General features: G+C 69.3%; 52 protein-coding genes (1 of these 52 cut by a window edge). 26 read left to right on the forward strand and 26 right to left on the reverse strand.

The window, feature by feature from the left end:
* Positions 1-34: 34 nt before the first annotated feature.
* From Q0Z44_RS01730 to Q0Z44_RS01760, 7 genes are all read right to left on the reverse strand, one after another.
* Positions 35-814 carry an SDR family NAD(P)-dependent oxidoreductase gene (locus Q0Z44_RS01730; RefSeq protein ID WP_298009297.1) on the reverse strand — a complete coding sequence of 260 codons (780 nt, stop codon included), beginning with the start codon at positions 812-814 and terminating at the stop codon, positions 35-37.
* 21 nt (positions 815-835) lie between these two features.
* Positions 836-1,369, reverse strand: coding sequence for a DUF3833 domain-containing protein (locus Q0Z44_RS01735; protein ID WP_298009567.1), 534 nt, complete (start codon positions 1,367-1,369; stop codon positions 836-838).
* 102 nt (positions 1,370-1,471) lie between these two features.
* The gene (locus tag Q0Z44_RS01740) at positions 1,472-2,734 is read right to left on the reverse strand and encodes an MFS transporter (RefSeq protein WP_298009300.1); all 1,263 of its coding nucleotides are present in this window, start codon (positions 2,732-2,734) and stop codon (positions 1,472-1,474) included.
* A 10-nt stretch (positions 2,735-2,744) separates the two neighbouring features.
* Positions 2,745-3,926, reverse strand: coding sequence for a cyclopropane-fatty-acyl-phospholipid synthase family protein (locus tag Q0Z44_RS01745; protein WP_298009570.1), 1,182 nt, complete (start codon positions 3,924-3,926; stop codon positions 2,745-2,747).
* A 98-nt stretch (positions 3,927-4,024) separates the two neighbouring features.
* Entirely contained in the window at positions 4,025-4,855 is an 831-nt protein-coding gene (locus Q0Z44_RS01750) for a DUF1365 domain-containing protein (RefSeq protein WP_298009302.1), read from the reverse strand.
* Complete coding sequence (locus tag Q0Z44_RS01755) at positions 4,852-6,222, reverse strand: FAD-dependent oxidoreductase (protein WP_298009305.1); 1,371 nt, start codon at positions 6,220-6,222, stop codon at positions 4,852-4,854. The genes Q0Z44_RS01750 and Q0Z44_RS01755 overlap by 4 nt, the downstream gene beginning before the upstream one ends.
* A gap of 113 nt (positions 6,223-6,335) precedes the next feature.
* Positions 6,336-6,932, reverse strand: a complete 597-nt coding sequence (locus tag Q0Z44_RS01760; protein ID WP_298009308.1) for a glutathione peroxidase — start codon at positions 6,930-6,932, stop codon at positions 6,336-6,338.
* Positions 6,933-7,103: 171 nt separating this feature from the next.
* Between Q0Z44_RS01760 and Q0Z44_RS01765 the strand changes: the two genes are divergently transcribed.
* Positions 7,104-8,132, forward strand: a complete 1,029-nt coding sequence (locus Q0Z44_RS01765) for a MerR family transcriptional regulator (protein ID WP_298009311.1) — start codon at positions 7,104-7,106, stop codon at positions 8,130-8,132.
* 164 nt (positions 8,133-8,296) lie between these two features.
* On the opposite strand, the gene Q0Z44_RS01770 is transcribed toward Q0Z44_RS01765, so the two are convergent.
* Positions 8,297-8,833: an FxDxF family PEP-CTERM protein gene (locus Q0Z44_RS01770; RefSeq protein WP_298009316.1), complete on the reverse strand. Its 537-nt coding sequence runs from the start codon at positions 8,831-8,833 to the stop codon at positions 8,297-8,299.
* A gap of 329 nt (positions 8,834-9,162) precedes the next feature.
* Between Q0Z44_RS01770 and Q0Z44_RS01775 the strand changes: the two genes are divergently transcribed.
* The gene (locus Q0Z44_RS01775; protein ID WP_298009319.1) at positions 9,163-9,882 is read left to right on the forward strand and encodes a Crp/Fnr family transcriptional regulator; all 720 of its coding nucleotides are present in this window, start codon (positions 9,163-9,165) and stop codon (positions 9,880-9,882) included.
* 6 nt (positions 9,883-9,888) lie between these two features.
* Here the strand turns inward: Q0Z44_RS01775 and Q0Z44_RS01780 are convergent, their stop codons facing one another.
* From Q0Z44_RS01780 to Q0Z44_RS01795, 4 genes are all read right to left on the reverse strand, one after another.
* Entirely contained in the window at positions 9,889-10,929 is a 1,041-nt protein-coding gene (locus Q0Z44_RS01780; protein ID WP_298009322.1) for a CoA transferase, read from the reverse strand.
* Positions 10,926-13,076: a 3-hydroxyacyl-CoA dehydrogenase NAD-binding domain-containing protein gene (locus tag Q0Z44_RS01785; protein WP_298009325.1), complete on the reverse strand. Its 2,151-nt coding sequence runs from the start codon at positions 13,074-13,076 to the stop codon at positions 10,926-10,928. Before Q0Z44_RS01785 ends, Q0Z44_RS01780 begins: the two co-directional genes overlap by 4 nt.
* A gap of 17 nt (positions 13,077-13,093) precedes the next feature.
* On the reverse strand, positions 13,094-14,299 hold the full coding sequence (locus Q0Z44_RS01790) for an acetyl-CoA C-acetyltransferase (protein ID WP_298009328.1): 1,206 nt from the start codon (positions 14,297-14,299) through the stop codon (positions 13,094-13,096).
* A gap of 62 nt (positions 14,300-14,361) precedes the next feature.
* The gene (locus Q0Z44_RS01795; RefSeq protein ID WP_298009331.1) at positions 14,362-15,516 is read right to left on the reverse strand and encodes an acyl-CoA dehydrogenase family protein; all 1,155 of its coding nucleotides are present in this window, start codon (positions 15,514-15,516) and stop codon (positions 14,362-14,364) included.
* Positions 15,517-15,803: 287 nt separating this feature from the next.
* Here Q0Z44_RS01795 and Q0Z44_RS01800 point away from each other — a divergent pair, with 287 nt between their 5' ends.
* From Q0Z44_RS01800 to Q0Z44_RS01825, 6 genes are all read left to right on the forward strand, one after another.
* The gene (locus Q0Z44_RS01800) at positions 15,804-16,478 is read left to right on the forward strand and encodes a TetR/AcrR family transcriptional regulator (RefSeq protein WP_298009334.1); all 675 of its coding nucleotides are present in this window, start codon (positions 15,804-15,806) and stop codon (positions 16,476-16,478) included.
* 75 nt (positions 16,479-16,553) lie between these two features.
* A complete protein-coding gene (locus tag Q0Z44_RS01805; RefSeq protein ID WP_298009337.1) occupies positions 16,554-18,287 on the forward strand; it encodes a cation:proton antiporter in 1,734 nt (577 codons plus the stop codon).
* A 60-nt stretch (positions 18,288-18,347) separates the two neighbouring features.
* Positions 18,348-18,737 (forward strand): YkvA family protein, encoded by a 390-nt coding sequence (locus Q0Z44_RS01810; RefSeq protein ID WP_298009340.1) that lies wholly within the window; start codon positions 18,348-18,350, stop codon positions 18,735-18,737.
* Between the two features lie 22 nt (positions 18,738-18,759).
* Positions 18,760-19,578: a M90 family metallopeptidase gene (locus Q0Z44_RS01815; RefSeq protein WP_298009343.1), complete on the forward strand. Its 819-nt coding sequence runs from the start codon at positions 18,760-18,762 to the stop codon at positions 19,576-19,578.
* A 51-nt stretch (positions 19,579-19,629) separates the two neighbouring features.
* Complete coding sequence (locus tag Q0Z44_RS01820; protein ID WP_298009347.1) at positions 19,630-20,652, forward strand: sensor domain-containing diguanylate cyclase; 1,023 nt, start codon at positions 19,630-19,632, stop codon at positions 20,650-20,652.
* A gap of 213 nt (positions 20,653-20,865) precedes the next feature.
* A complete protein-coding gene (locus Q0Z44_RS01825; protein WP_298009350.1) occupies positions 20,866-22,353 on the forward strand; it encodes an NAD(P)/FAD-dependent oxidoreductase in 1,488 nt (495 codons plus the stop codon).
* A 58-nt stretch (positions 22,354-22,411) separates the two neighbouring features.
* Here Q0Z44_RS01825 and Q0Z44_RS01830 read toward each other — a convergent pair whose 3' ends face one another.
* Positions 22,412-23,176, reverse strand: coding sequence for a TetR/AcrR family transcriptional regulator (locus Q0Z44_RS01830; protein WP_298009352.1), 765 nt, complete (start codon positions 23,174-23,176; stop codon positions 22,412-22,414).
* Positions 23,177-23,307: 131 nt separating this feature from the next.
* Between Q0Z44_RS01830 and Q0Z44_RS01835 the strand changes: the two genes are divergently transcribed.
* On the forward strand, positions 23,308-23,982 hold the full coding sequence (locus Q0Z44_RS01835) for a hypothetical protein (RefSeq protein WP_298009355.1): 675 nt from the start codon (positions 23,308-23,310) through the stop codon (positions 23,980-23,982).
* A 4-nt stretch (positions 23,983-23,986) separates the two neighbouring features.
* On the opposite strand, the gene Q0Z44_RS01840 is transcribed toward Q0Z44_RS01835, so the two are convergent.
* The 5 genes from Q0Z44_RS01840 to Q0Z44_RS01860 form a co-directional block, all read right to left on the reverse strand.
* On the reverse strand, positions 23,987-24,487 hold the full coding sequence (locus Q0Z44_RS01840) for a hypothetical protein (RefSeq protein ID WP_298009358.1): 501 nt from the start codon (positions 24,485-24,487) through the stop codon (positions 23,987-23,989).
* 187 nt (positions 24,488-24,674) lie between these two features.
* Positions 24,675-26,129: an NAD(P)(+) transhydrogenase (Re/Si-specific) subunit beta gene (locus Q0Z44_RS01845; protein ID WP_298009361.1), complete on the reverse strand. Its 1,455-nt coding sequence runs from the start codon at positions 26,127-26,129 to the stop codon at positions 24,675-24,677.
* Positions 26,130-26,438, reverse strand: coding sequence for an NAD(P) transhydrogenase subunit alpha (locus tag Q0Z44_RS01850; RefSeq protein ID WP_298009364.1), 309 nt, complete (start codon positions 26,436-26,438; stop codon positions 26,130-26,132).
* A 91-nt stretch (positions 26,439-26,529) separates the two neighbouring features.
* Positions 26,530-26,895, reverse strand: a complete 366-nt coding sequence (panD, locus tag Q0Z44_RS01855) for an aspartate 1-decarboxylase (RefSeq protein ID WP_298009367.1) — start codon at positions 26,893-26,895, stop codon at positions 26,530-26,532.
* Between the two features lie 40 nt (positions 26,896-26,935).
* Complete coding sequence (locus Q0Z44_RS01860; protein ID WP_298009371.1) at positions 26,936-28,051, reverse strand: Re/Si-specific NAD(P)(+) transhydrogenase subunit alpha; 1,116 nt, start codon at positions 28,049-28,051, stop codon at positions 26,936-26,938.
* A 303-nt stretch (positions 28,052-28,354) separates the two neighbouring features.
* On the opposite strand from Q0Z44_RS01860, the gene Q0Z44_RS01865 reads away from it, so the two are divergent.
* From Q0Z44_RS01865 to Q0Z44_RS01885, 5 genes are all read left to right on the forward strand, one after another.
* Complete coding sequence (locus Q0Z44_RS01865; RefSeq protein WP_298009373.1) at positions 28,355-28,909, forward strand: NUDIX hydrolase; 555 nt, start codon at positions 28,355-28,357, stop codon at positions 28,907-28,909.
* Between the two features lie 73 nt (positions 28,910-28,982).
* On the forward strand, positions 28,983-30,116 hold the full coding sequence (gene mnmA / locus Q0Z44_RS01870; protein ID WP_298009376.1) for a tRNA 2-thiouridine(34) synthase MnmA: 1,134 nt from the start codon (positions 28,983-28,985) through the stop codon (positions 30,114-30,116).
* On the forward strand, positions 30,113-30,643 hold the full coding sequence (locus Q0Z44_RS01875; protein WP_298009380.1) for a PIN domain-containing protein: 531 nt from the start codon (positions 30,113-30,115) through the stop codon (positions 30,641-30,643). Before mnmA ends, Q0Z44_RS01875 begins: the two co-directional genes overlap by 4 nt.
* On the forward strand, positions 30,619-31,200 hold the full coding sequence (locus Q0Z44_RS01880; RefSeq protein ID WP_298009385.1) for a hypothetical protein: 582 nt from the start codon (positions 30,619-30,621) through the stop codon (positions 31,198-31,200). The genes Q0Z44_RS01875 and Q0Z44_RS01880 overlap by 25 nt, the downstream gene beginning before the upstream one ends.
* Before the next feature lie 116 nt (positions 31,201-31,316).
* A complete protein-coding gene (locus Q0Z44_RS01885) occupies positions 31,317-32,297 on the forward strand; it encodes a hotdog domain-containing protein (protein WP_298009388.1) in 981 nt (326 codons plus the stop codon).
* A gap of 25 nt (positions 32,298-32,322) precedes the next feature.
* Here the strand turns inward: Q0Z44_RS01885 and glpD are convergent, their stop codons facing one another.
* On the reverse strand, positions 32,323-33,978 hold the full coding sequence (gene glpD / locus Q0Z44_RS01890) for a glycerol-3-phosphate dehydrogenase (RefSeq protein ID WP_298009392.1): 1,656 nt from the start codon (positions 33,976-33,978) through the stop codon (positions 32,323-32,325).
* Between the two features lie 110 nt (positions 33,979-34,088).
* On the opposite strand from glpD, the gene Q0Z44_RS01895 reads away from it, so the two are divergent.
* The 9 genes from Q0Z44_RS01895 (at position 34,089) to Q0Z44_RS01935 (ending at position 45,896) form a co-directional block, all read left to right on the forward strand.
* A complete protein-coding gene (locus Q0Z44_RS01895) occupies positions 34,089-34,889 on the forward strand; it encodes a DeoR/GlpR family DNA-binding transcription regulator (protein WP_298009394.1) in 801 nt (266 codons plus the stop codon).
* Positions 34,886-35,317 carry a PACE efflux transporter gene (locus Q0Z44_RS01900; RefSeq protein ID WP_298009397.1) on the forward strand — a complete coding sequence of 144 codons (432 nt, stop codon included), beginning with the start codon at positions 34,886-34,888 and terminating at the stop codon, positions 35,315-35,317. The genes Q0Z44_RS01895 and Q0Z44_RS01900 overlap by 4 nt, the downstream gene beginning before the upstream one ends.
* A gap of 105 nt (positions 35,318-35,422) precedes the next feature.
* Positions 35,423-36,355, forward strand: coding sequence for an alpha/beta fold hydrolase (locus tag Q0Z44_RS01905; protein ID WP_298009401.1), 933 nt, complete (start codon positions 35,423-35,425; stop codon positions 36,353-36,355).
* Between the two features lie 82 nt (positions 36,356-36,437).
* Entirely contained in the window at positions 36,438-37,043 is a 606-nt protein-coding gene (gstA, locus tag Q0Z44_RS01910; RefSeq protein ID WP_298009403.1) for a glutathione transferase GstA, read from the forward strand.
* A 121-nt stretch (positions 37,044-37,164) separates the two neighbouring features.
* The gene (gene leuS / locus Q0Z44_RS01915; protein WP_298009406.1) at positions 37,165-39,891 is read left to right on the forward strand and encodes a leucine--tRNA ligase; all 2,727 of its coding nucleotides are present in this window, start codon (positions 37,165-37,167) and stop codon (positions 39,889-39,891) included.
* The gene (gene lptE / locus Q0Z44_RS01920) at positions 39,891-40,544 is read left to right on the forward strand and encodes an LPS assembly lipoprotein LptE (RefSeq protein WP_298009410.1); all 654 of its coding nucleotides are present in this window, start codon (positions 39,891-39,893) and stop codon (positions 40,542-40,544) included. The genes leuS and lptE overlap by 1 nt, the downstream gene beginning before the upstream one ends.
* Positions 40,545-40,556: 12 nt before the next feature.
* Positions 40,557-41,627 carry a DNA polymerase III subunit delta gene (gene holA / locus Q0Z44_RS01925; RefSeq protein WP_298009413.1) on the forward strand — a complete coding sequence of 357 codons (1,071 nt, stop codon included), beginning with the start codon at positions 40,557-40,559 and terminating at the stop codon, positions 41,625-41,627.
* Positions 41,628-41,780: 153 nt separating this feature from the next.
* Complete coding sequence (locus Q0Z44_RS01930; protein WP_298009417.1) at positions 41,781-43,130, forward strand: condensation domain-containing protein; 1,350 nt, start codon at positions 41,781-41,783, stop codon at positions 43,128-43,130.
* A 291-nt stretch (positions 43,131-43,421) separates the two neighbouring features.
* Positions 43,422-45,896, forward strand: a complete 2,475-nt coding sequence (locus Q0Z44_RS01935; protein WP_366517562.1) for an EAL domain-containing protein — start codon at positions 43,422-43,424, stop codon at positions 45,894-45,896.
* A 9-nt stretch (positions 45,897-45,905) separates the two neighbouring features.
* Here the strand turns inward: Q0Z44_RS01935 and Q0Z44_RS01940 are convergent, their stop codons facing one another.
* Positions 45,906-46,289 (reverse strand): thioredoxin family protein, encoded by a 384-nt coding sequence (locus Q0Z44_RS01940; RefSeq protein WP_298009420.1) that lies wholly within the window; start codon positions 46,287-46,289, stop codon positions 45,906-45,908.
* A 151-nt stretch (positions 46,290-46,440) separates the two neighbouring features.
* Here Q0Z44_RS01940 and Q0Z44_RS01945 point away from each other — a divergent pair, with 151 nt between their 5' ends.
* A complete protein-coding gene (locus Q0Z44_RS01945; protein ID WP_298009422.1) occupies positions 46,441-46,842 on the forward strand; it encodes a PA2779 family protein in 402 nt (133 codons plus the stop codon).
* A gap of 8 nt (positions 46,843-46,850) precedes the next feature.
* Positions 46,851-47,852, forward strand: coding sequence for a PA2778 family cysteine peptidase (locus Q0Z44_RS01950; RefSeq protein WP_298009424.1), 1,002 nt, complete (start codon positions 46,851-46,853; stop codon positions 47,850-47,852).
* A 4-nt stretch (positions 47,853-47,856) separates the two neighbouring features.
* Here the strand turns inward: Q0Z44_RS01950 and Q0Z44_RS01955 are convergent, their stop codons facing one another.
* Complete coding sequence (locus Q0Z44_RS01955; RefSeq protein ID WP_298009427.1) at positions 47,857-49,383, reverse strand: aldehyde dehydrogenase; 1,527 nt, start codon at positions 49,381-49,383, stop codon at positions 47,857-47,859.
* A 121-nt stretch (positions 49,384-49,504) separates the two neighbouring features.
* Here Q0Z44_RS01955 and Q0Z44_RS01960 point away from each other — a divergent pair, with 121 nt between their 5' ends.
* Complete coding sequence (locus tag Q0Z44_RS01960) at positions 49,505-50,125, forward strand: ParA family protein (RefSeq protein WP_298009430.1); 621 nt, start codon at positions 49,505-49,507, stop codon at positions 50,123-50,125.
* Positions 50,126-50,215: 90 nt separating this feature from the next.
* Here the strand turns inward: Q0Z44_RS01960 and Q0Z44_RS01965 are convergent, their stop codons facing one another.
* The 5 genes from Q0Z44_RS01965 to potA all read right to left on the reverse strand — a co-directional run.
* Complete coding sequence (locus Q0Z44_RS01965) at positions 50,216-52,030, reverse strand: methyl-accepting chemotaxis protein (protein WP_298009433.1); 1,815 nt, start codon at positions 52,028-52,030, stop codon at positions 50,216-50,218.
* Positions 52,031-52,161: 131 nt separating this feature from the next.
* Positions 52,162-53,658, reverse strand: a complete 1,497-nt coding sequence (locus tag Q0Z44_RS01970) for a DUF3138 family protein (protein WP_298009436.1) — start codon at positions 53,656-53,658, stop codon at positions 52,162-52,164.
* Positions 53,659-53,727: 69 nt separating this feature from the next.
* Positions 53,728-54,582 (reverse strand): ABC transporter permease subunit, encoded by an 855-nt coding sequence (locus tag Q0Z44_RS01975; RefSeq protein ID WP_298009439.1) that lies wholly within the window; start codon positions 54,580-54,582, stop codon positions 53,728-53,730.
* Positions 54,579-55,499 (reverse strand): ABC transporter permease subunit, encoded by a 921-nt coding sequence (locus Q0Z44_RS01980; RefSeq protein ID WP_298009443.1) that lies wholly within the window; start codon positions 55,497-55,499, stop codon positions 54,579-54,581. Before Q0Z44_RS01980 ends, Q0Z44_RS01975 begins: the two co-directional genes overlap by 4 nt.
* A 10-nt stretch (positions 55,500-55,509) precedes the next feature.
* Positions 55,510-56,554, reverse strand: the 3' portion of a protein-coding gene (gene potA / locus Q0Z44_RS01985) for a polyamine ABC transporter ATP-binding protein (protein ID WP_298009446.1). It continues 89 nt past the right edge of the window; 1,045 of the gene's 1,134 nt are visible here — the last part of the coding sequence; its start codon lies off the right edge, out of view; it ends in the stop codon at positions 55,510-55,512.

Below are 56,554 nucleotides of genomic sequence, written 5' to 3' on the forward strand. Positions count from 1 at the left end.
GGTGAAGGCATTGTGCGCCCGGCGCGCCAGGGGCTCACACCCCGGTGCCCCGCTTGACAAGCGGGAAATACCACGCATGCGGCAGGTGCTGCATCAGCTTGAGCCACAGGGTGAAGCGGCGGGGGAAGTGGATCTCGTAGTGCCCGCGTTGCCAGCCCTGCACGATGGCCTCGGCGGCCTGCGCCGGCGTGAGCAGGGCCGGCATCGTGAAGTCGTTGGCTGCGGTCATGGGGGTCTGCACGAAGCCGGGATTGACGACGGACACGCCGATGCCGAGCGGCGCCAGGTCGAGGTAGAGTACATCGGCCAGGTTGTGCAGCGCCGCCTTGGTCGGCCCGTAGGCCAGCGCCTTGGGCAGACCACGGTAGCCTGCCACGCTGGCCACGAGGCTGAGGTGGCCGCCGCCCTGCGCACGCAGCGTAGGCAAGACCGCCGACACCAGACGCAGCGCCCCCTCGTAATTCACCTGCAGGTGGCGCAAGGCCTCGTCAAGATCGAAGTCCTCGGCGCGCATGGGCTGGTAGTGGCCGGCACAGTAAGCGACAAGGTCGAGCCGGCCAGAAGGCGACCACGCCATCAGCCGATCATGGGCGGCCTGCAGCGCGCCGGGCTCGGTCGCATCCACCGACAGTGCGAGGCTGCCCGGGTGGGCCCGGGCAAAAGCATCGAGCGCCGCCGTCTGCCGCCCCGACACCGCCACCCGCGCGCCCAGCGCATGCAGCCGGGCGGCGGTGGCCTGGCCGATGCCACTGGACGCGCCCACCAGCCAGACGGTGCGGCCCTGCCAGTCGGTCACGGGGGGGTTGAGCGCCATGCGAACAGCTCCTGCGAGGCGTCAGGGTTTGTGGAAAGACAGCGTGACCTCGCCCAGCGTGATGCCGAACTTGCTCATCACCGCCTTGTTGAGCATCACGTGCTCGTCCATGAGGTACATCCAGTCGTCGAACTGCACGTGGTAGATGCGGCCGTCGACCGGCAGCGCCAGCGTGTAGCGCCAGTTCAGCGCATTGCCGGCCGATTGCCCCATGGCCTGGCCGACCACATCGTCGGCCTCGCCCTGCCAGCGGCCCTGTCCCAGGTCCGTCAGGCGCCAGACACGGCGCTGCGTGGTGCCGTCGCTGTAGACAAAGTCTTCTTCGAGCACGCCATGCGCGCCGCCCCAGCGGCCTACGAGCTTCACCGTGAAACGCTTGACGACGCGGCCCGAGCGGTCGGTGAAGACGCCATGCGCAGTCAGCGGGCCATTGAAGTAGCTGCGCAGATCGAGCACCGGCTCTTCGGTGGCGTAGTCGGACGGCGCCGGGGCGGAGGCACAGCCGGCCAGACCACCGATCAGCGCCAGGCCACCGGCCCCGATGGCGGACAGCATGCGGCGGCGCCCCGGCGAGGGGGGGAGGGCCTGGGCGAAATCGGGCAGAGGATGAGGTTTCATGGTGTCCACCACAGCAGGTTGAATCAGGCAACGGGACGCTCAGGCCAGCGTCGGGTGGTGCCGCCAGCGCCAGCACAGGGCCAGCGCCACGAGCTTGAACAGACAGGGCAGGCCGCCATAGACCAGCCCCAGGGCCAGCAGTGCCTCGGGGTCGCGCGCGCCGGGCGTGTAGCCCAGGGCCTGCAGCAGGGGTAAGGCCAGGCCGGCGGCCAGGGCCAGGTTGAGCTTGGTGGCCCACAGCCACCAGCCGGCAAAGGCCCCCTCGGCCTGGCCAGCCTGGCCTGCGCGCTGCACCACGCCGGTCAGCAGCGTGCCAGGCGCCGTGAGATCGGCCCCCAGCGCCCAGCCTGCCGCCACACACACCAGCAGGTAGCCGGTGGTGTCGCCGGCGCCCAGCGCGTTCACGCATGCAAAGGCCGCGGTGGCCAGCGCCATGCCCAGGGCCCAGCTGCGCATCGGCCCCAGCCGGGCCAGCACGCGCAGCCACCAGGGCACGCTGAGTGCGCCCACCAGGAAGTAAGCACCCAGACACAGCGGCGCCCAGGCAGGGGCCTGCAGGCGGTCGTGGATGAAGAACAGCACCAGTGTGGCCGGCACGGCGCTCGCAATGCCGTTGACCAGGAACAGCGCGATCAGCCGCCGGAACCCGGCAAAGCGCCACGGTCGCCACAGCGTGCTGGCCGGCAGGGTGGCATGGGCGTCGCCGGTGTGCGCCACCGGGGTCGGCCCGCGCCACAGCGCGAGCAGGCCGATGGCCAGCGTGCAGGCCAGTGCCACGGCCGTCCAGCCCGGGCCGGCCTGCGTGGCCAGCACGTTGGCGAGCAGCACACCGGCCAGCCCGAAGCCTTCACGCCATGCCACCAACCGCGCCCGCTGCACCGGCACGCCACCCAACCGCGTGCCCCAAGCCAGATGCGCCACGCTGGCCAGGCTGTAGGCGCCAAACGTGACCAGCAGCGCGACAGCACACCAGCCCAGCAGCGCTCCCTGCCCCCGCACCGGCGGAAAGAACAGCGCCACAAAAGCGAGCACCAGCACGGCGGCGCTCGCCAGCACGGCACCGCGGGCGCGCGCGGGGCGGCGCAGCAGCCGGTCCACCCACCCACCCAGCCAGGGGTCGATCAAGGCGTCGCCCAGGCGGGTCAGCAACAGGATGGCGCCCAGCAGGCTCAGGGGCACGCCCAGCGTCTGCCCGTAATGCTGCGGCAGCACCACGTACAGCGGCACCGCCACGAACGCAAGCGGCAGGCCCAGCAGGCCATAGCGCGCGCTGGCGGCGTGGGGCAGCGGCGTGTCGCTCATGTCGCGCGCGTCAACCCGGCTTGCGCAGCGTGTACTGCACGACGTCGGTGTTGCCCATGTCGAAGGCGGCTTCGCAGTAGGCCAGGTAGAACTCCCAGATGCGCTGGAAGCGCTCGTCGAAGCCCAGGCGCTGCACCTGCTGGATGTGGCGGTGGAACTCGGCGCGCCAGCGACGCAGCGTCTCGGCGTAGTCCGGCCCGAAGGCCAGGCTGTTGACCACCTCCAGCCCGGCGCGCGCCGCCTCGGCACGGAAGGCCGCGTCGCTCGGCAACATGCCCCCCGGGAAGATGTACTGCTGGATGAAGTCGGTCGACTTCACATAGCGGTCGAACAGGTCATCGCGGATGGTGATGGTCTGCAAGCAGGCGCGCCCACCGGGCTTCAGGCAGCGGTTCAACGTCTGGAAGTAGCTGCCCCAGTACTCCTTGCCCACGGCCTCGAACATCTCGATGGAGACGACGGCGTCGAAGGGCTCGTCGGCGATGTCGCGGTAGTCCTGCAGCCGCAGGTCGGCCCAGGCCGCCAGTCCGGCGCCCGCCATGCGGTCGCGGGCCCATTGCAGTTGCTCGGTCGACAGCGTCACCCCGGTGACGTGCGCGCCGCATTCGCGCACGGCGATCTCCGCCAGGCCGCCCCAGCCGCAGCCGATTTCCAGCACGCGCTGGCCGCCCCCCTCGGCGCACACCCCCGCTTCGCGCAGCGCCCGCCGCACCTTGGCATGCTGCGCGTCGGCCATGGGCTGGTCGAGGTTGCCCTCGAACCAGGCGCTCGAGTAGCTCATCGTGTGATCCAGCCACAGCCGGTAGAAGGCGTTGCCCAGATCGTAATGCGCGTGGATGTTGCGCCGGCTGTTGGCCCGCGTGTTGCGGTTGAGCAAGTGACGGATGCGGTAGGCCAGCCGCCCCCACCAGCGCCCGTAGACGGCCGACTCGATCTGCTCGCGGTTGGCAATCAGCACCTTGAGCAGCGCGGTCAGGTCGGGCGTGGTCCAGTCGCCGGCGATGTAGCCTTCGGCAAAGCCGATGTCACCGGATTTGAGCGCGGCCGAGCACATCGACCAGTTGTGCAGCCGCAGGCCGGCACGCAACCCGTCGGCACCTGCGCGGGCCTCGCCGAAATGGGCGGTGCTGCCGTCCGGCCATTGGACGTCGAGCACGCCGACGTGCATGCGCTTCAGCAGGCGCCACACCATGCGCGCCGCCTGCGGGGCATCGGCCGGCAGGTCGTGCGCGGCGCGGAGGGGCGTCGCAGGCTCGGTCGACGCAGAAGAAGCCAGGAGGGTGCTGCGGTTCATGGTGTGCGCGGTCCTTGAGGGCTCGGTGCCGGGCTGCCCGTGACGAAGTCGGCGGGCGGATGTGGGGGTTTGGTGTGAAAGGGCACGCGCTTGAGCCACAGCTGCAAGGCCTGCCAGTGGATGCGGGCCACGACACCCCAGGTCATCAGCGGCCAGCGCCAGATCGCACGGCGCACCGCCCGGGGCGTGAGGGGCTCGAGCGCCCCGCTGAGCGCGGTCTCGATCAGCGGGCCGTGTGCGTCGTCGTGGTCCACGCGGGCCACGACCCGGTTGCCCGTGCGCAGGAAGCGAAAGCGGTACCGCCCGCCCAGCGCGCAGAACGGCGATACGTGGAAGACCTTGGCCGCCCGCTGCTCCCGTCCCCACCCGAGCGACGGCCCCTGCAGGAGGTAGCAATGGCGCTCGCCAAAGGTGTTGTTGACCTCGGCGACGATGGCGTGGAGGGCGCCGTCGGCCCGGTGCACGTACCAGAAGCTCACGGGCTTGAAGGCATAGCCCAGCACACGGGGGTAGGTCTGGAGCCAGACTTCGCCGCGCGTCAGCGTTTCATCCCAGGCGCCCGCCTCGCGCAGCAAGCCGTCCAGCCAGGCCAGTGCGTCGGGCCCGCCCGCGCCGTGGTCGGCATCGTGAAAGCTCAACCAGCCGCGCGCATTGCGTCGCACGGCGTCCACGGGTTGCCTGGCCAGCGCCCGCAGCGGCAGCATCCAGAAGTAGCTCGGGTAGGCGAAGGCGTGCCGCGCCGGCCGAAGCCGTGTGTGGCGCACCTGGCCAAAGCCGATCAGCGGGCGCACCAGCCCGACGAGATCGGCGGCTTGCGCGAGGCTCATGCCGCGCACTCCTGGCTCGCCCGCGCCGGGCCTGCGGAGACGCCCTCGCGGGACAGCAGGCCGTCGGCCACCGACAGGCCCGACTTGAGGCCGTCCTCATGGAAGCCGTAGCCCGTCCACGCGCCGGCAAACCACAGGCTGCGGCGGCCCTGGATGCCGGGCAGCGCCTGCTGGGCATCGATCGCGGCCTGGTCGAAGACCGGGTGGGCGTAATCGAACTCGGCCAGCACCTGGGCCGGATCCGGCTCACGCAGCGGATTCAGCGAGACCACCACCGGCCGGGCCCAGGGCAGCGGTTGCAGGCGGTTGATCAGGTAGTGCAGGCACACGCCGCGGTCTTCCTCGGTGGGCGTGGGCGCGCGCTCGTAGTTCCAGGCAGCCCAGGCCTTGGGGCGACGCGGCAGCAGCGCGGTGTCGGTGTGCAGGACCGCGCGGTTGCGGTGGTAGCCGATGGCGCCCAGCACGTTGCGCTCAGGGTCGGTGGCCCCCGCGCCCAGCAAGGTCAGCGCCTGATCGGAGTGACAGGCGAAGACGACCTCGTCAAAGCGCTCGCCGCCGGCGGCGGTGTGCACCATCACGCCGGCCTCGCCGTGTTCGCCCAGCACCTGGACGCGCTCGACCGGCGTGGCCAGCCGCGCGTCGGCCAGGCCGTCGAGAACGCGGCGCACATACTGACGCGAGCCCCCGGCCACGGTGTACCACTGCGGTCGGTTTGCCACCTGCAGCAGACCATGGTTGTGACAGAAGCGGATCAGCGTGGCGATCGGGAACTGCATCATCTGATGCACCGGGCAAGACCAGATGCAGGCCACCATGGGCAGCAGGTAGCCTTCGCGGAAGGACGCGCTGAAGCCGTGTTCGTCCAGGAAGGCGCCGATCGGCTGACGCAGCGCGGCTTCACTGCCACGCTGGGCCAGTTCAGTGGTGAGCCGGTTGAAGCGCAGCAGGTCGGACAGCATGCGCCAGAACGCCGGGGACACCAGGTTGCGCCGCTGGGCGAACACCGTGTTCAGCGAGGAGCCGCACCATTCCAGGCCGGCACGCAGCCCGGCCAGCCCCTGAACCTGGTCGGGGATCTGCACGGAGAACGACATGTCGGACGCGGCGGTGGCCACGCGCAGTTCCTTGAACAACGCGATGAGCTGCGGATAGGTGCGCTCGTTGAAGACCAGAAAGCCCGTGTCCACCCCATGGGTGACGGGACGCCCGCTGGCGTCAGGCAAGGTCACATCGACCGTGTTGGCATGACCGCCAAAATGGCGTCCTGCCTCGAACAGCGTCACGTGGCGGGCGCCAGATGCCTGGCTCAGCCGGTGCGCGGCACCCAGGCCGGCAATGCCGGCGCCGATGATGGCGATGCGTTTCATGGGTGGGGTCCTCTGGGCCGACCGGCAGGGCTGCCGATTAAATTACTGTTCGGTCATATCATAACCGAACGGTAACAGATGCGCCACGGGTGGCGCTGGAATAGCAGGTTTCTTCAGCGAGCCTGGCTCAGCAGACGCTCGATGTCCTGGACAAACTCCTTGTCGTCCGGCGAAGTCATGCTGCTGTAAGCACTCACCGAGCGCCCATCCCGGGCGATGAGGTACTTGTAGAAGTTCCACTTAGGCGAGGTACCGCTGAGCGCGGTCAATTCCTTGTGCAACGGGTTCGCCGCACTGCCCCGGACGCTGCTTTTCGCAAACATCGGGAACTTCACGCCGTAGGTGTTGTTGCAGAACTCGGCGATCTCCTTCGCCGCGCCAGGTTCCTGGTTGCCGAAGTCGTTCGACGGGAACCCGAGCACCACCAGGCCTCGGTCCTTGTAACGGCTGTACAGCGCCTCCAGGCCGGCGTACTGCTTCGTGAAGCCGCAGTAGCTCGCGGTGTTGACCACCAGGACGACGCGACCGCTGTACTGACACAGCGACTGCGGCTTCTCGTCCTGCAGGCGGGGAAAGGTCTTGTCCAGCAACGCCGGGCAGGCCGCCGGACTGGACGCTGGCACGGGCGGCGGCGCGGCGAGCGCAGACAGGGAAGCCGACAGGCACGCGGCCGTCACGAGCATGAACCGCTTGAGGGCGTGTGGCTTCATCTTGTCATCCTTTTTGTCTTGGTCAAAACGCCGGTTGGACCTATATTAGCGACTCGACCAGTGTTCGGCAATGGCGCGTCCAGTGCGCCGTGACCCTGCACACGGTTTGTCCAGTCTTGTCGAGTCAGGGGCTGATACGCGGGCCCCGCCGTTCCGGATGCAGCCACCAGCATGAACCCGCCCCTGATGATGTCGATCGCCGCCGTCGAACGCGACACCGGCCTGAGCAAGGACACCTTGCGAATCTGGGAGCGCCGCTACGGTTTCCCGAATCCGGCGCGGGATCGCCAGGGCGAACGCTGCTACCCCGTCGAACAAGTGGAGCGCCTGCGCCTGATCAAGCGGCTGCTGGACGTGGGACACCGCCCGGGCCGCATCGTGCAGTTGCCCACCGACGACCTGCAGACACTGGCCGATCGCAGCGCCGACGCACAGGGCCTGGGCCGCATGTCGCCTGCTGGACGCTCGCGCCTGGAAACCGCGCCGACCTGGGCGCCCGGTGCCATCGTCAGCATGCCCGCCCATGCCGACGAGACCTGGGTCGGCCCTTGCCTCGCGTTGATCGATCAGCACGATCACCATGGGCTGCACCGCCATCTGCGGCATGCAGTGGCTTCGCTGGGTCTGCTGTCCTTCGTCACCGCGGTGGCCACGCCGCTGCTGGCCCTCGTGGGCGATGGCTGGCTGCGCGGGCGCTTTCAGATCGCGCAGGAGCATTGGGTGAGTCAGCTCGTGCAGCAAGTGCTGCAGGGCGGACTGTCGACCCTGCCCGAGCCCCTGCCCCAGCAGGCGCCCCGCGTGCTGCTGACCACCTTGCCGGGCGAGCCCCACGCGCTCGGGGTGCTGACGGTCGAAGTGGCACTGGCCGTCTGGCAGGCGCAGCCCATCAACCTGGGCGCCCAGACCCCGCTGTGGGATCTGGTGCATGCGTGCGCCGCACACCGCGCCGACGTGGTCTCACTGGGCTTCAGCAGCGCCGCCCCCGCCACGCTCATCCAGGACCTGCTGCCCGAACTGCGCGCCAAGCTGCCCGCCTCGGTGGCGGTGTGGGTCGGTGGACGGCACCCCATGCTGGCGCGGCGCCCCGTGCCCGGCGTCACCGTGCTCGGCGACCTGTCAGCGTTGCAGGAGGCCCTGCTGCGGTGGCGCCAGGGGCGGCTGGCCCCGGCGCGGGCAGTGCCCTCCCCTGAAGGCGACTGACATGAAAATGCCTGCCGCGGGCAAGCCGGGGCAGGCAAGGCGATGCCCTCGGCGCGCTCACCTGCGGGCAGGCGAGGCGTCGTGCATCGGGTCGGACGCGTGCGGCGGCCTCAGGGTCGCCGGGACGTCACAGGCTGTTGTTCTGATGCGCCGCAGGGCGCGGATCAGGCGTTGGCAGCGGCGCGGCGACGCTTGTACAGCGCGGTGCCGACCAGGCCCAGGCCGCCCAGGGCCAGGGTCAGGGACTCGGGCTCGGGGACGGGGGCTGCGGTGATTTCCATCGAGTACGAACCCAGCGGGCCGGGGCCGGTGCCGATGACGTTGCCTTTGACAATCAGATAGAAGTGCGACGTCGGCGTCGTGAAGGTGTCCACGCTGAGCGAGTCAGCGCCAGCAACCGACGAAGGGGTGCCAGACCACAGCGGCGTGCCGGTGCTCGTATAGAAGGTCACGGCATCGGTGCCGAAGGTGATGTCCTTGACGTTCTTGAACTTCAGTTCGGTGAAGGCCCAGCCCACTTCGGCCTGCTGGTCCGGGAAGGACACCGGATCCAGGTAGTAGTCGTAGCGCTGCGTGAAGGTACCTGCCGTGGAGAACGTGGTGCTCGACTTGTAGACCTCGTAGGCCACCAGCGTTTCGGCCGAAGCGGCTGCGGCGGTCAGCGACAGGACTGCGGCAAGAGCCAGAGAAGACAATTTCATGAGGAACTCCCGGGTTGATGGAGAAGGAGAATTTCTTGGGCGTGCGTCCGTGACAGATCACACGATTTGATGCTGCCGATACATCCGGGGCCGGTCATTGCGAAACCGCAATCGGAAAAGCCCCCCCCCTCGGATGAAGGGGACCGGCACTCGACCTTCGGGGGAGAAGCAATGCCGTTTGCGGCATCCGCGCCGCTTAGGCGTAACCGCATGCAAGGCATTGCCATCCGACACATTTCATGGTCAAACTTGATGCTGGCTGTTGACCCGCAGCAGCCCCGCAGCCCGCGCGGAAGACGGGCGTTCTGACAAACTTCAGGAGTGCCCCTTTGACCGCCCTGCCCCCGCGCCTCCGCGCGTTGCCAGGCTCCGTGCACGACGCCATGCCGGCCTGCGCTGCATGCCCCACCCGGGGTACCTGCCTGTTCACCGGGCTGGGCGAGGGCCCGCTGGCCGACGGCGCACGTTCGAGCGTCACCAGCCGCGCCCTTCGTCTGGCCGAGCAGGTCGAGCGCGAAGGGCAGCCCGGCCTGCGGGTGCACGTGGTGCGGCAGGGCACGATCAAGCTGCAGCACCAGCACCCCAACGGCCACGTGCGGATCGTGCGGCTGCTGGGGCCCGGCCATGTGTTCGGGCTTGAGGCGCTGCTGCACGAGCCCTACAGCCACGATGCCGCGGCCGTGGGGCAGGTCACCGTGTGCTCGGCGCCCAGCGGCGCGCTGCTGACGTGGGCAGACCATGACCCCCAGGCCTACGCCAACCTCATGCGGCACTGGAAGGCCAACGTCGACCAGGCCGATTTCGTGATCGACAGCCTGTCGACCGGCACGGCACGCGAACGCGTCTGGCGCCTGCTGCATCACCTCGCGCGCCACCAGCCGGGTGGCGCGTTCGTGGCCCCCTCGCGGGCCGACATGGGTGCGCTCCTGGGCCTGACGACGGAAACAGCGAGCCGCACGATGGCCGCGTTTGCCCGCGAAGGGGTGCTCACGGAACGGCGTGGGCTGATGTACCTGACCGCAGGGCGAGGTCACGCCGACGCGGCCTGATGCCCTTCAGGCCACCGTGGCCCAGGGCGTCCCGCTGCGCTCCGCAAACAGCGGGTGACTCCGGGCTTCGGCCTGCGTCAGGACGGGGGTCACGCAGGCATCGGCGGAGGCGAAGCGCACCGACCACTCGGCCAGCGTGCGGCCGCGCACCCGCGCGGCCACCTCGCCGCACAAGGCCCGCGCATCGGGGGCACCGGGCGGAATGCCGCGTTGCCAGTGGCGCTCCACCCAGTCAGGGCGCTCGAACACGGCACAGGCGGCACGCCAGAACTTGTGCTCCAGCGCCCCCACCGCGAGGTGGCGCCCGTCAGCCGTCTCGTAGAGCCGGTAACAGGGCAGGCCGCCGTTGAGCATGTCTTCACCCGCGCCAGGCGGGTGCCCGAGCACCGGGGCGAGCAAGGCGGCCGTGGCCTGCGGCATCACCAGATGGGCGTGCAGCGCATGCGCCATGCTGACGTCGATGTGGCGGCCACGGCCGGTGCGCTGCGCCGCATGGAGGGCCGCCAGCACGGCAATCACCGCCATCGAAGCCCCACCGGCCAGATCGCCCCACTGCACGTTCGGCAAGGCCAGCTCGCCGGTGGGCGCGCGGATCTGGTCCAGCACGCCCGACAAGGCCATGAAGTTCAGGTCGTGCCCGGCCTTGTCCGCCCACGCCCCGGTCTGGCCATACCCTGTGATGGACACCATCACCAGCCGCGGATGGCGCGCGTGCAGCGTGGCCGCGTCCAGGCCCATGCCGGCCAGCACGCCAGGGCGGAAACTGTCGAGCATCACGTCGGCGGTGGCCAGCAGGTCGCGCAGGCGCGCCAGGTCGTCCGGCGCGCGAAAGTCGATCTGGCGCGTGGCCTTGCCGTGGTTCAGCGCAGCAAACAGCGCGGGCAGGGAGCGGGCCGGATCCCCCTCCGGCGGCTCGACCTTGATGACGTGGGCGCCCAGGTCGGCCAGCATGCGGGAACCAAAGGGCCCGGGCAGGTTGCGGCTCAGGTCCACCACGGTCACGCCCTCGAGCAGACCGACCAGGCCGGCACCGGCCAGCGCGCTCATGCGGTGCCCTCGAACAGGCGGCCCTCATCGGCCATCTGCACCACACAGGCCGCAGGCTCAAAGCGTGAGCCATGTCGCTGCGCCAGCTCACGTGCCCGCTCGACAAAGCGCGCCGGACCCACCGCATTGATGAACTGCAGCGCGCCGCCGTGGTGCGGCGCAAAGCCCCAGCCGAAGATCGAGCCGATGTTGGCATCGGCCACCGAGCGCACCACGCCCTCTTCGAAACAGCGTGCCGCTTCGTTGGCCTGGGCGTAGAGCAGCCGGTCCACCAGCTCGGCCTGAGCGGGCTGGTCGACACACGGCGGGTACAGCGTAGTCAACGCAGGCCACAGGCGCTTGTCCTTGCCGCTGTAGTCGTAGAAGCCCTGGCTGGCCTTCTTGCCGACGCGGCCATGCGTGGCCCCCACATTCACCAGCACCGCATGGGCCGGGTGCACGGGCACCGGCTTGCCTTCCGCTTCCAGGTCCTTGCGGGTCTGCTCGGCAATGTGCAGCGACAGGCTCAGCGAGACCTCGTCCTGCAGCGCCAGCGGCGGCATCGGCATGCCGGCCTTCAGCCCGGCCACCTCGATCGAGCGCGGGTGCACGCCCTCGCCCAGCATCGCAATGCCCTCCATGATGTAGGTGGCGAACACGCGCGAGGTGTAGAAGCCGCGCCGGTCGTTGACCACGATGGGCGTCTTGCCGATCTGGCGCACATAGTCGAAGCCGCGGGCGAGCGTGGCGTCGCTGGTCTTCGCACCCACGATGATCTCGACCAGCGGCATCTTGTCGACCGGCGAGAAGAAGTGCAGTCCGATGAACTGGTCCGGCCGGACACTGGCCTCGGCCAGGCCGGTGATGGGCAGCGTCGAGGTGTTGGACGCATACACCGCCGTGGCCGGGATCACCGCCTCGGCCTGCTCCGTGCAGCGGGCCTTGATGCCCCGGTCTTCGAACACGGCCTCGATGACCAGATCGCAGCCGGCCAGGTCTTCATACCGCGTGGTGGGCTGGATGCGGGCCAGCAACGCATCGCGCTTGTCGGGCGTGCTCTTGCCGCGTGCGATGGCCTTGTCCAGCAGGCCTTGCGAATAGGCCTTGCCCTTGTCGGCCTGCTCGATGGTGGTGTCCAGCAGCACCACCTCGATGCCGGCCTTGGCCGACACATACGCAATGCCCGCGCCCATCATGCCGGCGCCGAGGATGCCGACCTTCTTCACCGTGGACTCCGGCAGACCGGCCGGGCGCGACTGGCCCTTCTTGATGGCGTTGAGCTGGTGCCACAGCGTGCCGATCAGGTTGCGGCTGGTCTGCGAGACGACGCAGGCGGCGAAGTAGCGCGACTCGATCTGGCAGCCGGCGTCGAAATCGAGCAGGCCACCTTCGAACAGGCAGCTCATGATGTGGGTGAGCGCCGGATGGTTGCCGTGCGCCTTGGCATTCGCCATCGAGGGCGCGATGGCCAGCACCTGCACCACCGCCGGGCTCTTGCTGTCGCCACCGGGGATGCGGAAGCCCTTGGTGTCCCACGGCTGCGTGGGCTTCGGGTTGGCACGACACCACGCCCTGGCCTGGGCGAGCAGATCGTCACGGGTGGCGGCCAGCGCCGTGACGAGGCCCATCTCCAGCGCTTTCCGGGCACCCAGTTCCTTGCCCTGGGTGATGAGGTCCATGGCCTTCTGGATGCCCACCAGCCGCAGCACACGTTGCGTGCCGCCGCCCCCCGGCAGCAGGCCCAGCTTCACTTCGGGCAGGCCGAGTTTCAGCTTCGGATCACTGAGCGCGATGCGGGCGTGGCAGGCCAGCGCCAGCTCCAGGCCACCGCCCAGCGCCGTGCCGTTGAGTGCGGCCACCACAGGCTTGCCACAGGTTTCCATGCGGCGCAGCAGGCGCTTGAGGTCTTCGCACAGCGCAAAGGCTTCTTCCGCCGTGCGGATCTGGGCGAGCTGGTCGATGTCGGCGCCCACCACGAAGGTCGGCTTGGCCGAGGTCAGCACCAGGCCCTTGAGCGTGGCGTCGGTTTCCAGCTGGTCCACCAGCCGGGCAAAGGGTTCGAGCAGCACCGGGTTGAGCACGTTCATCGCGCGGCCCGGCATGTCGAGGGTCACGAGGCCGATGCCGTCGGCGTCCACCTCGAGCGTGAAGGCGTTGTTCTGGATCATGTGATGAGCCTTTCCGTTCAGACGCGTTCGATGACGGTGGCGATGCCCATGCCGGCACCGATGCACAGCGTGGCCAGCGCGGTGGCCTTGCCGGTGCGCTCGAGTTCATCCAGCGCGGTGCCGAGGATGATGGCGCCGGTGGCACCCAGCGGGTGGCCCAGCGCGATGGCGCCACCGTTGACGTTGACGCGGTCCAGCGGCACGCCCAGGTCGCGCGCCGTCTTCATCGGCACGGTGGCAAAGGCCTCGTTGATCTCCCACAGGTCGATGTCGCCCGGCGTCATGCCGAGCTTGTCGAGCGCCTTGCGACAGGCCGGCGTGGGGCCGGTCAGCATGATGGTGGGCTCGGAGCCGATGACGGCACACATGCGCACGCGGGCGCGCGGCTTGAGGCCTGCCTTGTCACCGGCCTGCTTGCTGCCGAGCAGCACCAGCGCCGCGCCATCGACGATGCCCGACGAGTTGCCGGCGTGGTGCACGTGCTGGATCTGTTCGAGGGTGGTGTACTTGTCGAGCGCGGTGGCGTCGAAGCCCATGTGGCCCATCATCTCGAACGACGCGTTCAGCTTGGCCAGCGTCTCGACCGAGGTGCCGGGGCGCACGGTCTCGTCGCGGTCGAGCAGCATCAGGCCGTTCAGATCGTGCACGGGCACGACCGACTTCGCAAAGCGACCCTCGGCCTGCGCGGCGGCCGCACGGCGGTGGGATTCGGCGGCATAGACGTCGAGCTCGGTGCGGCTGAAGCCTTCCAGCGTGGCGATCAGGTCGGCGCTGATGCCCTGCGGCACGAAGGCCGTGCCGGTGTTGATGCGCGGGTCCATGACCCAGGCGCCGCCGTCGCTGCCCATGGGCCAGCGGCTCATCGATTCGACGCCGCCGGCCACGACCATGTCTTCCATGCCGGACATGATCTTGGCGGCGGCCAGGTTCACGGCCTCGAGGCCCGAGGCACAGAAGCGCGACAGCGTCACGCCGGCCACCGTCTGGGCCCAGCCGGCATCGAGCACGGCGGTGCGCGCGATGTCGGCGCCCTGCTCGCCCACCGGCGTCACACAGCCCAGCACCACGTCGTCCACCAGCGCGGTGTCGAGCTGGTTGCGCTGCTGCAGCGCCCGCAGCAGCGTGCGCAGCAACCACACCGGCGTGGCCTGGTGCAGGCTGCCGTCCTTCTTGCCCTTGCCGCGCGGCGTGCGCACGGCGTCGTAAACATAGGCTTCGGTCATGAGGGTTCCTCGGCTACAGAATTTCGTGGGTGAACTCGGCCTCTCGGGCGGATGCAGCCGCGTCACAAGAAACGAGAAGCCAGTTCCTTCATGATCTCGTTGGTGCCGCCATAGATGCGCTGCACGCGCGCGTCGGCCCACACACGGGCGATCGGGTACTCGCGCATGTAGCCATAGCCGCCGAACAGCTGCAGGCATTCGTCGGCCAGCTTGAACTGGTGCTCGGTCACGTAGTACTTCAGCAGCGCCGCACGGTCCACGCCCAGCTTGCCCTGCAGGTGGGCCACCACGGCCGCATCGGTCATGGCCTGGCAGGCCAGCAGCATGGCCTGGCACTCGGCCAGCTTGAAGCGGCTGTTCTGGAAGCTGAACACCGGCTTGCCGAAGGCCTTGCGCTCCTTGGTGTAGGCCAGCGTCTCCTTCATCGCGAACTGCATCGCGGCCACGCCGGCCAGCGCCACGATCAGACGCTCCTGCGGCAGCTCCTGCATCAGCTGGAAGAAGCCCTGCCCCTCGGTGCCGCCCAGCAGGTTTTCCTTCGGCACCACCATGTCGTCGAAGAACAGCTCCGAGGTGTCCTGCGCCTCCATGCCCAGCTTGTCGAGGTTGCGCCCGCGGCGGAAGCCCTGCACCTCGTCGGTCTCGACCACCATCAGCGACACGCCGTGCGCGCCCTCGTCCTTGTTGGTCTTGGTGACCACGATGACGAGGTTGGCCAGTTGGCCGTTGGTGATGAAGGTCTTGCTGCCGTTGATGCGGTAGGTGTCGCCCTCGCGCAGCGCCAGCGTGCGCACGCCCTGCAGGTCCGATCCGGTACCCGGCTCGGTCATCGCGATGGCGCCCACCAGCTCGCCGGTGGCCAGGCGGGGCAGCCAGCGGCGCTTCTGCTCTTCGGTGCCGTAATGCAGGATGTAGGGCGCGACGATGCCCGAATGCAGCGAGCCGCCAAAGCCGCTCTGGCCGGCCGCGCCCTGCGCCAGGATCAGCGCGGCCTCGTGCCCGAAATCGCCGCCACCACCGCCGTACTCCTCGGGGATGCCGGCGCACAGAAAGCCCTGCTCGCCCGCCTCACGCCAGGCCGCCCGGTCCATCATGCCCTGCGCGCGCCAGGCCTCGTCACGCGGCCCCCATTGCTCGGTGAAGAAGCGGGTGGCCGAGTCGAGCAGCATCTGGTGTTCGTCGGTCATCCACGGGGCGGCAAAGCAGTCGATGGTCATGGTGTCTCCTGAAGGTCGGGCCGCACACGGCCGCGTTGGGCATGCCCCGCCGCATGAGACCCGGCCCAAAACAGTAATCTGGATTACCGCACGAAGAGCGGGTCGCCACTCGGGCTTCGGGGTGCCGCCGCGACACCGATGTCGCAGCGGATCCCTTTGCAGCAAGGTTCTTGTCGGGTTCCGATCTTGGTGAGCTGGACGCCCTCCGGCAAGAGGCCGAACCCGCTTTTCTTCAAACAGGCGTTCATTTGGTAAGATGGATTTCCACTCTGGAACGCAGTCTTGCCATGAAGTCCGCCGCCGCATCGCCCGACATCGGGCGCGCGCCCCCTCCGTCCGATGCGGACGACCGCCGTGCGGCCCTGGCCCGCATGCGCCCCGAAACGCTGGGCCGCATCGAGAAGGCGGTGCTGTCGCTGTTCTCGCAACGCGACTTCCACGAGGTGAGCCTGCTCGACGTCGCCAAGGCCGCCAACGTGTCGCTGCAGACCATCTACAAGTACTTCGGCAGCAAGGAAGTGCTGGTCTACGCCATGCTCGACGTGATGCTGGGTCGACTGGCCGAGCGCATGATCGACCACCTGCAGGGCATCGACGACGCGCGCGAGCGGCTGCGCAAGACGTGCTGGGTCACGCTCGACTACATGGACAAGCATCCGGCGGTGATGCTGCTGCTGTTCACCGCCGTGCCCGTCTCGCGCCATCGCCACATCCGCGTGTACGAAAGTCCGGAGCTGATGGGCGCCTTCCTGGGCGTGTTCAAGGACGGGCAGGCCCGGGGGGTGCTGAACAACCAGGTGTCCCACAAGGTGCTGCTCGACGTCTTCATGGGCATCGTCGGCCGGGTGGTGCTGATGCACATCGTGCGGGGCGAGCAGCAACCGCTCGTGGCCCAGTTCGACGCGCTCTTCGGCATCCTGTGGCGGGCGATGTCCATGCCGGACGAACGGCCTGCGGGCTGAACCCCACGCCGCCCACGGCGGAGCCTTTCTAGAATGGGGCAAGCCCACGCCCCCTCACGCAGGAAAGACCCCGCCATGCACCATGACGTGTCGCTGATTTCGACGCTGGCCGCCGGTTTCGCCCTCGCCCTGGCCTTGGGCTTCGTCGCCTCGCGCCTGAAGGTGCCGCCGCTGGTGGGCTACCTGCTGGCCGGCGTGGCCATCGGCCCGGCCACCCCCGGTTTCGTGGCCGACGTGCAGATGGCCGGACAACTGGCCGAGATCGGTGTGATGCTGCTGATGTTCGGCGTGGGGCTGCACTTTTCGGTGGCCGAACTGCTGGCCGTGCGCAAGGTCGCCGTGCCGGGCGCCATCGTGCAGATTGCGGTGGCCGTGGCGCTCGGCTTCGCCGCCACCCACGCCTGGGGCTGGTCGATCGGCGCGGGCGTGGTGTTCGGCCTGTGCCTGTCGGTGGCCAGCACGGTGGTGCTGCTCAAGGCGCTGGAAACGCGCGGCCTCGACGAAACTGTCAACGGCCGCATCGCCGTGGGCTGGCTCATTGTCGAAGACCTCGTCATGGTGCTCGTGCTGGTGCTGCTGCCCGCCTTTGCCCCCATGCTGGCTGCATCGGGCGAGGGCGCCTCGGCCGAGCCGCCCGCCAACCTGGGCAGCACCATCGCGCTGACCCTGGCCAAGGTTATCGGCTTCATCGCACTCATGCTGGTGGTGGGCCGGCGGGTGTTCCCGCGCATGCTGTGGTGGGTGGCACGCACGGGCTCGCGCGAGCTGTTCACGCTGTGCGTGGTGGCCAGCGCCGTGGGTGTGGCCTATGGCGCGGCCCGCCTGTTCGATGTGTCGTTTGCGCTGGGCGCCTTCTTCGCCGGCATGATGATGCGCGAGTCGGCCTACAGCCACCGCGCAGCCGACGAATCGCTGCCGCTGCGCGACGCCTTCACCGCGCTCTTCTTCGTCTCGGTCGGCATGCTGTTCGACCCGGCCGTGCTGTGGACCTCGCCCGGCAAGCTGGCGCTCACGGTGGCCATCATCGTGGTCGGCAAGACGGTGGCGGCCGTCGCCCTGGTGCTGCTGCTGCGCTACCCGCTGAGCACCGCCCTCACGGTCGGCACGGGGCTGGCCCAGATCGGCGAGTTCTCCTTCATCCTGGCGGGTCTGGGCATGTCGCTGCAGTTGCTGCCCAAGGAAGGGCAGGATCTGGTTCTCGGCGCCGCCCTGCTCTCGATCGCCCTCAACACCGCGCTCTTTGCTGTGCTCGAGCCGCTGCGGGACTGGCTGGGCGAGCGCTCCGAGCTCGCCCGCCGCCTGGGCGCTCGCGACGACCCGCTGGCCGAGCTGCCGACCAGCGTCGACGCGGCCCGCCTCACGGGGCATGTGGTGCTGGTCGACCATGGCGAAGTGGGGCAGCGGGTGGCGGCGCTGCTGCACGCGGATCAGGTGCCATTCGTGGTCGCCGATGGCAACCGCGCCGTGGTCGACCAGCTGCGGCGGGAAGGGGTGGCCGCCGTGGCCGGTGACCCGACCGACCCGGCCGTGCTCATCCAGGCGCACATCGCCCGCGCCTCGGTGCTGCTGGTGACCGGCGACGACACGCTGCGCGCGCGCCGCATGGTGGACATCGCCCGCCAGCTCAATCCGGCCATCCAGGTCCTGCTGCATGGCGCCAGCGAGGACGAGGCTGCCCTGTTGCGGGAGGCCACCCAGGGCACCGTGTGCGTGCCCTCGGCCGCACTGGCAGACGGCATGGCCGCCCAGGTTCTCAGCTGGATGCGCCCGGCCGCCACGCGCCCCCACGGGGCCACCGCCGGCAGCTGACGCCCGCGGGCGACAATGGCCGCCGTGCTCCACCCCCCTCGCCCTCTTCCGATGCCCGCCATGAGCCTGTTCGATCGCCTGCGCACCTGGGCGCGCCGCATGAAACGCGATGTCGCGCTGGTGTGGTTTGCCGCCCGTGACCCGCGCACCCCGACCAGCGTGCGCCTGCTGGCCCTGGCCGTCACCGCCTACGCGCTCAGCCCCATCGACCTGATCCCCGATTTCATCCCGGTGCTCGGTTACCTGGACGACGTGATCCTGGTGCCGCTGGGCATCTGGCTCATCGTGCGGCTGCTGCCCCCCGCGGTGCTGGCCGATGCCCGCGCGCGCGCCGACGCCCTCACCGAACGGCTGCCCCGGGTGGCTGCCATGGCGGGGCTGTTCATCCTGATCTGGGTGCTCGGTGCGGCCGCGTTCGGCTGGTGGCTGTGGGGACAGATGACCTCCTGAGCCACGCCCGACAAATGGGGGGATGTTGCCCGTGCTCCTGCTGATCCTCACCGCGCTGGTCCTCGCCGTGCTGGTGGGCCGCCCGATGTGGGTGGCCCGCCAGCGCCAGCGTCTGCGCGCCCAACCGCTGCCCGCCTTCTGGCTGCGCGTGCTACAGCGCCGTGTGCCGCTGGTGGCCCGCCTGCCGGCCCCGCTGCAGGTCGCACTGCATGCCCGCATGCGTGTGTTCCTGGCCGACAAGGCCTTCATCGGCTGCCAGGGGCTCGAGGTCACCGAGGAAATGCGCGTCACCGTGGCCGCCCTGGCCTGCCTGCCCATTCTCGGCCGCGACGACGGCGACTACGACCGCGTACGCCAGATCCTGCTGTACCCCGACGCCTTCGTGGTGCGCCTGCGCCACCAGGATCGCGCCGGCGTGGTTTTCGATGGCGAGGAAGCCCGCGCCGGTGAATCCTGGCACGAAGGCCAGGTCGTGCTCTCGTGGGCTGACACGCTGGACAGCGCCGCAGTGCCAGACGACGGCTACAACGTGGTCATCCACGAGTTCGCCCACCAGCTCGACGACGCCCACGGTCTCAGCGTCGACCTCGAAGCGCCGCCCGCCGGCCACAACTGGGCCGCCGTGCTGGGCGAGGCCTACCAACGCTTGGTGGACGCGGCCGACCGGGACGCCGCCACGCTGCTCGACCCCTACGGCGCCACCGACCCGTGCGAGTTCTTCGCCGTGGCCAGCGAGGCCTTCTTCGAGCAGCCGGCGCAGCTCGCAGCCGGGGAACCGGCGCTCTACGCGCAACTCCAACGCTTCTACCGGCTCGACCCGGCCCGCTGGGCCGAGGCTTGAGTTCCCGCCCGATCCGGCCGATAAGGCTGGCAATTCCCGCAAGGTTGCGCCATGCCCTCCATCCCGCTTGACACCGCCCTGAGCCCCGACGAAGCCGAGCGCCTCGACGCCCTGCACGACCACGCCATCCTCGACACGCCGCCCGCGGCCGATTTCGACGCGCTGGCCCGCCTCGCCGCCCACGCTTGCGGCACCCCCGTGGCCGCCATTGGCCTGCTCGACCGCGACCGACTCTGGTTCAAGGCCCGCGTAGGGGTGGCGCATGCGGCCCTGCCGCTGGAATCCAGCCTGGCCGAGGACACCGCCCGGGCGCTGGGCCTGCTGTGCGTGCCGGACCTCGCCGAAGACCCGCGCTTTCGTGACCACCCCGTGCGTCAGATGCTGCCGGACTGGCACTTCTACGCCGGCGCGCCGATCGAGGACGAAGCCGGCCACGTGCTCGGCGTCATCTGTGTGGCCGCGCCCGAGGCCCGCGGGCTGGACGCCGGCCAGCGCCAGGCCCTGACCGACATCGCCCGCCTGAGCTGGTACGCCATCGACGCCCACGCGCAGCGCCGCACCCTGGCGCGCCAGGCCATCACCGACCCGCTCACCGGGCTCGCCAACCGCGCCCACTTCGATCAGGCGCTCACGGTGGAACTGGCGCACGCCATGCGCCGCGGCGAACCTTTCACCGTGCTCGTCATGGACCTCGACGGCTTCAAGGAGGTCAACGACGGCTTCGGCCATGCCGCTGGCGTGGAGGTGCTGCGCGCCGTGGCCGAGCGCATCCAGGCCCAGGTTCGCACGGGCGACGTCGTGGCCCGTTTCGGCGTCGACGAGTTCGGCGTGGTGATGCGCCACGGTGGCCGCGACGACGCCCAGGTGCTCGCCCGCCGCATCGTGCGGGCCGTCGCCAACCCCATCGCGCTCTCATCGGGCGACACCGTCGGCGTCGGCATTTCGGTGGGCATCGCCGCCTACGACGACGACGTCGACAGCCCCCGCACCCTGCTCGCGCAGGCCGACCAGGCGCTGTTCGAAGCCAAGCGCGAGAACGAAAAGCGCTGGAAGCTCTTCATCGGCATCCGGTGAAACCCGCTCCTGCGGGTGGGCGGTGGTGTCGCACGACCACCCCTGCACAAGGGCCGCCCATTTTGACAACGCGGCGTTTCAAATATAGAGTCCGGCTCGTTCCCCCCGTTCAACGGGGGTCGGTCACGAGCCCGCCTGCGCCCTCCTGAGTACCCTGCGGCGGCCCTCTGCCGGCCCTCCCCTCACCGACCGCCGTGTCGCAGGAGCCCCCGCATGTCCGAACACTTTGACGTCCTGATTGTTGGCGCCGGCCTGTCCGGCATCGGCGCGGCCCGCCACCTCAAGACCCAGTGTCCCGGCAAGACCTTCGCCATCCTCGAAGGGCGTGACACCATCGGCGGCACCTGGGACCTGTTCCGCTACCCCGGCATCCGCTCCGACTCGGACATGTACACCCTGGGCTACAACTTCAAGCCCTGGACCGAGAAACAAGTCATTGCCGACGGCCACCGCATCCGCAACTACATCCAGGAAACGGCGCGTGAGAACGACATCGAGCGCCACATCCGCTTCGGCAGCAAGGTGACCGCGGCAGACTGGCACAGCGAGACCGCCACCTGGACCGTCACGGTACAGAAGACGTCAGGCGAAACCGTGCAGCTCACCTGCGGCTGGCTGATGATGTGCTCGGGCTATTACAACTACGAAGAAGGCTTCACGCCCGAGTTCAAGGGCCGTGACGCCTTCAAGGGCCAGGTCATCCACCCGCAGTTCTGGCCCGAGAACCTCGACTACAGCGGCAAGCGCGTCGTGGTCATCGGCTCGGGCGCCACCGCCATCACCCTCATCCCCTCGATGACGGACAAGGCCAGGATGGTGACCATGCTGCAGCGTACGCCCAGCTACGTGATCTCGGTGCCGCAGTTCGACCCGATGGTGCGCTTCCTGCTGAAGTTCCTGCCCGCGATGACGGTCTACAACATCAGCCGCGCGCGCAACAACTTCATCACCCAGGGCATCTTCAAGCTCTCGCGCAAGTACCCCAACTTCATGCGCAAGCTGCTGCTCAAGCAGGTCAAGGCGCAGGTCGGCCCCAACTTCGACATGAAGCACTTCACGCCGCCCTACAACCCGTGGGACCAGCGTCTGTGCGCGGTGCCCAATGGCGACCTGTTCAAGGCCATCCGCAAGGGCAAGGCCAATGTCGTGACCGACCACATCGACCGCTTCGTCGAGAAAGGCATCCTGCTGAAGTCGGGGCAGGTGCTGGAGGCGGACATCATCGTCACCGCCACCGGCCTGAACCTGCGCCTGTTCGGGGGCATGCAGATCAGCGTGGACGGTCAGGCCATCCAGATGAACCAGCATATCTCGTACAAGGGGCTGATGTTCAGCGACATCCCCAACTTCTCGAACACGCTGGGCTACACCAACGCCTCGTGGACGCTGAAGGCCGACCTGATTGCCGAGTACGTGTGCCGCCTGCTCAAGCACATGGACCGCACCGGCACCCGCATCGCCGTGGCCGAGCGCAAGGATCCGAACGTGCGGCCCGCACCGCTGCTGGACATGACGTCGGGCTACGTGGCCCGCGCTGAAGCGCATCTGCCCAAGGGCGCCGACCGCGCACCGTGGAAGCTCTATCAGAACTACGCCCTCGACATGGACCAGCTGCGCAACGGCGAGCTGGAAGACGGCGTGATGCAGTTCAAGAAGCCCGGCGCGGTGGGGGCAACCGGCAAGGCCCGGCTCGCCGCCTGAGCACGCCGGCTTCGCGGCCAAGGCCGGTGCCCATCGGGGTCGTAAGGCACGAGCGCGGTCAGGCCTGCGGGCGCCCGCCCTCCAGGTGGCCCAGATAGGCCTGCACCGCCTGCACGGCCGCGGCCTCCAGCGCGTCCACGGCAAAGGGCAGCGGCCGCTGCGACGCCGTCACCCAGGCGGAGTGGGCGAGGCCGTCGGCCATCTGCAGCGAGACCCAGGCGGCCACATCCAGCGACACGCCCGCCGCCCCAGGGCCGACAAGTCCTGCGAGTGCGGAACGCCAGCAGGCCCACAGCCCTCCCGCTTGCGTCATCGTCTCCGCCTGCCCCGCCAGCACACCACGCGGCCCACACATCGAAGCCGTGTCCGCCACGGCCTCCCGCGGCGGCAGGTCGACAAAGGGCGCCTCGGCTTCCAGCTGGGCGTGCAGGGTCGGGTCGAGCGCATGGGCTGCAAACAGCCCCCGCACCAGGGCCGCCACCGCCTCGGACAGCGAGGCCGGCGCTGCATCGCGCCACGCAGCGTAGACGGCATCCCCCATCTCGTTGGCATGCCGCTGTCGCAAGGCCACCAGCAACGCCGCCTTGTCCGGGAAGTACTGGTAGATCGCCCCCACACTGACGCCCGCCTGGCGAGCGACCTCGTTCGTGCTCAGGCCCGCCAGCCCGCGCGCGCGCAACACCTCGGCCGTGGCCTGCAGCACCACTTCGGTGAGGCGACGCGCGCGGGACTGCCGCGGCGCGCGTCGCACCGGGCGCGCAGCTTCGACCAGCGTGTCGGCCGCTTCGACGGCGGCCACTTCGGACTCGGTGGGGTGACGCATGGGGTGCGGATTGTCGCAGCAAGCGTGCATCCGAGCCGCACCCCGCCCCCTCCGATGGGCGACGGCCGTCACACCGGACCGGCCGCACGGCATGATGCGGCCCTGAACAGCGCCCGCCCACTGCCATGCCGATGTCTGCCCTGCCCCGCGCCCTTGCCCTCGCCAGCCTGCTGCTGCTCGGCGCCTGCTCGATGCTGCCCAAAGGCCCGGACACCAACCGGCAGCGCGCACAGGACGCGGGCGTCACCAACCGCATGGGCCACGCGGCCATGACGCCGCTGGGTGACCTCAACCTGGTGCAGACAGAGATTCCGGCGGCGCTCAAGGAAGCGACCGCCGGCCCCTATGCCGTGCCGGGCGACCTCACCTGTCCTCATCTCAACGAGATGATCGGGGCGCTCGACGACGCCCTGGGGCCCGACCTCGACCGCCCTCGCAACGGCAAGGACACCGACCTGCTCGACCAGGGTGTCGACATGGCGGAAGACGCCTCGGTGTCGGCCGTGCGGCGCACGGTCGAAGGCTTCGTGCCGTTCCGGAGCTGGGTGCGCAAGCTCTCGGGGGCCGAGCGCCACAGCAAGCGCGTGAGCAGCGCCATCACGGCCGGAACGATGCGGCGCGCCTACCTCAAGGGCCTGCGACAGGGCCAGGGCTGCACGCAGACCGTGCCGGAGCCCAAGCCGGCCCTGACGGCAACGGCGTCCACCCCGATCGCGCCCCCGTCCAGCGAGGCCCCCACGCCGGCGCCTTCCGCATCCGCGCCCGCTGGCACCGACGCCAGTGCAAGCGCGCAGGCCCGGCGCTGACGCGTCAGGCCTCGAAGCCCAGCGTCCAGGAGACGGAAGCGGCCGCGGCCTCACCACGCTGCTCGCGCACCAGGGCAATCACCTGCCGTGCCACCGCACACAGCGCCTCGCGCCCTTCGGCCTGCTCGATGGCCAGCGTCAAGCGCAGGCCCTGCACCAGGCCCAGCTGCGCCTTGACCACGCCATTGAGCCGCTCGTAGAGCGCATCGTCGTCCAGGCTGGTCTCACCGGCCGGCCGCAGCACGCTGTCCTCGCCGCGCTCGGACCGGGAAGAACGGGCAGGTGCCGCCACCGACGCTGCCGGCGCCTGAGCCCGTTCGATGAGGCCCGCCTCCTCCAGCGCGGCCAATGCACCGGCTTCGGCGCCGTGCACCATCTGCAGCCAGTCCTCCCCGTCCCGGGATGGATCGATGATCAACAACAGGTTGCGCGTGGGGCGATCGAACGCCATCTTGCGCGCCGCGATCTCCTCGCGGCCAAGCTGGGTCTTGGTAAAGCGTGCCACCGAAGTGGTTCTCCTGAATGCGTACTTCTTGAGCCGCGAAGCTTCCCACATCGCCCCTGGCGCCTGGCTCGGGAAGAACCCGCGACATGCCGACCGGCATCGTGAACGGCCGCACTGAAATGGCGAAACCGGGCACAAGGCCCGGTTTCAGCGTGGAAAGGCGGTGGCCCGATTCAGGCCAGCCGGCTCACTCCACGGCCTTCACCATGTCCTCGACGACCTTCTTCGCATCGCCGAACACCATCATGGTCTTGTCCATGTAGAACAGCTCGTTGTCCAGGCCGGCGTAGCCGCTGGCCATCGAGCGCTTGTTCACGATCACGGTCTTGGCCTTGTAGGCTTCGAGAATCGGCATGCCGTAGATCGGACTGCCCTTGACGTGCGCCGCCGGGTTCACCACATCGTTGGCGCCCAGGATGATGGCCACGTCGGCCTGGCCGAACTCACCGTTGATGTCTTCCATCTCGAAGACCTGGTCGTACGGCACTTCGGCCTCGGCCAGCAGCACGTTCATGTGACCGGGCATGCGGCCCGCCACCGGGTGGATGGCGTACTTCACGCTGATGCCCTTTTCCGTCAGCTTGGCGGCCAGCTCCTTCACGGCGTGCTGCGCGCGGGCCACGGCCAGGCCGTAACCCGGCACGATCACCACGGTCTCGGCGTTGCCCAGCACGAAGGCGGCGTCGTCGGCCGAGCCGCTCTTGACGCTGCGCTGCTGCTGCGCGCCACCGGTGGCGGCCGCACCGGCGTCGCCACCGAAGCCACCCAGGATCACGTTGAAGAACGAGCGGTTCATCGCCTTGCACATGATGTAGCTCAGGATCGCACCCGACGAGCCCACCAGCGAACCGGCAATGATCAGCATCGGGTTGTTCAGCGAGAAGCCGATGCCGGCGGCAGCCCAGCCCGAATAGCTGTTGAGCATGGACACCACCACCGGCATGTCGGCGCCGCCGATCGGGATGATGATGAGCACGCCCAGGATGAAGCTGAGGGCGATCAGCGCGACGAACAGGTCCATGCGCTGCGTGGCCATGAAGCCTGCGATCAACGCCAGCGCCACCAGGCCCAGCACCAGGTTCAGCATGTGCTGGCCCTTGAAGATGACCGGGGCACCCTGGAACAGGCGGAACTTGTACTTGCCGCTCAGCTTGCCGAACGCGATCACCGAGCCCGAGAAGGTGATGGCGCCGATGGCGGCACCCAGGGCCAGCTCCAGGCGGTTGCCCACCGGGATCTCGGCCAGCGCGTCACCAATGGGCTTGGCGGTGATCTGGAAGGCGTACGGCTCGGCCACCACGGCCACCGCGATGAACACCGCGGCCAGGCCGATCATGCTGTGCATGAAGGCGACCAGCTCGGGCATCTTGGTCATCTCGACGCGCTTGGCCATGATGGCGCCAGCGCCGCCGCCGATCACCAGGCCGGCCAGCACGTAACCGATCCCGGCGCCAAAGTTCAGGCTCAACGCCTGAGCCTGGCCGTGGATCAGGCCGATCGTGGTCAGCACGGCGATCGTCATGCCGGTCATGCCGAACACGTTGCCGCGGATGGAGGTCGTCGGGTGGCTCAGGCCCTTGAGGGCCTGGATGAAGAACACCGAGGCGACCAGGTACAGCAGGGCGATCAGGTTCATGCTCATTTACTTGCCTTCTGCCTTCTTGTCTTTCTTCTTGAACATCTCGAGCATGCGGCGGGTGACGAGGAAGCCCCCGAACACGTTGACCGCAGCGAGCGCGACGGCCAGCACACCCATGACCTTGCCCAGCGTGGTCACCGTCAGCGCAGCGGCCAGCATGGCGCCCACGATGACGATGGCCGACACGGCGTTGGTCACGGCCATCAGCGGCGTGTGCAGGGCGGGGGTCACGTTCCAGACCACGTGATAGCCCACATAGATGGCCAGCACGAAGATGGTCAGGTTGATGACGACGTGGGAAATGGCTTCCATCGCGTTGTCTCCTGGGCAGGGGAAGTTGAGAAACGGGAGGCCGGGCTGGCGCCTCGTGCGGGCGCCTCGACCGGCCGGACCGGCACGCCGGTCAGTCGAACTTGCGGATTTCCTTGATCGCGTTGCCGGCGTCCAGCAGCACGACCTTGGGTTTGTAGGTGCTGATCTCCGCCTCGTTCATCGGGGCGTAGGTGCAGATGATGAGCAGGTCGCCCACGGTGGCCTTGCGGGCCGCCGCGCCATTCAGCGAGATCGTGCCCGAGCCGCGCGGCGCCTTGATGATGTAGGTGGAAAAGCGCTCGCCGTTGTTGACGTTGTAGAGCTCGATGTACTCGAACTCCTTCATGTCGGCGGCGTCCATCAGGTCTTCATCGATGCCGCACGACCCTTCGTAATCCAGGATGGCTTCGGTGACGGTGGCTCGGTGCAGCTTGGCACGCAGCATGACGCGTTGCATGGTCTTCAATCTCTCGGGAATTGCGCTTGTCGGGAACTGCTCAAGCGCGCAGCAGCTGGCCGTCGCGGCACATCAGGCATGCCTTGACGATGTCGTCTTCGAGGTCGACGTGGAACTGGCCTTCCTTGTTGAAGACGAGCTTGAGGAAATCGATCACGTTGCGGGCGTACAGCGACGACGAGTCGGCGGCCACCAGCGCGGGCAGGTTGGTTTCACCCACCAGCGTGACGCCGTGCTTGACCACCGTCTTGCCGGCTTCGGTCAGCGGGCAGTTGCCGCCGGCCGGTGCGGCCAGGTCGACGATGACCGAACCCGGCTTCATCGACTTGACCATCTCTTCGGTCACCAGCACGGGGGCGGCCCGGCCCGGGATCAGGGCGGTGGTGATGACGATGTCGGCGGCGGCCACGCGCTTGGCGACCTCGGCCTTCTGGCGGTCCAGCCACGACTGCGGCATCGGGCGGGCGTAACCGCCCACGCCTTCGGCGGCTTCCTTCTCTTCGGCCGTTTCATACGGCACGTCGATGAACTTGGCGCCCAGCGACTCGACCTGTTCCTTCACCGAGGGGCGCACGTCCGAGGCTTCGATGACCGCGCCCAGGCGCTTGGCGGTGGCGATGGCCTGCAGGCCGGCCACGCCCACACCCAGGATGACGACTCGGGCGGCCTTGATGGTGCCGGCGGCGGTCATCAGCATCGGGAACAGGCGCTGGTATTTGTCGGCGGCGATCATCACGGCCTTGTAGCCGGCAATGTTGGCCTGCGAGGACAGCACGTCCATGCTCTGCGCACGGGTGGTGCGCGGCGCGGCTTCCAGCGCAAAGGCGGTTAGCTTCGCGTCGGTCAGGGCTTGCAGGCCGTCCTTGTCGAACGGGTTGAGCATGCCGACCAGCACGGCGCCCGGCTTCATCAGCGTGCGCTCTTCGGCCGAGGGGCTGCGCACCTTGAGCACCATGTCCGCGCCCAGCGCGCCGGCCGCGTCGGTGATCTCGGCTCCGGCGGCCACATAGGCCTCGTCGGTCACGCTGGCGGCCACGCCGGCACCCGATTGCACCTTCAGGGTGTGGCCCTGGGCTTTCAGTTTCTTGACGGTCTCGGGGGTCACCGCCACACGGGTTTCACCCGCGAGCGTTTCCAGGGGCACGCCAATCAGCATTCGAGTCTCCTACTGGTCAGAACCGCCCGCGGACAGGGACGGCGCTTGTCTTTACCAAACGTGTCAGCATACACAAGGTTTGTGGCGCGTTCGCGTCCCTTCGGGCCCCCGATCGCACGGTCGTTCGCTTTTCCGTCGCCCCACGGCCGCACATCTGGGAACATTTGTTGTCAGTTCAAGTGCACGAGCGCGTCCAGCGTGCGTCGACCCCGTCCGGAAAACGCGGGCTGTCCCGCCCATTCGGTGGGGCCTCAGGCAGATTGCCACACGTTCGTCACAGGCTTGACGGATAATCCTTCGGCCATGAACACCGCAGACATTCTGGAGGCGGCGCCTCTGCCCAAGCCGGTCCACGCGCCGAAGGTGCGGTGGAAGCCCAATGTCACCGTGGCCGCGCTGATCGAGCGCAACGGGCGCTTCCTGCTGGTCGAGGAAGACACGTCCGACGGTCTGCTGCTCAACAACCCAGCGGGTCACCTGGACCCGGGCGAGTCGCCCATCGAGGCGGCGGTGCGCGAAACGCTGGAAGAAACCGGCCGGCACTTCACGCCCGAAGGCTTTCTCGGGATGTACATGTCCCGCTTCCGCCGCACGCGCACGGGCGAAGACATCACCTACCTGCGTCTGGCCTTCTTCGGCTCGGTCTCCGAGGCCGACCCGGCGCTCGAGCTCGACGAGGGCATCGTCCGCACGGTCTGGATGACGGCCGACGAGATCCGCGCCTGCCCAGAACGCCATCGCAGCCCGCTGGTACTCGAGTGCATCGAGGCGTACCTGGCCGGCCAGCGTTATCCTCTCGGCATCCTGACGGTGCACGACAGCGTCTTCAGCGCCCCGGCCCACCACCGCGAGGCCTGAGCGCCCGCCGCGCGCCGCCTTCACTGTGTCCGTTCCAGCCGCCCGCGTGGCGGCTGTCGCTTTTGGTGATTCCATGAGTCTCAAGCATCGCGTGGTCGTCGGCCTCAGCGGCGGGGTCGATTCCGCCGTCACCGCCTGGCTGTTGAAGCAGCAGGGCCACGAGGTCATCGGCATCTTCATGAAGAACTGGGAAGACGACGATGACAGCGAATACTGCTCGTCGCGCCAGGACTTCCTGGATGCCGCTTCGGTGGCCGACGTGATCGGCATCGAGATCGAGCACGTCAACTTCGCGGCCGACTACAAGGACCGCGTCTTCGCCGAGTTCCTGCGCGAGTACCAGGCCGGCCGCACGCCGAATCCGGACGTGCTGTGCAACGCCGAGATCAAGTTCAAGGCCTTTCTGGACCACGCGATGCGGCTGGGCGCCGAAAAGATCGCCACCGGGCACTACGCCCGGGTGCGCGGCGTGGCCGACGCGTCTTTCGAAGGCGGCCAGCGCTTCGAGCTGCTCAAGGGCCTGGACCCCCTGAAGGACCAGAGCTACTTCCTGCACCGGCTGAACCAGGCCCAGCTGAGCAAGACGATGTTCCCGGTGGGCGAGCTGCCCAAGACCGAAGTGCGCCGCATCGCTGCGGAAATCGGGCTGCCCAACGCGAAGAAGAAGGACTCGACGGGGATCTGCTTCATCGGCGAGCGCCCCTTCCGCGAGTTCCTCAACCGCTACCTGGCCAACCAGCCGGGGCCGATCAAGGACGACCGGGGCCGCAAGCTGGGCGAACACGTCGGCCTGAGCTTCTACACGCTGGGGCAGCGCAAGGGCATCGGCCTCGGCGGGGTGAAGGAAAAGGGGGCGCCACGCGGCGGTGGCGAGCACGATCCGTGGTTCGTCGCCCGCAAGGACATGGCCACCAACACGCTGTACGTGGTGCAGGGCCACGACCACCCCTGGCTGCTGCAGCACACGCTGGCGGCCGACGACCTGAGCTGGGTTGACGGCCGCGGCCCGCAGGTGGGTCAGGCCGGTGTGGGAGCCAAGACGCGCTACCGCCAGGCCGATGCGCCCTGCGCGGTGACGGCGGCCAGCGCCAGCCAGATCAGCCTGCACTTCCCCGAGGCGCAATGGGCCGTCACGCCGGGGCAGTCGGCCGTGCTGTACGCCGGCGAGGTGTGCCTGGGCGGTGGTGTGATCACGGGCGCCGCATGAGTGAGCGCCCACTGACGGATGGCGGTCATTGCCCGCCCATTGCCATCCTCGACACGAACGCGCTGCTCGACTGGCGGGTGTTCAAGGACCCGGCTGCCACACCTGTGGCCGAGGCGCTGGCGGCTGGCACGCTGCGCTGGCTGGCAAGCCCGGCCATGGAAACCGAGTGGCACCAGGTGTGGCCGCGCAGCGCCTTCGCCCGCTGGCAGCCCGACCCGGCCCTGACGACCACCGTGTTCGACCGCGCCGAGCGGGTGGCGGAGCCGCCCCGCGGACCACTGCGCTGCAAGGACCCCGATGACCAGGTCTTCATCGACCTGGCCCTGCACGTGGGCGCCACCTGGCTGTTCACGAAAGACGCCGCCCTGCTGAAACTCGCCGGGCGCGCCCGCCGCCTGACCGGCCTGCGCGTGCTGAGCCTGCAGGACTGGGTGGCCAGGCACGGCGCCAGCCTGCGCCCGCTGGACGCACCGCCCACATCCCTCTCACCGGACCGACCGCCATGCACCACGCCGCTGCCTGCCTGACCCGACGCCGCCTGCTGTCCCTGACCGCGCTGCTGCCCGCGGCCCTCACCGTGGCGGGCTGTGCCAGCCTGCTCGGCCCGCGCACCGTGGTGATCACCCGCGAAGAGCTGCTGCGCAAACTGGGCCAGCGCTTCCCGAGCACCAAGCGGCTGCTCAACCTGCTCGACGTGCAGGCCGGCCTGCCCGAGCTGACGCTGCAGCCGCAGGCCAACCGCGTGCTGGCCGCCGTGCCGCTGCAGGCGCGCGACCTGCTGATGGGCCAGTCCTACACCGGCAAGGTGGCGCTGAGCTTCGGACTGCGTTATGAACCGCAGGACCTGAGCGTGCGGCTGAGCCAGGTCCGCGTCGAGGAGATCAATGTGAACGGGCTGCCGGCCGCAGCGCGGCAGCACCTGACCCGCCTGGGCGCCTGGCTGGCCGAGGAACGGTTGCAGGATCAAATCATCCACCAGTTCAAGCCGGAAGACCTGCGCACCGCCGACCGCATGGGCTACGAGGTCGGCGGCCTGCGCGTGACCGACACCGGCCTGGCGATCGACCTGCAGCCCCGCCGCTGAAGGGAGCACGGCGCTTACCGTGACGGAAAGCGCCATTACCTTTTGCGTGCCGAGCCCGCCACGGTGTGACCCGCTGTGGACAATGCCGCTTTTCGCTGTTCCGACACCGACGCGCCATGGACATCTTCTCGAACAACGGCCGCTTGCAATGGGTGGAGGCCTTCATCAAGGGCATCCCGTACGCGCAGGCCTCCGGCATGTACGTCACCGAAATCGGCGAGGGCCGCGCCGGCCTGGGCCTGCCCGCGCGCGACACCTGGACGGGTGACACCGAGCGCGGTCTGATCCACCCCGGCGTACTGAGCGTGCTGGCCGACACCGCGTGTGGCGTCGCCGTGGGCACCGCGCTGGCCGAGATCGAGCCGTTCGCCACGCTTGACCTGCGCATGGACTACCTGCGCCCGGCCGTGGCCAATCAAGAGATCGTCTGCCGCGCCGAATGCCATCGCCTGTCGCGCAGCGTGGCCTTTGTGCGGGGCGAGCTGTTCCAGCCAGGGCGCGCCGAGCCGGTGGCCATGGTGAATGCGACCTTCATGCGCGCCACGGCCAACAAGCGCCGCGCCGGGGGCGAGGCCACGCCCGCACCGAATCAGCCCGTGAGCCCGGCACAGGCCGCGGCCTCACTCGGGTCGCCCGCCAGCATCGAGCCCAGTCAGGTGTTTCGCAGCGAGCCGGCCGACCTGCCGGAAACGCTCGCCATCCCGCCGGGCCGCTCGCCGTATGTCGACTTTCTGGATGTGCGCCAGCAGCCGCAGATCGACGCTGGGCCGGTGTTCCGCATGCCGTTCAAGCCGGAGCTGATCGGCAACCCGATCCTGCCGGCGCTGCATGGCGGCGTGCTGGCCGGCTTGGGGGAAACGGGCATGATCCTGCATCTGCTGGCCACCAACCCCAGTCTGCAAGGCGCGCCGCGCGGGGTTGACTTCGCCATTGCCTACCTGCGCTCGGCCAAGCCCGTCGACACGTTCGTGCAGGGCACCACCGTGCGCCAGGGCAACCGTGTGGCACTGGTGCAGGTCAACATCTGGCAGGACGACCCACAACGTCCCGTTGCCCAGGCCCGCGGTCACTGCCTGATGCCTCGCGACACCGATTGACGCCCCGTTCGGGCCGCGGCGACGCTCAGGCAACGGCCCGGCTCGACCACCACGCGGCATCCGGTTGTCCGGCACAGCCTGTGTGCTGTCGCGCGAACCAGTCGGCCAGCACCGCATGCTGTACGGCGGTGGTGCGCAGTCCCAGCTTGCTCCGGCGCCACAGCACGTCGTCGGCCGTGAGGGCCCACTCGTGGCGACGCAGGTGGTACAGCTCGGCCTCGAACAGATCGGGCAGCACCTCGTCGCCCAGGTCGCCCCGGCCCCGCATGCCGTCGAGCAGACGCAGCACCCGGCTGCCATAGGCCCGCGTCCAGCGGCGCAGCAGCGGCAGCGGCAGCCAGGGGTGAACCTGCCGCAACCGGGACTGAAAGGCGATCAGGTCCAGCTCGGGCGACACCGTGTGGTCGAGCAGCTCGCCCCACTGCCCGCCGGGCAGGGCTGCGTCCGCCGTCCAGGCCAGACGCCGTTCGCCCAGCAGGTCGCCCACCTGGTCGGCCGCCTGCTCGGCCAGCAGCCGGAACGACGAGAGGCTGCCGCCCCACACCGTGAGCACCGGAGCCGGTCGGGCGTGAAGCTGGAGCTGGTGCCGACCGTGCGCGCCCTCCTCGCCCCGCCCCGGCGCCTTCAGTGCACCGCGCAGGCCGGCATAGGACCACACCACGTCGCCCGGCTGCACCGGCCGGCGCAGATAGCGGCTCGCCTCCTGACACAGGGCCATGACCTCGTCCGGCTCGGCCGCCACGCCGTCGGGCGGGCCATCGTGCGGCTGCTCGGCCGCACCGATCAGGGTGAAGTGACGCTCGTAAGGCAGCGCGAAAATGAAGCGCCCGCCGCGTGTGTGGAACACGCAGCCGTGGTCATGCTCCACACAGCGGGGCACGACGATGTGGGTGCCTTTCAGCCACGCGAGGCTAGGCGGCTCGCCTCCCTTGCGCGCAGCCGCTGCGGGCGGCACCTGCAAGACCCCACTGAGGACCGACGACGCCCAGGCCCCGGCCGCGTTCACGACCACCCGTGCCTGAACGGTCAGCCGCTGCACGACGCGGCCGTCTTCCGGGTGCCGGCGGGCCAGCCCGACGCGCCAGCCGCCGCCATGCGGCACGGCCTGGTCGCACCGCGTGCGGGTCAGCACCAGCGCGCCGCGTTCCGAGGCATCGCGGGCACACAAGGTCGTCAGCCGCGCATCGTCGGCCATCACCTCTGTGTAAACGAAGGCGCGCGTCCAGGCCGGTTGCAGCGAAGCCCCCAGGCGCGAGCGCCGCAAGGTCACGGCCTCACTGGGCGGCAGCCCGTTGCCGGCCGCCAGGCGGTCGTGCCACCACAACCCCAGCCGGATGAGCGCGCCCGTGCGCATGCCGTCGTCGTGCGGCATCAGCAAACGCACCGGCGTCATCAGGTGGGGCGCACACTGCAGAAGGCGGGCGCGCTCCTGCACGGCCCGGCCCATTCCGCCCAGGTCGAGCCGGGCCAGCTCGCGCAGCCCGCCGTGCACCAGCTTGCCGGTCGCGCCCGACGCATGGGCTGCCAGGTCGTCCTGCTCGCACAGCGCCACGCGCCAGCCACGGCCGGCCAGATCGCGGGCCACGGCCGTGCCATGCAGGCCCCCGCCCACCACCAGCACATCACAGAGGTGGTCCACGGCCTCATCGGGCGAAGAGGCAAGCGACGACAGCATCGACATGGGCAGCGGGCTCCAGCGCGGAAGAGCTCCCATTGGACTGCAAGCCGATGACCCCTGAGTGCGCGTTTGTCTTCTTTTGTGTTCGGATTTTTTCGGATACCCTCGACCGGATGAGCGACAACAGCCCGATCCGCCCGGCAGCCCCCTGGAGCCCCAACCCGCGTCAGGTGGCGCTGCTGGAAGAGGTGCGCGCGCGCGGCGCCGTGTCGGTCGAACGCCTGGCCCAGCGCCTGGACGTGACGATGCAGACGGTGCGCCGCGACGTGCAGCGCCTGGCCGACGCCGGCCTGCTGGCGCGCTTTCACGGCGGCGTCAGCCTGCCCCGCGAGCCGGCCCGCGTGGGCGCCTGGAAGGAGCGCCAGGCCATGCAGGCCGACGCCAAGGCGCGCATCGCCCGCTCGGTGGTGGCCGCCATCCCTGACGGCGCCACCCTGATGCTGGGCGTAGGCACGACCGTCGAGGCCGTGGCCCGCGAACTGCTGAACCGCCCGGGCCTCACCGTCGTGACCTACAACCTCCACGTGGCCCAGGTGCTCAACGAGCACCGCGACTGCAAGGTGCACGTGGCCGGCGGCACCCTGCGCTCGCGCGACAGCGCCATGGAAGGCGACAGCACGGTCGACTTCCTCAGGCAGTTCAAGGTCGACCTGGCCATTCAGACCACGCTGGGCATCGACCCCGACGGCAGCCTGCGCGACCGCGACCAGCGCGAACTGCCTGTTGCGCAGGCCATGCAGGCCCAGGCCCGCGCCACCTGGCTGGTCGCCGACGTCAGCAAATTCAGCCAGACGGCGCTCGCCCGCGTCGGCCACCTGAAGGACATGCGCCGCGTGTTCACCGAAGCCCTGCCCCCGCCGCCCTTCCCGCAGCTGCTGCAGGAATGGGACGTCGCCCTGACGATCGCGCCATGAACGCCGGCATGCAAGGCGTCCGGCGCAAGGTCGTTCACGCCACCCTGTACGAGGGCGTCGCCATCCTGATGCTGGCCGTGCTGATGCAGCCGGTCACCGGCAAGGGCCTGGCCGACACCGGGCCGTTCGCCATTGCCTGCTCGGTGATCGCGGTGCTGTGGAACATGGCCTTCAACACGCTGTTCGAGGCGTGGGAGCGGCGGCAGGCCGACCGCCGACGCACCCCGCGCCGGCGCGCGCTGCACGCGATCGGCTACGAAGGCGGGCTTGTGATGATGACGCTGCCGGTGATCGCCTGGTCGCTCGACATGGGCTGGTGGGACGCCTTCCTCACCGACCTCGGGCTGGTGGCGCTGTTCCTCGTCTACACCTTCTGCTTCAACTGGGTGTTCGATCACCTCTTCGGGCTGCCGGCCTCGGCGCACTGAAACGGGGGGTGTGGCGTCGTGCGGGCGCCCCGAACGTCGCCGTCGCAGCCCCCATGACGCCAGCAGGTCCCTACCATGGGTGGTTTCCCCTCGAGGTCTCCGCCCATGCCCTCCGCCCTCGTTCCCCGCACCCGCCTCGTTCCCGGTCCCGACGGCCCGCTGGCCGTGCAGCAATGGGGTGAAAGCGGGCGCAGCACCATCGTCCTCATCCACGGCTACCCCGATCACAGCGGCATCTGGTCGAAGATCGCGCCGCTGCTGGCCGACCAGTGGCACGTCGTCGCCTACGACGTGCGCGGCGCCGGCGCCTCGTTCGTGCCCGCCAGCACCGCCGACTACCGCCTGCCGCGGCTGGTGGCCGACCTGCGCGCCGTGATCGACACCACCAGCCCCGACCGACCCGTGCACCTGGTTGCGCACGACTGGGGCTCGATCCAGGGCTGGGACGCCGTGACCGACCCGACCCTGCGCGGCCGCATCGCGTCCTACTCCAGCTGCTCGGGGCCTTGCCTCGACCACGCTGGCCACTGGATGCGCGACCGCCTGCGCCGCCCCACACCACGCCATCTGGCTCAGTACCTGATGCAGGGCCTGCGCTCCTGGTACATCGCCTTCTTCCACCTGCCGGTGCTGCCCACGGTGATGTGGCACACGGTGATGGGCCCGCACTGGTCGCGCTGGCTGCGCTGGCTGGAGCGCACGCCGGCAGAACAACGCGCTGGCCAGACGGCCGACGGCGTGCGCGGCATGCGGCTGTACCGCGCGAACATGCTGTCGCGCATGCTGCGCCCCGGCGATCGCCATGCGCACGCACCAGTACAGGTCATCGTGCCGCTGCGCGACCGCTACGTCGGCCCGGCGCTGAGCGACCCGGCCCACCTGGCGCGCTGGGTGCCGCAGCTTCACCGCGTCGAGGTCGACGCCGGGCACTGGCTGCCGCTGCAGCAGCCGGCGTTGTTTGCGCGCCTGGTGCGCGGCTTCGTGCGCCGGGTGGAGCGGCAGCGGCGCCAGACCGCGGGCCAACGCATCAAGGCCTGATCGGCACAAGCCCTGACGCCCGGGTGGGAATTGCGCAGGCGGCAGACAATCGCCCTGCCTTCTTCACCTGAGGAGATCCCCCTTGAAGCTTTATTTCTCGCCTGGCGTCTGCTCGCTGTCGCCGCACATCGTGCTGGAAGAATCCGGTCTGTCTTTCGAGACCGAGCAGGTCGATCTGCGCAAGAAGACCACGGCCAGCGGCGCCGATTACAGCGAAATCAACCCCAAGGGTTACGTGCCGGCCCTGGTGCTCGACAACGGCGTGCTGCTGACCGAAGGCCCGGCCATCGTGCAGTACCTCGCCGACCAGGTGCCCGACAAACAGCTGGCGCCCGCCAACGGCACGCTGGCGCGCTACCAGCTGCAGAGCTGGCTGACCTTCATCGGCACCGAGGTGCACAAGAGCTTCACGCCTTTTTTCAAGCCCGACTCCACGCCCGAGATGAAGGATGCCGCGAGGGCCAACCTGGAACGGCGTCTGGGCTACATCAACACCGAATTGGCTGGCCGCGAATACCTGCTGCCCGAGGGCTACAGCGTGGCCGACATCTACCTGTTCGTCGTGCTGGGCTGGTCGCGCCTCATCAAGCTGGACCTGACCCCATGGCCCCAGCTGCAGGCCTTCCAGGCGCGCGTCGGCGCCCGGCCAGCGGTGCAACGCGCGTTGAAGGCCGAAGGGCTGGCGTAAGGCGGGTGCCGGGCCGCGCGCCCGGTTCCTATAATCCCCGGATCCGTGATTCCACAGGCCGGCACCCCGTCGCGGGCGCCGGCCTGCTCCTGTCTTGGCGGCCCACCGCCCACGTCGTCCCATGAGCGCACACAACGAGAACCAGACCTACGACCCGCGTGCCGTCGAAGCCCGTGCCCAGCAGCACTGGGCCGACGCCGATGCCTACCGGGTCACCGAGGACACGTCGAAGAAGGCCTTCTACGCCTGCTCGATGCTGCCCTACCCCTCGGGCAAGCTGCACATGGGCCACGTGCGCAACTACACGATCAACGACATGCTCACGCGCTACCTGCGCATGAACGGTCACAACGTGCTGATGCCCATGGGCTGGGACGCCTTCGGTCTGCCGGCCGAGAACGCCGCGCTCAAGAACAAGGTGCCGCCCGCCGCCTGGACGTACGACAACATCGCCTACATGAAGAAGCAGATGAAGGCGATGGGCTTGGCGATCGACTGGTCGCGAGAGATCGCCACCTGCCAGCCCGAGTACTACAAGTGGAACCAGTGGCTGTTCATCAAGATGCTGGAAGCCGGCATCTGCGAACGCCGCACCCAGACCGTCAACTGGGACCCGGTCGACCAGACCGTGCTGGCCAACGAGCAGGTGATCGACGGCCGCGGCTGGCGCTCGGGTGCCCTGGTGGAAAAGCGCGAGATCCCCGGCTACTACCTGAACATCACGAAGTACGCCGACGAGCTCCTGAGCGCGGTGGCCAACCCCGAGGACAAGAACTACCTCGCCGGCTGGCCTGAGCGCGTGCGCCTGATGCAGGAAAACTGGATCGGCAAGAGCGAAGGCGTGCGCTTTGCGTTTGCGCATGACATCAAAGGCACTGACGGCGCCCTGATCAACAACGGTCAGCTGTGGGTCTTCACCACGCGCGCCGACACCATCATGGGCGTGACCTTCTGCGCCGTGGCAGCCGAGCACCCGCTGGCCCTGCACGCCGCCGCAAGCAAGCCCGAAGTGCAGGCCTTCATCGACGAGTGCAAGACCGGTGGCACCACCGAAGCCGAACTGGCCACGCAAGAGAAGAAGGGCGTGCCCACCGGCCTGTTCGTCAGCCACCCGATCACCGGCCAGCAGGTCGAGGTCTGGGTCGGCAACTACGTGCTGATGTCCTACGGCGACGGCGCCGTGATGGGCGTGCCCGCGCACGACGAGCGCGACTTCGCCTTTGCGAAGAAGTACGGCATCGAGATCAAGCAGGTCGTGGCCGTTGAAGGCGAGGCCTTCAACACCGAGGCCTGGGCCGACTGGTACGGCGACAAGCTCAAGGGCGTGTGCGTCAACTCGGGCGAACTCGATGGCCTGGGCTACAAGGACGCCGTCAACAAGGTCGCCGAGATCCTCATCGCCAAGGGCGTGGGCGAGAAGAAGACCACCTGGCGCCTGCGCGACTGGGGCATCAGCCGCCAGCGCTACTGGGGCACCCCGATCCCCATCATCCACTGCGCCGACTGCGGCCCGGTGCCGGTGCCCGAAAAGGACCTGCCCGTGCGCCTGCCCGAAGACGTGGTGCCCGACGGCAGCGGCAACCCGCTGAAGTCGCGCCCCGACTTCCTGAACGTGGGCTGCCCCAAGTGCGGCAAGCCAGCCCAGCGCGAAACCGACACGATGGACACCTTCGTGGATTCGAGCTGGTACTTCCTGCGCTACACCTGCGCCGACAACCACGAGCAGATGGTCGACGCCCGCACCGACTACTGGATGGCCGATGGCGGCATGGACCAGTACATCGGCGGCATCGAGCACGCCATCCTGCACCTGCTGTACGCGCGCTTCTGGACCAAGGTCATGCGCGACCTCGGCCTGATCAAGGTCGACGAGCCCTTCAAGAAGCTGCTCACGCAGGGCATGGTGCTCAACCACATCTACAGCCGTCGCACGGCCAAGGGTGGCAAGGAATACTTCTGGCCGCATGACGTCGAGCACGTGATGGACGACGCCGGCAAGGTGGTCGGCGCCAGGCTGATCAACGCCGTCGACAGCGCCGACGGCCAGCTGCCCGTGGGCACCGCCATCGACTACGAAGGCGTGGGCACGATGTCGAAGTCGAAGAACAACGGCATCGACCCGCAGCAGCTCATCGAAAAGTACGGCGCCGACACCGCCCGCCTGTACACCATGTTCACCGCGCCGCCCGAGCTGACGCTGGAGTGGAACGACGCCGCCGTGGAAGGCAGCTACCGCTTCCTGCGCCGCGTGTGGAACTTCGGCGTGAAGCTGCGCGGACTGGACTTCGCCAGCACGCTGCCCGTGGCCGCCGGCGCCGGCAAGCTGGCCGACGTGGCCTTCGGAAAGGACGCCAAGGCGCTGCGCCTCGAGATCCACACCGTGCTCAAGCAGGTGGACTACGACTACCAGCGCATGCAGTACAACACCGTGGTCTCCGGTGCGATGAAGATGCTCAACGCGCTGGAAGGCTTCAAGGGTGGCGACACGCCCGATGGCCAGATCGCGCTGGTCGAGGGCTTCGGCATCCTGGTGCGCGTGCTGTACCCGGCCACGCCGCACCTGGCGCACGCGCTGTGGAGCGAGCTCGGCTATGCCGAACAGCTGGGTGACCTGCTGGACACGCCCTGGCCCCAGGTCGACGCGGGCGCCCTGGTGCAGGACGAGATCGAACTGATGCTGCAGGTCAACGGCAAGCTGCGCGGCTCGATCAAGGTCAGCCCGCAGGCCGACAAGGCCGCCATCGAGGCCGCCGCGCTGGCCAGCGAGGACTTCGCCAAGTTTGCCGAGGGCAAGCCGGCCAAGAAGGTCATCGTGGTGCCGGGCCGCCTGGTCAACGTGGTGATCTGATGGCACACCACCCCACCTCTGTCTCGCGCCGTACCTGGCTGGCTCGCTGGATGGGCCTCGGCCTGGGCGGGCTGGCGCTCGCCGGCTGCGGTTTCCGCATGCGCGGTCAGTACGGCATGGCCTTCCAGACCATCCAGCTGACCGGGTTTGCGCGCACCTCGCCGCTGGCCACCGAGCTCGCCCGTGCCCTTGAGAACACCGGCGTGCGCGTGGTGGGCAGCACGCTGGAAGCGGCCCAGGCCGCCTCGAGCGCCAGCGTGCCCGTGGGCCACATTGTCTTCGAAGCCCTGGGCGACACCCGCGACATGGTGGTCAGCTCGACCACCCGCTACGGCCAGGTCCGCGGCATGACGGCCCGCATCAAGCTGCGCTTTCAGGTGCGGCGCAGTGACGGCAGCATCCTCGTGCCCGCCAGCGACATCGCCATGGCCAACGACCTGACCTACACCGAGCAGGACGCGCTGGCCAAACAGGACGAGTCCGAGGCCCTGCAGAGGGCCATGCAGACCGACATCGTCAACCAGGTGCTGCGTCGCCTGGCCGCGATCGACCCGGCCCAGCTGCCTTCGCCGCCCGAGCCGATGGCCGCCCCGGCCGAGCCCGACCGCCGCGTGCCCACACCCGCCACGCCGTCGCGCGACAGCGCCCGCTGACTTCCGCCGCCGATGCAACTGCGCCACGACCAGCTTGCCGCCCACCTGCAGAAGTGCGGCGGCACGCTCAAGCCGGTCTACACCCTGCACGGGGACGAGGCCCTGCTGGTGCAGGAGGCCGGTGACGCCATCCGCGCTGCCGCACGCGCCGCGGGCCACACCGAGCGCCAGGTGCACACCGTCAGCGGTGCGCACTTCGACTGGTCCAGCCTGCTGGGCGCGGCCAGCGAGATGTCGCTCTTCGGCGACCGCCAGTTCATCGACATCCGCATCCCCTCGGGCAAGCCGGGCAAGGACGGCTCGCAGGCGCTGCAGCAGTACTGCGACACGGCCGCCGGCAACGACGCCGTCGTCACGCTGATCACGCTGCCGCGGCTCGACAAGACCCAGATGAGCAGCGCGTGGTTCACCGCGCTCGACGGCATCGGCGTGACCCTGCGCTGCGACCCGATCGAGCGCGCCCAGCTGCCGGTCTGGATCGCCCAGCGCCTGGCCGCCCAGGGCCAGCAGGTCGAAGCCGGCGAGGCCGGGCAGCGCACGCTGGCCTTCTTTGCCGACCGGGTGGAAGGCAACCTCCTGGCCGCACACCAGGAAATCGTCAAGCTCGGCCTGCTGCACCCGCCCGGCACGCTCACCATCGAGCAGATCGAGGAGGCCGTGGTCGACGTCGCGCGCTTCAACGTCTTCAAGCTCAGCGAAGCGGTGTTGTCGGGCCAGCTGCACCGCACACTGCGCATGATCGACGGCCTGCAGGCCGAGGGCGAGGCGCCGGTGCTGGTGCACTGGGCGCTGGCCGACGACATCCTCGGGCTGTACCGCGCCCGTCAGGCGCTCGATGGTGGCAAGCCGCTGCCCATGGTGCTGCGCGAGCAGCGCGTGTGGGGCCCGCGCGAGCGCCTGTTCGAACGCATCCTGCCCAAAGCCCGGTTGGGCACGCTGGCCCGCCTGGTGGCCAATGCCAGCATCGTCGACGGCATCGTGAAGGGCCTGCGGCACCCGCAATGGCCGGAAGACCCGTGGGACGCGCTGCGCCGGCTGGCACAGCAACTGAGCCGCACGGTGGCGCCACCGGCCCGCGGCTGACGCTTAGGCGGCCCCCTCAAGCTCGGGGTGCCCGCCAAGGAAAGCCCTGAGGGGCCGGCCAGCCGGCGCTGGATACAGTGGATCGCACGGCATTCAACGCGCCGCCGCACCGGGGCCCGCCCCCGCCTTGCCCACGATCCGAGACGTACCGCCGTGAGCCACGCCGACGACTTCCAGGCCCTCAACCGCTCCGAGCACCTCTACTGGGCGTGCGAGGGCTATCTGGGCTCGATCCACCAACCCTATGTGCTGCGCTTCAACGGCGCGCTCGATCCGGCGCGGGTGCGCCAGGCGCTGCGCGAACTGACGAGCGCCTGCCCGCGTCTGCGCGGCGTCATGGAGCCCACCGCGTTCAGCCACGCGCTGCGCATCCTGCCCGACGACGCCCACATCGACGCGCTGCTTGACGACGCCTTCCAGGTGCAGCACGACGTGGACGGCACCTCGCGCGCGGCGCTGCAGGCCTGGCACACCCGGCTGCTCAACGACCCGATGCCGATGGAGCGCGGCCTGCCGTGGCGCGCCCGCCTGCTGCCCCACCCCACCCAGCCGGTGCTGGCCTTCTCGGCCCACCACATCATCGGCGACGGCCGCTCGATGGTGCAGTTCGTCGGCGCGCTGGTGGCCCGGCTCAATGGCCACCCGATCCCGCCCATGCCGCTGCAGAGCGAGTCGATGGCGCCCGCCGTGCGCCCGAAAGCCTGGTGGCAGTGGCCGGCCAGCATCGCCCGCTTCGTGCGCCAGACGCGCGCCGACGCCCGCGAGGCGGCCGGCACCCGGGTGCTCGGCCTGGCCAGGCGCGCCTCACCGCGCTTCACCACGTGCACCGTTCACCATCACGAGCTGGCCGTGCCGGCCGAGGCCATCAAGGCGCTCGCCAAGGCCCATGGCACCACCGTCAACACGCTGCTGCTGGGTCTGGTCGCCCAGGTCTTCCTGCAGCAGGCCCCGGACGACCCGAGCGCGCGCGCTGCGATCCGGCTGTCCGTCGACCTGCGTCGCCATTTCCCGGCCGGTCAGGCGCCCGAGATCGGCAACCACGTGCACTCCTTCGTGGTGCAGGGCCGACGCCAGGATGACCTGCCTGCCCAGATGGCCTCGCTCGACGGCCAGGTGCGCGACCAGCTCGCCCGGTACGAACGGCGCGACTATGCACTGCCCCTGACCGTGTACGAATGGCTGCCGCTGATGGGACGCCGGCTCTACAGCCGCCTCATCGTGCAGGCCAAGCGCCGTCAGCGCTTTGCGCCCGTGAGCTGCCACCTCACCAACCTGGGCTCGGCCGAGTTCATCAACCCGAAGGACGCCACCCTGCGCGTCACCGAGTTCTGGCCGGCCACCGTGAGCACCGCCGTCCTGATCGGGACGCTGAGCCTCAACGGTCGCCAGCTGCTCACCGTGATCCACCAGAACGACGAGGTGGATGCGGCCGACGTGCGCGACTTCCTGGCGCGCCTGGATGCCGAACTGCGCCACACGCTGCAAACACGCGCGGCCGCGTGAGCTTCCGCACGAACAGACGGGGTTTGGTGGGTCTTCTGCCTATGTCGGGGACGTCAAGGATCGGTCAAGATGACCGATAACAGCAACAAGCTCTTACACCTGACGTCGCCACATCATGTCCACCCGCACGCCCCGGTCCCCTCAGCCCGCCGGCCGCGCCCCGAGTGCGGCGCCGCCTTCCGCCGGGCAGGGCAGTTCGCACACGGCAGCAGCGGCCAACGGACACTGGCTTCATCGCGCCATGGCCGTGTGGGTCCGCGATGACGCATCACACCCTGTGCCGCCCGCCCCGTGGCATGGCCCTGGTCGCGCGCCCTGACACGCCCCCCTGAAGCCCTGGCCGGCATGCCCGCCATCCTGCGCAGCCTCCAGGCCCGCATCGTCGCGGTCTTCCTGGGTCTCATCGTCGCCATCCAGCTCGCGGCGTGGTGGGTGATTGACGAGCACATCGAGCGCAACGCGCGCAAGGACATCCACACCGAGTTGCAGACCGCCGAGCGCGTGCTGGAACGGCTGCTGAAGCAGAACGACGACAACCTGCGACAGGCCACCCAGGTGCTGGCGTTGGACTACGGTTTCCGTGCTGCGATTGCCAGCGGCGACGCGGACACTGTCCAGTCGGCGCTCGCCAACAGCGCAGAGCGTGTCCAGGCCGCCGTGGCGGCCTACACCGATGCCGACTTCCGCCTGGTGGCCGCCACCGACCCGCGCGGAGCGCGCTTCGTACAGGCGATCGAACGCTACGCGCGGCGCAACGTCGAAGGGCAGGCCGACTCCTCGCTGTTCGAGGTAATCGACGGGCAGCCCTACCAGATCGTCGCCGTGCCGGTGCGCGCGCCGGCCGTCATCGGCTGGGTTGGCATGGCCTTCGCGGTGGGCAACACCCTGCTGCAAGACGTGAAAAGCCTCTCCGGCCTGGACGCCGCGCTGATGCACAAGCAGGCCGGCGCCCCGTGGCACACACTGATGTCGACCCGCCAGGCTGCGGAGTTGCGCGAGCTGGGTGCCGCCTGGCAGCCCGAGGCCGCCGACTTCGATGTGCAGCGGCAGGACCGCCACCGCACCGTGCGGCTGGGCGATGCCGAGTTCGACACCCGCGCCATGCCCCTGCCCGGCGTCGAGGGCGCCGCCCCGGTCAGCGCCCTGCTCATGCGGTCGGTGACCGAGGCCCTCGCACCCTACGCGCAGCTGCAGCAGGTGCTGCTGGCGCTGTCGCTGATCGGGGTTGCCGTGTTTGCCGTCGGCAGCGTCATCACGGCGCGCCACATCACCACGCCACTGCGGGTGCTGTCGAAATCGGCGCGCCGGCTGGAAGAAGGTCATTACGACGACGCGGTGTCTCTCCACAGCCGCGACGAGATCGGCGAGCTGGCCCGATCCTTCGAAACCATGCGGGTGGCCTTGCAGGTGCGTGCCCGCGAGGTGCGCCGCCTGGCCTATGAAGACCAGCTGACCGACCTGCCCAACCGCGAGCAGTTCCGGCTCGACCTGCGTGCCGCGGTGGAGGTGGCGGCCGCCACCGGCGCGCCCTGCGCCGTGCTGATGCTCGACCTCGACCGCTTCAAGCACGTCAACGACGTGCTGGGCCACCGCTTCGGAGACCGCCTGCTGCGCGCCGTGGCCGAACGCCTGCGGCACAGCGTGTTGTACGGCCGTCCCGCGGTGCTGGCCCGCCTGGGTGGCGACGAATTCGCCATCCTGCTGCCCGACCATGGCGCCACCGAGGCCGAGGCGGTTGCGGCGGCCATCCTGGCGGACTTCGAGCAACCCATGACGCTGGATGACCACACGGTGGACCTGGGCGCCGGCATCGGCATCGTCGTATGCCCCGAACACGGCCGGCAGGCCGACGAGCTGCTCGCCCGCGCCGAGGTGGCCATGTACGCCGCCAAGCAGCGTCAGGCCGGCATCGTCGTCTACCAGGCGGGCCTGGACTCGGGCAGCCAGGAATCGCTGACGCTGCTGGGCGAGTTGCGCCACGCGGTCGACCACGGGCAGCTTCGCCTGTTCCTGCAGCCCAAGCTCGATCTGCGCACGGGCCGGGTGGTTGGCGCCGAGGCCCTGATCCGCTGGCTGCATCCGGAGCGGGGCATGGTGCCGCCCATGCGCTTCATTCCCTTTGCAGAGCAGACAGGCTTCATCCGCGTCTTGAGCATGTGGGTGCTCGAGGCCGTCGCCGATGCCGCACAGGCCCTCGCCGCCCGCGGCCACACGCTGAAGATCGCCGTCAACCTCTCGACGCGCGACCTGATGGACCAGGAGCTGCCCGCCAAGATCGAATCGCTGCTGGCGCGCCACGCCATCGACCCCGCGGGGCTGGTGCTCGAGATCACCGAAAGCGCCATCATGGACGACCCGCAGCGTGCCCTCCACACACTCGACCGCCTGCATCAGATGGGCCTCAAGCTGTCCATCGACGACTTCGGCACCGGCTACTCGTCGCTGGCCTACCTCAAGCGCCTGCCGGTCGACGAACTGAAGATCGATCGGTCCTTCGTGATGAACATGGAAAGCGACGTGCAGGATGCCAAGATCGTGCGCTCGACCATCGACCTGGCGCACAACCTGGGCCTCACCGTGGTGGCCGAAGGCATCGAAAGCGTGAAGGCGCTGCGCATTCTGGCCAGCCTGGCGTGCGACGAGGCCCAGGGCTACTTCATTGCCCGGCCGATGCCCGCCGACGAGTTCGCCGACTGGCTGGCCGACTGGACGCCGCCCGACCTACGGCTGGAAACCAGCCTGCTCGAACCGACCGCCGTGTCCTGAGCGCCGCGCTCAGCGCAAGGCCGCCGCCAGCGCCCCGTAAGCCTCGGTCTGGTCGTCGGGCAAGCCGAGCACCGGCTGTGCCGGCGTCTGCCCGGCCGCCACCCAGGCCCCGACGCGCTCGGCCTGCACGGCCAGCAGGCGCTGGGCATCGCCCAGGCGGGGCAGCACGGGTCCGGCGAACAGCACACGGCCCTGCCACGCCACCATCAGCGTGGGAAAGGTCTCGACGTCGATGTCACCCACCAGATCGGCCTCGTCCTCGATGTCGATCCAGCGGTAGCGGTGACCGGGCGCGCTCTGCTGCAGGGCGGCAAACAGGGCTTCGTACTCGCGGCAAGTGCCACACCAGGCGGCACACAGGCAGACAACATCAAGAACGGGCGCAGCGGACATGACCGAGATTCTGGCCGCAAAACCGCCCGGCCGCCTCGTCACGCTTGCTTACCGATCCGCCTGGTGCAGGGCCGCCCCCCGGCAGTATGCTTTCGCGACAAGGCGCCCCGCCCCGGGTGCGCTGCCCCTCCCCTCGAGACAAGGAAGTACCATGAACAAGCAGAAGAAGTGGGTCGCCTGGATGGTGGCCGCCGCCCTGAGCCACACGGCCGGCCTGCAGGCCGCCCACGCCGGGATGATCGCCACCGAAGCCGTGGCCGGCCAGGCCGCACAGGCCGAGTCGTCCCAGCGCCGCGCCCATGTGCTGGCCACGCTGGAGCGTGCCGACGTCGCGGAGGCGCTGACCGCCAAGGGCGTGAACATGGATGACGCCCGCGCCCGCATCGCGTCCTTGAGCGACGCCGAAGTGGCCCAACTGGCCGACACGCTGGACACCGCCCCGGCCGGCGCAAGCGACGTGCTGGGCACCATCGTGTTCATCTTCCTCATCCTGCTGGTGACGGACATCCTGGGCCTCACGAAGGTCTTCCCCTTCACCCGCTCGGTTCGCTGAACCACGCCGTGCGGGCAAGGCAGGCCCGCCTGTGGCCGCGGCTCACACGGGCCGCGCTCACGGCGGTGGTGGCGCTCGGCCTGGCGGGCTGCGGCACGCTGACGGGCTTTGAAGCGCGACAGACCGAGGCCGTGCTGGCGCAGCCGCCTGCCGACCTGCCCCGCCGCTTGAACCTCGCGGCGGTGCCGTTCTTCCCGCAGACGGCGCTGCAATGCGGCCCGGCAGTGCTGGCGACGCTGCTTCAGCACGCCGGCCGGCCCGTGAGCCCGGACACGCTGGCACGCGCCGTGTTCGTGCCCGAGCGCGGCGGCAGCCTGCAGTTGGAAATGCTGGCGGCCGGGCGCGCGCACGACGTGGTGCCAACCCCGCTGCCGCCCCGGCTCGAGGCCGTGCTGCGTGAAGTGGCGGCCGGCCACCCGGTGGGCGTGCTGCTCAACCTGAGCCTGCCGATCGCACCGATGTGGCACTACGCCGTGGTGGTGGGCTACGACCTCGACCAGCGCGAGATCGTGCTGCGCTCGGGCGAGACCCGCGAGCAGCGCATGCCGCTGGCCACCTTCGAACACACCTGGGCCCGCTCGCGGCACTGGGCCTTCGTGGCCCTGCCGCCCGGCGAACTGCCCGCGACGGCGGAACCCGCCGCCGTGCGCGATGCGCTGCTCGGCTTTGGCCTGGTGGCACCCCCTGCGCGGGCCGTGACAGCCTGGGAAGCCGCCGCCACCCGCTGGCCCGACGACCCGGTGCTGGGTCTGGGGCTGGGCAACAGCCATGTGAGCGCCGGCGACCTGCCCCGTGCGGCCGCCGTCTTTGCCGCGGTGGCGCAGCGCACCGACAGCGCCGCCGCATGGAACAACCTCGCGGCCGCGCGGCTGCATCTGGGTGACCTCCCCGCCGCAGAGGCCGCCGCCCGGCGCGCCGTGCAACGCGCCACCGAGGCCGAGCCCGCGTGGCGCGAGGCCGCACTGGCCACGCAGTCCGAGGTCGCCGCGGCGCGGGCTGCCGCCCGCTGAGGCATCACGCCCCTTCGAGCCGGATCCAGGTCGTCTTCAATTCGGTGTACTTGTCGAGCGCGTGCAGGGACTTGTCCCGCCCGTTGCCCGACTGCTTGACGCCGCCGAACGGCACCGTGATGTCGTCGTCGTCATACTGGTTGACGTGGACCGTGCCGGCCCGCAGGGCGCGCGCCACGCGGTGGGCGCGATCGAGGCTGCGGCTCCACACGCTGGCCTGCAGGCCGTACGTCGAATCGTTGGCCAGGCTCACCGCCTGAGCTTCATCGGCAAAGCGGATCACGCTGAGCACCGGCCCGAAGATCTCCTCCCGCGCGATCGCCATGTCGTTGCGCACGCCATCGAACACCGTAGGCTCGACGTAATGGCCCCCGGTCTCGGCCAGCGCCTGGCGCCCGCCGGCCAGCAGCCGAGCGCCCTGCTCCACGCCCTGGGCGATGTAGCCCGTCACCGTGCGCAGCTGCCCTTCGTCGACCAGCGCGCCCATCACGGTGGCCGCCGACAGCGGATCGGCCGGCTGGTAGCGCGGCGTCAGCGCCACGATGCGCTCCACCACCGCATCGGCAATGGCCTCGTGCACCAGCAGACGCGACGGTGCGTTGCACGACTCGCCCTGGTTGAAGAACAGGCTGCCTGCCACCGTGGTCGCAGCACGGTCCAGGTCATCGAAGTCGTCGAACAGCAGCACGGCCGACTTGCCACCCAGTTCGTTGAACACACGCTTGAGGTTGCTGCGCCCGGCGTACTCCAGCATCTTGCGGCCCACGCGGGTCGAGCCCGTGAAGCCCAGGGCGTCGACGTCCATGTGCAGCGCGAGCGCCTCGCCGGCCTCGTGCCCGTAGCCCGGCACAACGTTGAACACGCCCTCTGGCACCCCGGCCTTCAGCGCCAGCTCGGCCAGCCGCAGCGCGGTCAGCGGCGATTTTTCCGAGGGCTTCAACACCACGCTGTTGCCGCACGCCAGCGCGGGGCCCAGCTTCCAGGCCGCCATGATCATGGGGTAGTTCCACGGCACGATGGCACCCACCACGCCGACCGGCTCGCGCTGGATCAGCGCCAGCGAGTTGGCGGGTGTTGGTGCGATCTCGTCGTACACCTTGTCGATGGCCTCGGCATACCAGGCGATGCAGCGCGCCGCGGCGGGCACGTCCACGCTGAGGCTGTACTGGATGGGCTTGCCCATGTCGAGCGTTTCGAGCAGCGCCAGCTCGTCCTTGTGCTGCGTGATCAGCTCGGCAAAGCGCAGCAGGATGCGCTTGCGCACCGCCGGCGCCTTGCGCGCCCAGCGGCCATCGTCGAAAGCGCGGCGTGCGGCACGCACCGCGGCATCCACGTCCGCCTGCTGGCCCCGCGCCACCGCCGTCAGCAGCCTCCCGTCGATCGGTGAGTGGCAGGCAAAGGTCTGGCCGTCGGCCGCGGCCACACGTTCGCCGCCAATCAGCGCGCGGCCGTCCAGTCGGCCTTCGGCCAGCAGCGCATCGGCACGGTCGCGCCACAGGCGGGCGCTGGGGGTCGGGGGGCTCGTCGTCATCGGTCTGGCTCCTGGGTGCTCGCTGCCCCCACTCTATCCAATCCGGCGGCCGCGTCCACACCCCGCGGCCAAGCCCCCGCGCTTGCGCCACAATGCCCTGGTCCGCACAGGGAGGGTTGTCATGCCGGTGATCGTGGTCGCCAATCCGAAAGGCGGCGTGGGCAAGTCCACGCTGTCGAGCAACATCGCGGGGTACTTCGCACGGCAGGGCCACGCCGTGATGCTCGGTGACGTCGACCGCCAGCAGTCGTCGCGCCTGTGGCTGCGGCTGCGCTCGCCTGAACTGCCGCGCATCGTCACGTGGGACATCTCCGCCGACCACATCGCGCGGCCGCCCAAGGGCACCACCCACGTGGTGCTCGACACACCGGCCGGCCTGCACGGCAAGGGGCTCGATGCGGTGATGAAGCTGGCCGACCGGGTCATCGTGCCGCTGCAGGCCAGCCTGTTCGACATCTACGCCACGCAGGACTTCCTGGCCGCATTGGCGCGCAAGGGTCGCGCCGAGGGCAAACAGCTCGGCGTGGTCGGCAACCGCATCAAGGACCACACCAAGGCCACCGAGCACCTCTGCACCTTTCTCGACACGCTCGACATCCCGCTCATCACGCTGCTGCGCGACACGCAGAATTACGCCCACTTGGCCGCCCACGGCCTGAGCCTCTGGGACGTCCCCGCCGCCAAGGTCGAAAAGGACCTGGCGCAGTGGGCCCCGCTGCTCGGCTGGCTGGGCGCACGCTGAAGACGGCTCCGGCTGCTGGCAACCTTCACAGGGGCCGCACCGGAGCCTCCCGGGCAGGCGGCGTTTCCGCGCGGCCTGCCGAGCGTCTGATCAGAACGTTTCCCAGTCGTCGTCCGACGGCGCGGTGGCCGCCACGGGCCGGGCCGGCGTAGCAGGCACCGATGGTGCGGCGGCCACAGCCGCAGGCCGGGCCGGTGCGCGAGCCGACGCCTTGGTGAGGTCGGTCCGCGTCGGCGCCTTGGCCACCTGGGTAGACGCAACCGGCAGGGTGCCGGCACGGGGTGCGGCCACGCGGGGCGCCATGCTGGAAGCCGGCTGCGCAACCGGGGCGACGGCGGCGGGCAGGGCCGCCATCGCGCCCGCCCCGCCGTCGAGCCGGAACACCGCCACCGCATCGACCAGCTGCCGCGCCTGCTGCTTCAGGCTTTCGGCCGCGGCCGCGCTTTCCTCGACCAACGCGGCGTTCTGCTGCGTCGCCTGGTCCATCTGCGACACCGCCTGGCCGACCTGGCTCACGCCGGTGCTCTGCTCGGTGCTGGCGGCGCTGATCTCGGCCACGATGTCGCTGACACGGCGGATCGCATCGACGATCTCGCCCATGGTCTGTCCGGCCTGGTCGACCAGCGTGGTGCCCTGATCGACCTGTTGGAGGCTGTCGGTGATCAGCGTCTTGATCTCGCGAGCGGCACTGGCGCTGCGCTGGGCCAGCGCCCGCACCTCGCCGGCCACCACGGCAAACCCGCGGCCCTGCTCACCGGCCCGCGCGGCTTCCACCGCGGCATTCAGCGCCAGGATGTTGGTCTGGAAGGCGATGCCGTCGATCACCGAGATGATGTCCCCGATCTTCCCGGAGCTCTGCTGGATGCCGCGCATGGTGTCCACCACCTGCCCCACCACCTCGCCACCGCGCTGGGCCACGCTCGACGCACCCGATGCGAGCTGGTTGGCCTGGCGCGCGTTGTCTGCGTTGTGGCGCACGGTGCTGCTGAGTTGGTCCATGGTGGCCGCGGTCTGTTGAAGGGCGGCGGCCTGGGTCTCGGTGCGCTGGCTCAGGTCCAGGTTGCCATGGGCGATTTCGCTGCTGGCGGTCGCCACGCTCTCGGCGTTGCCCCGCACGCGGCCGACCACGGCCACCAGCCGCTCCTGCATGTCGTGCAGCGCGCGCAGCAGCACGCCGGTCTCGTCGGCACGCCCCGTCTCCAGGCGGCCGGTCAGGTCGCCCGCGGCCACGCGCTGGGCGGCCTTCACGGCTTCGTGCAGCGGCGTGGTGATGCTGCGTGTGATCAGCCAGGACACGGCCCCGCCCAGCAGCAGCGTCAACGCACCGAGCGCCCACAGCAGGCGCGCGCTCGCGGCATTCAGCGTGGCGATGCCCTTCGCCCGGTGGTCGATCTCCTCGCGCTGCAGCGCCTGCAGGGCCTGCATGCCACCCAGGTAGGCCTTGGCCGCCGGCATGAAATGCTGCGTCAGATCGGCGCTGGCCTCGTCGACGCGGCCGGCCTTCTTGTGCTCGGCAATGCGGTCGCGCACCGCGATGAACTGCTTGCGATGCGTTCCCACCTCGCCAAAGACCTCGCGTTCACGCGGCGTGGACAGCAAGGCCTCGATCGACTTCTGATAGTGGCTGGACGCCTTGCTGGCCTCGGCCACGTCTTCGGCGAAGAACGCCACCAGCGACGGGTCGCTGCTGCGCGCAATCGCGGCGGTGCGGCGCACACCGGCGTTCACGTTGGCATACCAGTCGCTGACGAGGCGCTCCTTGGCCAGCGGGGTCTGCATCATGTCGGCCGTCTCACGGGCTGTTTCGTGCAGGCGCCACAGGCCGATGCCGGTGGTCAGGACGCAAAGAAAGAGAACGAGGGCAAAGCCCAGGGCCAGCCGCTGACCGATGGACAGACGTGACATACACACTCCTGAAAGTGCAGCCACGTGCCCGAGCGGAAAGGACGGTTCCTGCCATGGCCCGGCTGCTGCGTGTGACATCGGTCAGAACGCAGGCAACTTGAACGCCCTCGTGCCGCGCCGTGCCGGAGTGCTCAGAAACTGACGACGACCGCCGTGCCGAAGAGCTGGTTGCTCTTCTTGTAGTCGTTGGACTTCGTGTCGATGAACACCGGGCCGGACGCCCAGTCGTAACGGTATTCGAACTTGAACAGCGTGTTGAGGTTGAAGGCGTAGTTCATGCCGAGACTGAGGGCGCCGCGATCGACACCGCGAGCGCCGCCGTTGGCCGCCACCCATGCCCCCGACTCATCGCGCACCCGCGCCGGGCCGATGCCGTTGAACGTGTCAGCCACCGCATAGGTCAGGAGACCGCCGCCATTCTTGCCGTTCCAGATGTAATCCGCACGGGCGGCCAGTTCCAGCCAGGGCTCGATCTTGTAGGCGAACAGGCCAGAGACGCCGGACCAGTAGGCATCGCGCAGGCGGCCCGTTTCGGGGTCCGGCGTGATGGACGCTTTCAGTTGTCGCCCGAACGACACCTGGCCCTGCAGCGTCAGCGGGCCGCGGATGAAGTAGGCATCGAACTCGAAGGTGTCGACGCGGGAGTCGCGTTGGGCAATCGGCTGCTGGGCCGACTCGACCACGCCCGTGATCGGATTGAGCACACTCACCGTCTCCGTCGCGCTTTCCGAGAAGTTCGCCGCCCGCCCATGGATCCCTGCAAACCCGAAGCCCTGGAACTCGCCCTTCGCATAGTCCACCCGATAGGCCAACACCGGCGTCTTCTCGTTCGGCTGCCGGCGGCTGGCCGCCATGTTGGCCACCACGGCCTTGGTCAGCCACTTGCCACGCAGGATCTCGAAGCCCGCGCCGGTGTAGGACGCGGGCAGCGTGGTGTCGAACAGCAGGTTGTGCGTCACGAACTTGTTGAGCGTGGGCTGCAGCATCTCGTAGCCCGACCAGTCCGGGATGTGCCCGGCAATGAAGCGGGTCTGCAGGTCGGTGATGGGCACCGACACCGAGGCCTCCTGCACCGGCGAACTCGTGCCTTCCGACACCGCCTGCGTGCTGCGCTGGGGCACCAGCGTCAGGCGCCAGCGTGCACCGCTGTCGGTCTCCTTGACGATGTCGAGCGCCACCGTGCCGATGTAGGACGTGTCGTAGTAGTAGCCTCCCTCGTCCACCGGGTTGAGGAACTGGAAGCCCGCGCGGTGCTGCCGCTGGTTGAAGACCCAGGTCGGGTCCATGTAGCCCCCGATCTTCAGGCCCTTGAAGCCCAGCATGTCACGCGAGTCTTCCAGCGCCTCGGCCTTCACGGCGATGCGATTGAAGTCCTGCTGCTGCTCGGGCGTCATGCCCGGGGCCGGCGCCGCCGCGGCCGCCTCGGCCTGCTTCGTCTCCTGTGCCTCGAGCTTCTTTTCCAGCTCGGCCATGCGCGCCTTCAAGGCCTTGAGCTCCTGCAGCAACTCGGCGTTCGACTGCGCGGCCGCCGGCAGCGGAAAGGCCGCCGCAAGGGCCAGCGCCAGCGCGGTGGCAGCCGGCCAGGCGCGGCCGGGACGGGCCGCAGGGGATGAGGACACGGTGTTCATGGGGCTGGGCTCCTGGTGTCGTTGCAATCGGTTGTGCTTGTGAGGGATGAGGGATCGTGGCGGCCCGCCTCAGCCGAGGGCCGCCTTCGCCATGTCCTGCTGCCGTCGCCGCTCGGCACGGGCCAGCGCATAGCTGCCGCCCACCACCGCCAGCGCCACCACGGCAATCACCACCGTGGCCACCGCGTTCACGCTCGGGTCGACACCCAGCCGCGCACGCGAGAAGATCACCAGCGGCATCGTGGTCGAGCCCGGGCCGGACAGGAAGGCCGCGAGCACCACGTCGTCGAGCGACAGCGTGAAGGTCAGCAGGAACGCCGAGGCCAGCGACTGCGCGATCATGGGCAGCGTGACCAGAAAGAACACCTGCGCCGGCCGAGCGCCCAGGTTGAGTGCGGCCTCTTCCAGCTGCGGGTTCAGCGTCTGCAGCCGCGCCTGGATCACCACGGTGGCATAGGCCAGCCCCACCAGCAGGTGGCCCAGCCAGATCGTCACCATGCCGCGCTCGGGAAAGCCCAGCCAGCGCTGCAGCGACACCAGCATCAGCAGCAGCGACAGCCCGACGATGACCTCGGGCATCACCAGCGGCGCGTTGATCATGCCCACCATCAGCGTGCGCCCGCCAAAGCGCTTGAAGCGCACCAGCGCCAGGGCGGCCAGCGTGCCCAGCACCACCGCCGCGCAGGCCGTGAAGAAGGCGATGCGCAGCGACAGCCACAGCCCCTGCAGGATCTCGGTGTCATCGGCCAGCTTGCTGAACCAGCTCAGCGTGAAGCCACCCCACACCGAGGGCAGCGGCGACGCGTTGAACGCAAACACCACCAGCATCGCGATGGGCAGGTACAGAAACGCGAAGCCCAGCGCCAGCCAGGTGCGCGACACCCAGCGGCCCCGGCGCAGGTAAGACGGCAGCCCCTCGCTCATCGCCCGCCCTCCTGCGCTTCGGCCTGTACCTTGTTGAACCACGCCAGCGGCACGATGATCAGCAGGATCATCACCACCGCCACGCTCGAGGCCATGGGCCAGTCGTTGTTCGCAAAGAACTCGTCCCACAGCACGCGGCCGATCATCAGCGTCTGCGGCCCGCCCAGCAGCTCGGGGATCACGAACTCGCCCACGCACGGGATGAACACCAGCATCGAGCCCGCCACGATACCCGCGCGCGACAGCGGTACCGTCACCTTCCAGAACGCGACCCACGGCGTGGCGCCCAGGTCGTAGGCCGCCTCCAGCAGCCGCAGATCCATCTTCGACAGGTTGGCGTAGAGCGGCAGGATCATGAACGGCAGGTAGGTGTAGACCATGCCCAGCACCAGCGAGAACGCCGTGTTCAGATACTGCCCGGGCCCGGGGATCAGGCCGAGCGTCATCAGCAGCTGGTCTGCGTGCACCGCGTTGAGCGCCATCGCGGCCCAGCCGCCCTCGCCCAGCAGGCCTTTCCACGCATACACGCGCAGCAGAAAGCTGGTCCAGAACGGCAGCATCACGGCCATCACCAGCGCCGGCTGCACGCTGCGGTCCGCCCGCGCCATGAAGTAGGCAAAAGGGTAGCCGATGGCCAGACACAGCACGGTCGTGATCGCGGCGTACTTCAGGCTGTTCAGGTAGGTCAGGAAGTACAGCTCGTCCTGCGTGATGAACAGGTAATTGCCCAGCTTCAGGCTCAGCTGCAGCACGCCGTCCTTCCAGGTGATCAGGTCCTTGAAGCTCACCACCTCCATCTCGGAGACGCTGATCTTCATCACGATCAGAAAGGGCAGCAGGAAGAACACCAGCAGCCACGCATACGGCACGCCGATCAGCGTGCGGTCCCGCCAGTTCAGCTTGGGGTGATGGGCCATCGCCTTCGCCTTACTGCGTCAGCACCACCTGGGCCGACGGAGCCCAGCTGGCATGGGCTTCGTCGCCCCAGGTCAGCGCGTCGTCGACGTGGCGCTGCGTGTTGCCCTGGCTCACCTTCAGCACGGCCCCGCTGGGCAGGGCCAGGTGGTACACCGTGCTGTCGCCGAAGTACACGATGTCCTTCACCGTGCCCTTCACCCGGTTCAGCGGCGCAGCCGGTTCGCCGGCCAGCGGCTCGGGCGGGCGCTTGCCGATGCGGATCTTCTCGGGGCGCAGCGCCACCGTCACCGCCATGCCTTCATGGCCCGTGATGCCGTGGCCCACGAAGTGCCGCACATCGGCACAGGCCACTTCGCAGTGGTCGGCCTCGTCCACCACCAGCGTGCCATCCATCAGGTTGACGTTGCCGATGAAGTCGGCCACGAAGCGCGTCGACGGCGTCTCGTACACCTCGTGCGGCGAGCCCACCTGCAGGATGCGGCCCTCGCTCATGATGCCGATGCGGCTGGCCATGGTCATGGCCTCTTCCTGGTCGTGCGTCACCATCACGCAGGTCACACCCACCGACTCGATGATGTTGACCAGCTCGATCTGCGTCTCTTCGCGCAGCTTCTTGTCGAGCGCGCCCAGCGGTTCGTCCAGCAACAGCAGCTTGGGCTGCTTGGCCAGGCTGCGCGCCAGCGCCACGCGCTGCTGCTGTCCGCCCGACAGCTGGTGCGGCTTGCGCTGCGCGAACTTCGTCAGCTGCACGAGCTTCAACATGGCCTCCACCCGCTCGGCCATCTGGGCGCGCGGCATGCCTTCGCGCTTCAGGCCGAACGCGATGTTGTCCCACACGCTGAGGTGCGGAAACAGCGCGTAGCTCTGGAACATCATGTTGATCGGCCGCTCGTAGGGCGCCAGCCCGGCCAGATCCTGACCGCCCAGCATCAAGCGCCCCGATGTGGGCGCATTGAAGCCCGCCAGCATCCGCAGCAGCGTCGTCTTGCCGCAGCCGCTCGAGCCCAGCAAGGCGAAGATCTCACCCTGCCGGATCGACAGCGACACGTTGTCC

The sequence above is a fragment of the uncultured Aquabacterium sp. genome (genome assembly GCF_947366995.1).
GTDB lineage: Bacteria > Pseudomonadota > Gammaproteobacteria > Burkholderiales > Burkholderiaceae_C > Aquabacterium.

Coding starts and splice junctions, on each gene's coding strand:
- Q0Z44_RS01730 (WP_298009297.1), bottom strand. CDS start 814: ATGGCGCTCAACCCCCCCGTGACCGACTGGCAGGGCCGCACCGTCTGG.
- Q0Z44_RS01735 (WP_298009567.1), bottom strand. CDS start 1,369: ATGCTGTCCGCCATCGGGGCCGGTGGCCTGGCGCTGATCGGTGGTCTG.
- Q0Z44_RS01740 (WP_298009300.1), bottom strand. CDS start 2,734: ATGAGCGACACGCCGCTGCCCCACGCCGCCAGCGCGCGCTATGGCCTG.
- Q0Z44_RS01745 (WP_298009570.1), bottom strand. CDS start 3,926: ATGGTGTGGCGCCTGCTGAAGCGCATGCACGTCGGCGTGCTCGACGTC.
- Q0Z44_RS01750 (WP_298009302.1), bottom strand. CDS start 4,855: ATGAGCCTCGCGCAAGCCGCCGATCTCGTCGGGCTGGTGCGCCCGCTG.
- Q0Z44_RS01755 (WP_298009305.1), bottom strand. CDS start 6,222: ATGAAACGCATCGCCATCATCGGCGCCGGCATTGCCGGCCTGGGTGCC.
- Q0Z44_RS01760 (WP_298009308.1), bottom strand. CDS start 6,932: ATGAAGCCACACGCCCTCAAGCGGTTCATGCTCGTGACGGCCGCGTGC.
- Q0Z44_RS01765 (WP_298009311.1), top strand. CDS start 7,104: ATGAACCCGCCCCTGATGATGTCGATCGCCGCCGTCGAACGCGACACC.
- Q0Z44_RS01770 (WP_298009316.1), bottom strand. CDS start 8,833: ATGAAATTGTCTTCTCTGGCTCTTGCCGCAGTCCTGTCGCTGACCGCC.
- Q0Z44_RS01780 (WP_298009322.1), bottom strand. CDS start 10,929: ATGAGCGCGCTGGCCGGTGCCGGCCTGGTCGGTCTGCTCGAGGGCGTG.
- Q0Z44_RS01785 (WP_298009325.1), bottom strand. CDS start 13,076: ATGATCCAGAACAACGCCTTCACGCTCGAGGTGGACGCCGACGGCATC.
- Q0Z44_RS01790 (WP_298009328.1), bottom strand. CDS start 14,299: ATGACCGAAGCCTATGTTTACGACGCCGTGCGCACGCCGCGCGGCAAG.
- Q0Z44_RS01795 (WP_298009331.1), bottom strand. CDS start 15,516: ATGACCATCGACTGCTTTGCCGCCCCGTGGATGACCGACGAACACCAG.
- Q0Z44_RS01800 (WP_298009334.1), top strand. CDS start 15,804: ATGAAGTCCGCCGCCGCATCGCCCGACATCGGGCGCGCGCCCCCTCCG.
- Q0Z44_RS01805 (WP_298009337.1), top strand. CDS start 16,554: ATGCACCATGACGTGTCGCTGATTTCGACGCTGGCCGCCGGTTTCGCC.
- Q0Z44_RS01810 (WP_298009340.1), top strand. CDS start 18,348: ATGAGCCTGTTCGATCGCCTGCGCACCTGGGCGCGCCGCATGAAACGC.
- Q0Z44_RS01815 (WP_298009343.1), top strand. CDS start 18,760: ATGTTGCCCGTGCTCCTGCTGATCCTCACCGCGCTGGTCCTCGCCGTG.
- Q0Z44_RS01820 (WP_298009347.1), top strand. CDS start 19,630: ATGCCCTCCATCCCGCTTGACACCGCCCTGAGCCCCGACGAAGCCGAG.
- Q0Z44_RS01825 (WP_298009350.1), top strand. CDS start 20,866: ATGTCCGAACACTTTGACGTCCTGATTGTTGGCGCCGGCCTGTCCGGC.
- Q0Z44_RS01830 (WP_298009352.1), bottom strand. CDS start 23,176: ATGCGTCACCCCACCGAGTCCGAAGTGGCCGCCGTCGAAGCGGCCGAC.
- Q0Z44_RS01835 (WP_298009355.1), top strand. CDS start 23,308: ATGTCTGCCCTGCCCCGCGCCCTTGCCCTCGCCAGCCTGCTGCTGCTC.
- Q0Z44_RS01845 (WP_298009361.1), bottom strand. CDS start 26,129: ATGAGCATGAACCTGATCGCCCTGCTGTACCTGGTCGCCTCGGTGTTC.
- Q0Z44_RS01850 (WP_298009364.1), bottom strand. CDS start 26,438: ATGGAAGCCATTTCCCACGTCGTCATCAACCTGACCATCTTCGTGCTG.
- panD (WP_298009367.1), bottom strand. CDS start 26,895: ATGCAACGCGTCATGCTGCGTGCCAAGCTGCACCGAGCCACCGTCACC.
- Q0Z44_RS01860 (WP_298009371.1), bottom strand. CDS start 28,051: ATGCTGATTGGCGTGCCCCTGGAAACGCTCGCGGGTGAAACCCGTGTG.
- Q0Z44_RS01865 (WP_298009373.1), top strand. CDS start 28,355: ATGAACACCGCAGACATTCTGGAGGCGGCGCCTCTGCCCAAGCCGGTC.
- mnmA (WP_298009376.1), top strand. CDS start 28,983: ATGAGTCTCAAGCATCGCGTGGTCGTCGGCCTCAGCGGCGGGGTCGAT.
- Q0Z44_RS01875 (WP_298009380.1), top strand. CDS start 30,113: ATGAGTGAGCGCCCACTGACGGATGGCGGTCATTGCCCGCCCATTGCC.
- Q0Z44_RS01880 (WP_298009385.1), top strand. CDS start 30,619: ATGCACCACGCCGCTGCCTGCCTGACCCGACGCCGCCTGCTGTCCCTG.
- Q0Z44_RS01885 (WP_298009388.1), top strand. CDS start 31,317: ATGGACATCTTCTCGAACAACGGCCGCTTGCAATGGGTGGAGGCCTTC.
- glpD (WP_298009392.1), bottom strand. CDS start 33,978: ATGTCGATGCTGTCGTCGCTTGCCTCTTCGCCCGATGAGGCCGTGGAC.
- Q0Z44_RS01895 (WP_298009394.1), top strand. CDS start 34,089: ATGAGCGACAACAGCCCGATCCGCCCGGCAGCCCCCTGGAGCCCCAAC.
- Q0Z44_RS01900 (WP_298009397.1), top strand. CDS start 34,886: ATGAACGCCGGCATGCAAGGCGTCCGGCGCAAGGTCGTTCACGCCACC.
- Q0Z44_RS01905 (WP_298009401.1), top strand. CDS start 35,423: ATGCCCTCCGCCCTCGTTCCCCGCACCCGCCTCGTTCCCGGTCCCGAC.
- leuS (WP_298009406.1), top strand. CDS start 37,165: ATGAGCGCACACAACGAGAACCAGACCTACGACCCGCGTGCCGTCGAA.
- lptE (WP_298009410.1), top strand. CDS start 39,891: ATGGCACACCACCCCACCTCTGTCTCGCGCCGTACCTGGCTGGCTCGC.
- holA (WP_298009413.1), top strand. CDS start 40,557: ATGCAACTGCGCCACGACCAGCTTGCCGCCCACCTGCAGAAGTGCGGC.
- Q0Z44_RS01940 (WP_298009420.1), bottom strand. CDS start 46,289: ATGTCCGCTGCGCCCGTTCTTGATGTTGTCTGCCTGTGTGCCGCCTGG.
- Q0Z44_RS01945 (WP_298009422.1), top strand. CDS start 46,441: ATGAACAAGCAGAAGAAGTGGGTCGCCTGGATGGTGGCCGCCGCCCTG.
- Q0Z44_RS01955 (WP_298009427.1), bottom strand. CDS start 49,383: ATGACGACGAGCCCCCCGACCCCCAGCGCCCGCCTGTGGCGCGACCGT.
- Q0Z44_RS01960 (WP_298009430.1), top strand. CDS start 49,505: ATGCCGGTGATCGTGGTCGCCAATCCGAAAGGCGGCGTGGGCAAGTCC.
- Q0Z44_RS01965 (WP_298009433.1), bottom strand. CDS start 52,030: ATGTCACGTCTGTCCATCGGTCAGCGGCTGGCCCTGGGCTTTGCCCTC.
- Q0Z44_RS01970 (WP_298009436.1), bottom strand. CDS start 53,658: ATGAACACCGTGTCCTCATCCCCTGCGGCCCGTCCCGGCCGCGCCTGG.
- Q0Z44_RS01975 (WP_298009439.1), bottom strand. CDS start 54,582: ATGAGCGAGGGGCTGCCGTCTTACCTGCGCCGGGGCCGCTGGGTGTCG.
- Q0Z44_RS01980 (WP_298009443.1), bottom strand. CDS start 55,499: ATGGCCCATCACCCCAAGCTGAACTGGCGGGACCGCACGCTGATCGGC.